Annotated in this window: 49 protein-coding genes and 1 riboswitch (1 of these 50 running past the window's edge); of the genes, 48 read left to right on the forward strand and 1 reads right to left on the reverse strand. The window is 47.5% G+C overall.

Going from position 1 to position 57,671, the window contains the following annotated elements; all coding sequences use genetic code 11:
* The first annotated feature begins 284 nt into the window (after positions 1 to 284).
* From AC0YNZ_RS26320 to AC0YNZ_RS26455, 28 genes are all read left to right on the forward strand, one after another.
* A complete protein-coding gene (locus tag AC0YNZ_RS26320) occupies positions 285 to 1,880 on the forward strand; it encodes an efflux RND transporter periplasmic adaptor subunit (RefSeq protein WP_475829430.1) in 1,596 nt (531 codons plus the stop codon).
* On the forward strand, positions 1,877 to 2,638 hold the full coding sequence (locus tag AC0YNZ_RS26325) for an ABC transporter ATP-binding protein (protein ID WP_475829431.1): 762 nt from the start codon (positions 1,877 to 1,879) through the stop codon (positions 2,636 to 2,638). The genes AC0YNZ_RS26320 and AC0YNZ_RS26325 overlap by 4 nt, the downstream gene beginning before the upstream one ends.
* Entirely contained in the window at positions 2,580 to 3,770 is a 1,191-nt protein-coding gene (locus tag AC0YNZ_RS26330; RefSeq protein ID WP_475829432.1) for an ABC transporter permease, read from the forward strand. The genes AC0YNZ_RS26325 and AC0YNZ_RS26330 overlap by 59 nt, the downstream gene beginning before the upstream one ends.
* A gap of 126 nt (positions 3,771 to 3,896) precedes the next feature.
* A complete protein-coding gene (gene spoIID / locus AC0YNZ_RS26335) occupies positions 3,897 to 5,096 on the forward strand; it encodes a stage II sporulation protein D (protein ID WP_475829433.1) in 1,200 nt (399 codons plus the stop codon).
* 82 nt (positions 5,097 to 5,178) lie between these two features.
* Positions 5,179 to 5,919 carry a peptidoglycan DD-metalloendopeptidase family protein gene (locus AC0YNZ_RS26340; protein ID WP_475829434.1) on the forward strand — a complete coding sequence of 247 codons (741 nt, stop codon included), beginning with the start codon at positions 5,179 to 5,181 and terminating at the stop codon, positions 5,917 to 5,919.
* Between the two features lie 191 nt (positions 5,920 to 6,110).
* The gene (spoIIID, locus tag AC0YNZ_RS26345; protein ID WP_110770235.1) at positions 6,111 to 6,398 is read left to right on the forward strand and encodes a sporulation transcriptional regulator SpoIIID; all 288 of its coding nucleotides are present in this window, start codon (positions 6,111 to 6,113) and stop codon (positions 6,396 to 6,398) included.
* Between the two features lie 124 nt (positions 6,399 to 6,522).
* Positions 6,523 to 7,515 carry a rod shape-determining protein MreB gene (mreB, locus tag AC0YNZ_RS26350; RefSeq protein ID WP_475829435.1) on the forward strand — a complete coding sequence of 331 codons (993 nt, stop codon included), beginning with the start codon at positions 6,523 to 6,525 and terminating at the stop codon, positions 7,513 to 7,515.
* Between the two features lie 173 nt (positions 7,516 to 7,688).
* The gene (locus tag AC0YNZ_RS26355) at positions 7,689 to 8,552 is read left to right on the forward strand and encodes a flagellar hook-basal body protein (RefSeq protein WP_475829436.1); all 864 of its coding nucleotides are present in this window, start codon (positions 7,689 to 7,691) and stop codon (positions 8,550 to 8,552) included.
* Positions 8,553 to 8,584: 32 nt separating this feature from the next.
* Positions 8,585 to 9,427, forward strand: a complete 843-nt coding sequence (locus tag AC0YNZ_RS26360; RefSeq protein ID WP_475829437.1) for a flagellar hook-basal body protein — start codon at positions 8,585 to 8,587, stop codon at positions 9,425 to 9,427.
* 16 nt (positions 9,428 to 9,443) lie between these two features.
* On the forward strand, positions 9,444 to 9,755 hold the full coding sequence (locus AC0YNZ_RS26365) for a DNA-directed RNA polymerase subunit beta (RefSeq protein WP_475829438.1): 312 nt from the start codon (positions 9,444 to 9,446) through the stop codon (positions 9,753 to 9,755).
* A 246-nt stretch (positions 9,756 to 10,001) separates the two neighbouring features.
* Positions 10,002 to 10,535, forward strand: coding sequence for a CDP-alcohol phosphatidyltransferase family protein (locus AC0YNZ_RS26370; RefSeq protein ID WP_475829439.1), 534 nt, complete (start codon positions 10,002 to 10,004; stop codon positions 10,533 to 10,535).
* A 176-nt stretch (positions 10,536 to 10,711) separates the two neighbouring features.
* Positions 10,712 to 11,143, forward strand: a complete 432-nt coding sequence (gene fabZ / locus AC0YNZ_RS26375) for a 3-hydroxyacyl-ACP dehydratase FabZ (protein WP_056631018.1) — start codon at positions 10,712 to 10,714, stop codon at positions 11,141 to 11,143.
* A gap of 31 nt (positions 11,144 to 11,174) precedes the next feature.
* The gene (locus tag AC0YNZ_RS26380; RefSeq protein WP_475829440.1) at positions 11,175 to 12,902 is read left to right on the forward strand and encodes a phospho-sugar mutase; all 1,728 of its coding nucleotides are present in this window, start codon (positions 11,175 to 11,177) and stop codon (positions 12,900 to 12,902) included.
* Between the two features lie 34 nt (positions 12,903 to 12,936).
* Positions 12,937 to 15,081 carry a DUF5693 family protein gene (locus AC0YNZ_RS26385; RefSeq protein ID WP_475829441.1) on the forward strand — a complete coding sequence of 715 codons (2,145 nt, stop codon included), beginning with the start codon at positions 12,937 to 12,939 and terminating at the stop codon, positions 15,079 to 15,081.
* Positions 15,045 to 16,223 (forward strand): polysaccharide pyruvyl transferase CsaB, encoded by a 1,179-nt coding sequence (gene csaB / locus AC0YNZ_RS26390; RefSeq protein WP_475829442.1) that lies wholly within the window; start codon positions 15,045 to 15,047, stop codon positions 16,221 to 16,223. The genes AC0YNZ_RS26385 and csaB overlap by 37 nt, the downstream gene beginning before the upstream one ends.
* A gap of 64 nt (positions 16,224 to 16,287) precedes the next feature.
* Positions 16,288 to 16,992, forward strand: a complete 705-nt coding sequence (locus AC0YNZ_RS26395; RefSeq protein WP_475829496.1) for a WecB/TagA/CpsF family glycosyltransferase — start codon at positions 16,288 to 16,290, stop codon at positions 16,990 to 16,992.
* Between the two features lie 102 nt (positions 16,993 to 17,094).
* The gene (locus tag AC0YNZ_RS26400) at positions 17,095 to 18,237 is read left to right on the forward strand and encodes an MraY family glycosyltransferase (protein ID WP_110770243.1); all 1,143 of its coding nucleotides are present in this window, start codon (positions 17,095 to 17,097) and stop codon (positions 18,235 to 18,237) included.
* A 362-nt stretch (positions 18,238 to 18,599) separates the two neighbouring features.
* Positions 18,600 to 22,739 carry an S-layer homology domain-containing protein gene (locus tag AC0YNZ_RS26405; protein ID WP_475829443.1) on the forward strand — a complete coding sequence of 1,380 codons (4,140 nt, stop codon included), beginning with the start codon at positions 18,600 to 18,602 and terminating at the stop codon, positions 22,737 to 22,739.
* A gap of 524 nt (positions 22,740 to 23,263) precedes the next feature.
* Positions 23,264 to 25,762 (forward strand): S-layer homology domain-containing protein, encoded by a 2,499-nt coding sequence (locus tag AC0YNZ_RS26410; RefSeq protein ID WP_475829444.1) that lies wholly within the window; start codon positions 23,264 to 23,266, stop codon positions 25,760 to 25,762.
* A 251-nt stretch (positions 25,763 to 26,013) separates the two neighbouring features.
* On the forward strand, positions 26,014 to 28,098 hold the full coding sequence (locus AC0YNZ_RS26415; RefSeq protein ID WP_475829445.1) for a hypothetical protein: 2,085 nt from the start codon (positions 26,014 to 26,016) through the stop codon (positions 28,096 to 28,098).
* A 62-nt stretch (positions 28,099 to 28,160) separates the two neighbouring features.
* Complete coding sequence (locus tag AC0YNZ_RS26420) at positions 28,161 to 28,664, forward strand: hypothetical protein (RefSeq protein ID WP_475829446.1); 504 nt, start codon at positions 28,161 to 28,163, stop codon at positions 28,662 to 28,664.
* Positions 28,665 to 28,777: 113 nt separating this feature from the next.
* On the forward strand, positions 28,778 to 29,056 hold the full coding sequence (locus AC0YNZ_RS26425) for a small, acid-soluble spore protein, alpha/beta type (RefSeq protein WP_475829447.1): 279 nt from the start codon (positions 28,778 to 28,780) through the stop codon (positions 29,054 to 29,056).
* A 160-nt stretch (positions 29,057 to 29,216) separates the two neighbouring features.
* The gene (metK, locus tag AC0YNZ_RS26430) at positions 29,217 to 30,431 is read left to right on the forward strand and encodes a methionine adenosyltransferase (protein ID WP_475829448.1); all 1,215 of its coding nucleotides are present in this window, start codon (positions 29,217 to 29,219) and stop codon (positions 30,429 to 30,431) included.
* 182 nt (positions 30,432 to 30,613) lie between these two features.
* Positions 30,614 to 33,694, forward strand: coding sequence for an Ig-like domain-containing protein (locus tag AC0YNZ_RS26435; protein WP_475829449.1), 3,081 nt, complete (start codon positions 30,614 to 30,616; stop codon positions 33,692 to 33,694).
* Positions 33,691 to 34,992 carry an S-layer homology domain-containing protein gene (locus tag AC0YNZ_RS26440; protein WP_475829450.1) on the forward strand — a complete coding sequence of 434 codons (1,302 nt, stop codon included), beginning with the start codon at positions 33,691 to 33,693 and terminating at the stop codon, positions 34,990 to 34,992. Before AC0YNZ_RS26435 ends, AC0YNZ_RS26440 begins: the two co-directional genes overlap by 4 nt.
* Positions 34,993 to 35,168: 176 nt before the next feature.
* Complete coding sequence (locus tag AC0YNZ_RS26445) at positions 35,169 to 37,880, forward strand: stalk domain-containing protein (RefSeq protein ID WP_475829451.1); 2,712 nt, start codon at positions 35,169 to 35,171, stop codon at positions 37,878 to 37,880.
* A 76-nt stretch (positions 37,881 to 37,956) separates the two neighbouring features.
* Positions 37,957 to 39,117, forward strand: coding sequence for a sensor histidine kinase (locus AC0YNZ_RS26450; protein ID WP_475829452.1), 1,161 nt, complete (start codon positions 37,957 to 37,959; stop codon positions 39,115 to 39,117).
* A 7-nt stretch (positions 39,118 to 39,124) separates the two neighbouring features.
* A complete protein-coding gene (locus AC0YNZ_RS26455; protein WP_056635867.1) occupies positions 39,125 to 39,853 on the forward strand; it encodes a response regulator in 729 nt (242 codons plus the stop codon).
* Between the two features lie 122 nt (positions 39,854 to 39,975).
* Here the strand turns inward: AC0YNZ_RS26455 and AC0YNZ_RS26460 are convergent, their stop codons facing one another.
* On the reverse strand, positions 39,976 to 41,040 hold the full coding sequence (locus tag AC0YNZ_RS26460; RefSeq protein WP_475829453.1) for an LPXTG cell wall anchor domain-containing protein: 1,065 nt from the start codon (positions 41,038 to 41,040) through the stop codon (positions 39,976 to 39,978).
* Positions 41,041 to 41,071: 31 nt separating this feature from the next.
* Positions 41,072 to 41,155, reverse strand: a riboswitch (cyclic di-GMP riboswitch).
* A gap of 251 nt (positions 41,156 to 41,406) precedes the next feature.
* On the opposite strand from AC0YNZ_RS26460, the gene AC0YNZ_RS26465 reads away from it, so the two are divergent.
* From AC0YNZ_RS26465 to secA, 20 genes are all read left to right on the forward strand, one after another.
* On the forward strand, positions 41,407 to 41,868 hold the full coding sequence (locus AC0YNZ_RS26465; RefSeq protein ID WP_475829454.1) for a hypothetical protein: 462 nt from the start codon (positions 41,407 to 41,409) through the stop codon (positions 41,866 to 41,868).
* 123 nt (positions 41,869 to 41,991) lie between these two features.
* Positions 41,992 to 42,969, forward strand: a complete 978-nt coding sequence (locus AC0YNZ_RS26470) for a hypothetical protein (protein WP_475829455.1) — start codon at positions 41,992 to 41,994, stop codon at positions 42,967 to 42,969.
* On the forward strand, positions 42,923 to 44,098 hold the full coding sequence (locus AC0YNZ_RS26475; protein ID WP_475829456.1) for a helicase-related protein: 1,176 nt from the start codon (positions 42,923 to 42,925) through the stop codon (positions 44,096 to 44,098). The genes AC0YNZ_RS26470 and AC0YNZ_RS26475 overlap by 47 nt, the downstream gene beginning before the upstream one ends.
* Positions 44,099 to 44,156: 58 nt before the next feature.
* Positions 44,157 to 45,050: a ComF family protein gene (locus AC0YNZ_RS26480; RefSeq protein ID WP_475829457.1), complete on the forward strand. Its 894-nt coding sequence runs from the start codon at positions 44,157 to 44,159 to the stop codon at positions 45,048 to 45,050.
* A 113-nt stretch (positions 45,051 to 45,163) separates the two neighbouring features.
* Positions 45,164 to 45,580, forward strand: a complete 417-nt coding sequence (locus AC0YNZ_RS26485) for a TIGR03826 family flagellar region protein (RefSeq protein WP_475829458.1) — start codon at positions 45,164 to 45,166, stop codon at positions 45,578 to 45,580.
* Positions 45,581 to 45,692: 112 nt separating this feature from the next.
* Entirely contained in the window at positions 45,693 to 45,959 is a 267-nt protein-coding gene (flgM, locus tag AC0YNZ_RS26490) for a flagellar biosynthesis anti-sigma factor FlgM (RefSeq protein ID WP_475829459.1), read from the forward strand.
* Between the two features lie 8 nt (positions 45,960 to 45,967).
* Entirely contained in the window at positions 45,968 to 46,471 is a 504-nt protein-coding gene (locus tag AC0YNZ_RS26495; protein ID WP_475829460.1) for a flagellar protein FlgN, read from the forward strand.
* Between the two features lie 18 nt (positions 46,472 to 46,489).
* Complete coding sequence (gene flgK / locus AC0YNZ_RS26500) at positions 46,490 to 48,049, forward strand: flagellar hook-associated protein FlgK (protein ID WP_475829461.1); 1,560 nt, start codon at positions 46,490 to 46,492, stop codon at positions 48,047 to 48,049.
* A 27-nt stretch (positions 48,050 to 48,076) separates the two neighbouring features.
* Positions 48,077 to 49,036: a flagellar hook-associated protein FlgL gene (gene flgL / locus AC0YNZ_RS26505; protein ID WP_475829462.1), complete on the forward strand. Its 960-nt coding sequence runs from the start codon at positions 48,077 to 48,079 to the stop codon at positions 49,034 to 49,036.
* Between the two features lie 11 nt (positions 49,037 to 49,047).
* Positions 49,048 to 49,614: a DUF6470 family protein gene (locus AC0YNZ_RS26510; RefSeq protein WP_475829463.1), complete on the forward strand. Its 567-nt coding sequence runs from the start codon at positions 49,048 to 49,050 to the stop codon at positions 49,612 to 49,614.
* A gap of 111 nt (positions 49,615 to 49,725) precedes the next feature.
* A complete protein-coding gene (fliW, locus tag AC0YNZ_RS26515; RefSeq protein WP_475829464.1) occupies positions 49,726 to 50,118 on the forward strand; it encodes a flagellar assembly protein FliW in 393 nt (130 codons plus the stop codon).
* 12 nt (positions 50,119 to 50,130) lie between these two features.
* A complete protein-coding gene (gene csrA, locus AC0YNZ_RS26520; RefSeq protein WP_475829465.1) occupies positions 50,131 to 50,355 on the forward strand; it encodes a carbon storage regulator CsrA in 225 nt (74 codons plus the stop codon).
* Positions 50,356 to 50,493: 138 nt separating this feature from the next.
* Positions 50,494 to 51,627 (forward strand): flagellin N-terminal helical domain-containing protein, encoded by a 1,134-nt coding sequence (locus AC0YNZ_RS26525; RefSeq protein ID WP_475829466.1) that lies wholly within the window; start codon positions 50,494 to 50,496, stop codon positions 51,625 to 51,627.
* A 119-nt stretch (positions 51,628 to 51,746) separates the two neighbouring features.
* On the forward strand, positions 51,747 to 52,160 hold the full coding sequence (locus AC0YNZ_RS26530; protein ID WP_475829467.1) for a flagellar protein FlaG: 414 nt from the start codon (positions 51,747 to 51,749) through the stop codon (positions 52,158 to 52,160).
* A 28-nt stretch (positions 52,161 to 52,188) separates the two neighbouring features.
* On the forward strand, positions 52,189 to 53,985 hold the full coding sequence (gene fliD, locus AC0YNZ_RS26535; protein WP_475829468.1) for a flagellar filament capping protein FliD: 1,797 nt from the start codon (positions 52,189 to 52,191) through the stop codon (positions 53,983 to 53,985).
* 11 nt (positions 53,986 to 53,996) lie between these two features.
* Positions 53,997 to 54,422 (forward strand): flagellar export chaperone FliS, encoded by a 426-nt coding sequence (fliS, locus tag AC0YNZ_RS26540; RefSeq protein ID WP_475829469.1) that lies wholly within the window; start codon positions 53,997 to 53,999, stop codon positions 54,420 to 54,422.
* Positions 54,382 to 54,720 carry a flagellar protein FliT gene (fliT, locus tag AC0YNZ_RS26545; RefSeq protein WP_475829470.1) on the forward strand — a complete coding sequence of 113 codons (339 nt, stop codon included), beginning with the start codon at positions 54,382 to 54,384 and terminating at the stop codon, positions 54,718 to 54,720. Before fliS ends, fliT begins: the two co-directional genes overlap by 41 nt.
* A 141-nt stretch (positions 54,721 to 54,861) precedes the next feature.
* Positions 54,862 to 55,059 (forward strand): cold-shock protein, encoded by a 198-nt coding sequence (locus tag AC0YNZ_RS26550; RefSeq protein ID WP_028608231.1) that lies wholly within the window; start codon positions 54,862 to 54,864, stop codon positions 55,057 to 55,059.
* A 283-nt stretch (positions 55,060 to 55,342) separates the two neighbouring features.
* Positions 55,343 to 55,888 (forward strand): ribosome hibernation-promoting factor, HPF/YfiA family, encoded by a 546-nt coding sequence (gene hpf / locus AC0YNZ_RS26555; RefSeq protein WP_475829471.1) that lies wholly within the window; start codon positions 55,343 to 55,345, stop codon positions 55,886 to 55,888.
* 139 nt (positions 55,889 to 56,027) lie between these two features.
* Positions 56,028 to 57,671: the 5' portion of a preprotein translocase subunit SecA gene (gene secA, locus AC0YNZ_RS26560; RefSeq protein ID WP_475829472.1), read on the forward strand. It continues 864 nt past the right edge of the window; the window shows 1,644 of its 2,508 coding nt (coding positions 1-1,644); it begins with the start codon at positions 56,028 to 56,030; its stop codon lies beyond the right edge, outside the window.

Consider the following 57,671-nt stretch of genomic DNA (forward strand, 5'->3'; position numbering starts at 1 on the left):
GAATGGCGAGTTTCTCCAAAGCAGTATATTTTCCTCTAGACATGAAAAAGCTCCCCTCACAGTAGCAGGCTTTTTATTATTTCACCTGTCTACCGTATGGGGAGCATATCAACTACAATTTTCCAGTCCGAGGCTGCCGCTGTTTTTATATTCGAGTTAGTCTAAACCTTTATTTTCACCTGACAGCTTGATGGCGATATGACGCATACGCTTGTTCATCTTCCGTTCATTTTAGCGTGCTATAGTCTATCTCACCAAGACCGATGGAGGGTGGATTAAAGCAGATGAAGAAATGGACGATAGGGCTCAGCATTTTTATTATTTTGGCTGCAGCCGGAGCAGGTGCTTATTATTTTTATTTTGTTAAAGATACGGAAGCGGCAGGGGCAACGCCTTCATCGCGAACCGTGACCGCTACCAAAGGATCAATAGTCAAACAAATTAGCGGTACCGGCTCGGTGGCGGCAAATTCCAGGGAAACGATAACTGCGGGCAAGAGCGGTACGATTGCGACCGTGAATGTCAAAAAAGGGGATAAGATCAAGGCAGGCCAAGTTCTCGTTACGTTTGAGGTTGCAGATGACTATGACGACAAAATAACGACGATTGAACAAAATATAACAAAGCTGCAGCAATCCATTGAAGGATATCAAGCGGAATATAAGGAAGCAATAGGTACGGAAAATGAAGAGACTGCAAAAGAATCTCTCGAGAAAAATACGGAAGCTGCAAATGAAGAGATAGCGGATTACGAAGACGAGCTGCAAGATATTTATGATGAACAAGCTAAAGAGGAAAAAGTGGTGACAGCCTCTATTGATGGAGAAATTACCGAAATGGATATTGAGGCAGGCGACGAAGTCAACTCCAGTACGACAATAGCAACTATTGTTGATTATACCAAACTTGAGTTTGTTACCTCTGTAGACGAGCTTGATATTTCTTCTGTAAAGGTTGGTCAAGCGGTTGATCTATCTTTAAGCGCCATTACAGATAAGACGATTGATGCGGTAGTATCTGAAATTGCGATGGAGGGGACTTCAAACAACGGCTCATCCTCGTTTGAAGTAAATATTCTGCTTAAAGACATTGAGGGTGTAAAGGTTGGTATGTCCGGCGAGGCGGCGATCACGATTGCGTCCAAAGAAAATATCGTTCTTGTGCCGGTGAACGCCGTCGTGGAAATGGGCGCCCGATCATTTGTGCGTATTCCGAGTGAAAATGGCGGAGAGACTGGAGCAGCAGCATCGAGCGGGCAGCAGCCTGCCCGTTCGGGCGGTCAAAGCAGCGCAGGAGGCCAGCAGGGAGCGGCGACAGGTCAAGGCAGCGCAGCAGGAGGCCAGCAGGGGGCGGCGACAGGTCAAGGCAGCGCAGCAGGAGGCCAGCAGGGGGCGGCGACAGGTCAAGGCAGCGCAGCAGGAGGCCGGCAGGGAGCGGCGACAGGTCAAGGAAGCGCAGCAAGCGGTCAGCAAGGAGCAGCAGGGCAAGCGGCAGCTGAAGGCAGGCGTGCGGCTGCGGCGGCAGGACAAGCGGAAGCGGGCGGTGAAGCATCTGCAGCAGCTGGAGGCGGATTTGCTGCCGGAGGACGTGCTGGCGACCGGATGGCTGATGCGCTTGGGGGGCAATTGGTAGCGGTCACTACCGGCCTTAGCGATGAGAGCTTTGTAGAGATTGTCTCGGGAGTGAAAGAAGGAGACAGCGTGCTTGTTCCAATCGCGCAGGGAGCTCAGGGAATGGGTACCGGTTCCGAAGAGGCGGCCATGCAGCAAGACGGTTTCCCTGGCGGCGGTATGAACTTCCCTGGCGGAATGGGCGGCGGAGGAATGGTCAACGGTGGAACAGGCGGAGGCGGAATGCGCAGCACCGGTGGTACGCGATGAGCATACATCCAAATATTCCGTTGATTGAAATGGCCAATATCTCGAAGTTCTATCTGATGGCGCGCGAAAAAACGACGGTTTTGCATGAGGTGTCGCTAAAGGTCGCTCATGGTGATTTTTTGGCGATTGTTGGCCCGTCCGGGTCCGGCAAATCGACGCTAATGAACATTATAGGATGCCTCGACCTGCCGAGCGAAGGCAGCTACAAGCTGGAAGGGCTTGAAGTGACAGGACAAAATGATAATAAGCTGACTGAATTGCGAAATAAAAAAATAGGTTTTATTTTTCAGGGGTACCACTTGCTTCCGAAGCTTACCGCGCTTGAAAACTGCGAGCTTCCGCTTATTTATCGGGGCTTGCCGGGCAAGGAGCGGAGGCAGCGCGCGATGGAAGCGCTCGAGCGGGTAGGGCTTGGGCAGCGGATGAGCCACCGTCAGAATGAGCTGTCGGGCGGGCAGCAGCAGCGGGTAGCTATTGCCCGCGCGCTTGCGACTAATCCGCCGATGCTGCTCGCCGATGAGCCGACAGGAGCGCTGGATTCCAAGACAGGCATGGAAGTGCTTGACATGATGGAGGAGCTAAACCGGGCGGGTCAGACCATTGTACTGATTACGCATGATATGGAGGTTGCAAAACGTGCCAGCCGAACAGTTGTTATTCGGGATGGGGTGTTGACGGAGCAGGAAAGGAGGGGCAGCGATGAAACTTACGCAAGGCCTCAAGATGGCAGTCAAGAGCGTCTTATCCAACAAGCTTAGAACCATCCTATCGATGCTCGGCATTCTGATTGGGGTCGCTACGGTAATCGCGTTGGTAGCTATGGGGAAGGCATCCTCCAACGAGGTGGCCAAACAGGTTTCATCTCTGGGGAGTCCGAACTCGCTGTCTGTCACCATTCTTGGCAGGGGCACGGTTACAACACTGTCTGTGGATGAGGCAAATGAGCTTGGTAACGTTGTGAACGTGGCGGGAGTTGCTCCGGTCACCAGCACAACCGGCTATGCGAAATACGGAAAAACGCAAGTATCCGTCACCGTAGAGGGGATAACTGCCGCATACGAAGAAGTGAAGGATTTTCCGGTTCAGGATGGGAGATATATCGCTTCTCCAGATATTAAGAACAATACAAAGGTGGCGCTTATCGGTGTAGATACCGCAACCGATTTGTTTGAGGACGAGGGCGAGGACCCGGCTGCGGCCGTCGGCAAAAAAATAACGATTAACGGTTACATTTTTACGATTGTCGGACTGCTGGAAGCACAAGGCAGCTCGCTTACAGGCTCGAACGACGAAAAAATATTAATACCTGTTACAACAGCGCAAAAAATATTTCAAACGAGCGGCGTTTCTACTATTAACTTAACGGTTACGGATACAGACCTGATGGATGTGACCGTTACTGCGGTAGAGGCGGTACTCTATGAGAAATTCCGGGGGAATGAGAATGCTTACCGGGTGCTTAATCAAGAAGAAGCGATGGAGACGTTAAACTCAGTTAATGAAACGATGAACAGGCAGCTTATATATGTAGCTATTATTTCGCTTATCGTAGGCGGGATCGGCATCATGAATATAATGCTCGTATCTGTGACAGAACGGACGAGGGAGATTGGCATTCGTAAATCGCTAGGGGCTAAGAAGCGGGACATTTTATTTCAATTTTTGGTAGAGGCTGTATGCATAAGCGGCCTGGGAGGCGCGCTGGGGATTGGACTCGGATATATAGCCTCCTTCGTTATCGGGATGGTCATGCAGACAGATACCGAGGTTCCGGGCGATACGGTATTGTTAGCTTTTGCTTTCTCCGCTTTCGTCGGCGTAGTGTTCGGTTATTTGCCCGCGAATAAGGCGGCGAGCCTGCGGCCGGTGGACGCACTCCGTCATGATTAGCGATAAGCCGGTTCTACCCTATCATTTTTACTCATAGAATGAACCATCAGGACCGGATTAAGAGAGAGGGACTCGGCGAAAGCAAGGTTCCTGTTTTTCTTTCCGGCCAAGATGGAAGGAGAGCTCATGAGACGAAGGATAGGGAAGTTTTCAATAGTTTCGTTGCTCGGCCGTTTGCGGACAAGCAGATGGATGGGGTTGTTCGCAATCGGAGCCATGCTTGGAGCATCCGTGATGCTAGTAAGGCTTTCGCTGAATGAGATCCGATATGTGCATGCTGACAGGTACAGAACGGATAATAGCGCTGCAGAGGAAGGCATTCAAGCAGAGTCGAGGGCCGGTATCGCGGAAGAAGCCGAAGGGTTACAGCCTTCCGCAGATGGAGACCGTTCTCAGCAGGCGGCGAAGCCGTTCTCCGGTAATGACCCGCAAACGGATACGTCGTACGCATTCGATCATCTCATTGTCCGCATCTATATAACAAAGGAAAAACGGATTGAGAGGGTGCCTCTGGAAACCTATGTCCGCGGTGTAGTGGCTGCGGAAATGCCGATTGGCTTCGAGCTTGAGGCGCTAAAGGCGCAGGCTATAGCCGCACGCACGTATATGGTTCGGAGAATTGTTCAAGGCAATGTCAGCGGAGTGCCGGTAAAGGGAGCGGATGTAACCGACACAACCGAGCATCAAGTTTATATTCCGCTTGCAGAGCTCGCCACCAAGTGGCCAAAGGATGAGCAAAAGAAAAATATGAGCAAGCTGGGAGAAGCGGTCGCTCAGACGAGAGGGAAAATTATTACGTATAACGGCGAACCAATTGAGGCCGCTTTTTTCTCGACTAGTAACGGATATACAGAAAATTCAGAGGATTATTGGAACCAAGAGATTCCTTACTTGCGCAGTGTGCAAAGTCCATGGGATAAGGCGATTTCACCCCGGTATAAAGAAACGGTGGAGCTTTCGCTTAACGAGTTTTACAACAAGCTCGGTGTGACGAAGAAGGGCTCAGCCAAATCATCGATCCGTGTAGTAGAGAGGACGGAAGGCAACCGCATCAGTAAGATTATTATAGGAGGCGTAACCTTTACGGGGCGGGAAGTGAGAGAAAAGCTGGGGCTCGCTTCCTCTCAATTCACATGGAGCGTGAAAGGCAAGTCTATTGCGATTACGACATATGGCTACGGGCATGGCGTCGGAATGAGCCAATGGGGCGCGAATGGTATGGCCCAGTCGGGGGCAACAGCCGAAGAAATTTTAGCTCATTATTATTCTAGCGTTCAAGTGGTGCAAGATTCAGAGCTATCGGATCAGCTCGCCAGCCGCTCGTAATGTGAACTCTTTCAATATTTCGTATTAACCTCACGTATAAACCTAGCAGATCTGGCAACAATGGCTAGTGAGGTGATAGAAAATGAATGATCAAAATCAAAGTAAACCGAAGCAAAGACCAGAAGAAACTCCCAAAACCGTTCTGGGAGGAACGTCTGCCGCCAAATCTAGCAGTGGATGGAAGAACCTTTTTGCAAAGCGATGGGTATCTCCAGCAATCTTCATGGCCGCGGCAGCAATTATCGTAACCTTAATGTGGATCTATCAGGGAGCGGATCAAACGAGTCCTACAACAAGTAAACCCGCCTCTACTGAAGTTTCACAAGAGGATGCAGCAGCGCAAGGGAAAGATAACGAGACTCCCGAAATTGTGGCTGGCGACGAATTAATGCAGTGGCCGCTCGCTAACAAAGAAGCGCTTCAAGTAGAGCTTCCGTTCTATGATGAGAAATCGACTGATGCAGAGCGTGAAGCTGCATTGGTGCAAGTGGGAGACACTTTCTCTCCGCACATGGGGATCGACTTCGTTGACCCTAGCGGCAAAACCTTCGATGTGCTTGCCGCACTGTCGGGTAAAGTTACTTATGTAAAGACGGAACCAACGAACGGCAACGTCATTGAAATCACGCACGCTGGCGGACTTGTGACCGTATACCAAAGCGTTACGGATGTTGCGGTTGCCGTGGGCGATGAGGTTCATCAAGGTACCGTGATCGCCAAAGCCGGCCGCAATGATCTTGAACGCGATCTGGGCATTCACCTTCATTATGAAACACGGAGCAACGGCAAGCCGGTTAACCCAAGCTCGTTGATCGTGGAGTAATGACGGCTGGAGAGTAACCTCTCTTCAAAAAATAGGACTTTAGTCGTACAGGCGGGGAGCAATTCCCTGCCTGTTTTACGTTTTTATGAAAATTTATTCACATTCAGGCATGTTAGGCTTGACCATAACGAATATATACCCGACCTACTCATATAATGTACCAAACTATCTCGAGTAAGGGAGGCGGGAACGTGCACGATTACATCAAGGAGCGAACCATTAAAATAGGCCGCTGCATCGTTGAAACGAAGCACACGGTGCGAACGATCGCCAAAGAGTTCGGTGTATCCAAAAGCACGGTGCATAAGGACTTAACTGAGCGGCTTCCTGAAATAAACCCCGATTTGGCCGATCAGGTTAAGCACATTCTCGAATACCACAAATCGATTAGGCATCTGAGGGGAGGAGAAGCGACCAAGATTAAATACAAGAAAACGAGCTCGAAGAAACGTGAAGTGCTGGCGGCTGGGAAGCTATGAAGTTTTTTCTCGAAATATAGAGGAAATATGTCTTTTTTGGCGAATAATAAGCGTTAACGGTTTCTGTGTCAAGGGAACCAAATGTGCGTTTTGTAATTATTATTCGTTGGGGGACTTAAGCCTTATGTTGAGCAAGGATATCGGGATTGATCTTGGCACAGCCAATGTATCTATTCATGTGAAAGGAAGAGGCGTTGTACTTGATGAGCCTTCAGTCGTTGCGATTGAAAGCGATACGAAACGCGTACTGGCAGTTGGCGAGGAAGCACATAGAATGGTCGGTCGTACGCCAGGGAACATTGTGGCGATTCGTCCGCTGCGTGACGGTGTTATTGCGGATTTTGAAATTACGGAAATTATGCTGAAAGCATTTATTGATCGTGTCGAGGGACGGAAATGGTTTAGCCGTCCGCGTATTCTCATCTGCGCTCCAACGAACATAACATCAGTTGAACAGAAGGCCATTCGCGAAGCTGCTGAACGCAGCGGTGCAAAAGCAGTATTTCTTGAGGATGAACCGAAAGCTGCCGCTATAGGGGCTGGAATGGATATCTTCCAGCCCTGCGGCAATATGGTCGTAGACATTGGCGGGGGTACAACGGATGTGGCCGTTCTTTCTATGGGCGACGTTGTAACCTCCTCCTCTATTAAAGTTGCAGGGGACAAGTTCGACGATGCGATCATGAAATTTATCAAAAATAAATATAAGCTTTTGATCGGTGAAAGAACGAGTGAGGATATTAAGATTAAGATCGGTACTGTGCTTGAAGGCGGTCGCCAGGATGAGATCGATATCCGCGGCCGAGATATGGTTTCGGGGCTACCGCTTACGTTAACAATCCGTTCCGGAGAGGTGCGCGAAGCGCTTTGGGACCCGGTAATGTCCATCGTATCGGCAGCTAAGGCTGTACTTGAGCGCACGCCGCCGGAGCTGTCGGCGGACATTATTGACAGGGGCGTTATTTTGACGGGCGGGGGCGCTTTGCTTTGCGGAATTGATGCGCTGCTGGCAGAGGAGCTCAAAGTACCGGTATTAATTGCGGAAGACCCTATGCACTGCGTTGTTAAAGGGACAGGAATCCTTCTAGATAACTTGGACAAGCTCGGGAAGAAGTAAAGACAAGAGCGGCCTTGATCACAATCATCTGCGCGGGTAGGGAGCCTTAGGGGGGCGTCGCCGAGGCGTAAATGAGTCAATGGTCGCATGGACAAGCTATTCAGGCAGCCTTGCTTTCAACCGATAACATATATAGGTAAGATGGAATGGAAGCGGCCAAGGGGGCAACAACGATGTTAAGAGGACTATATACCGCGGCGGCGGGCATGATTTCTCAGCAGCGCAGACATGACACGATAACAAATAATATATCCAATATAAACACGCCCGGTTATAAGCAGACCAATGCGGTAACCCGTTCTTTTCCGGAAATGATGCTGTCCTTGACAGGAGCGGGTCCCGAAAATTACACCAAGGTCGGGAAACTGACAAATGGCGTATTTGCGGAGGAGAGCTTATCTGTCCACTTGCAGGGCGATTTAACGCAAACGAATAACTCATCCGATTTTGCTTTGATTTCAAACATTGCAGTGGACGGGCTATCCTTTGACGCATCGGGCAAATCGGTAGGACAGGGCAGCGAGGTTATTTTCCAGCCGCAAGCTTTTTTCACCGTACAGGATCAGAATGGAGAGATTCGGTATACACGGGGCGGGAAGTTTACGCTAACCGAGGAAGGCTTCCTGATGTCGAGCGATGGCTCAAACGTGCTTGGTACAGATGGGAAGCCTATTCAGATGCCTGCGGGTGTAGGCCTTAGCAGCCTCATATTAACGAAGGATCAGCGCTTTATCGATGCGAATGGACAGGATATAGGCGTTCAGCTGCTGATTAGCCGAATCGATAATCCGAATCTGCTCGAGCGCGAAGGGAACGGAAGCTTCCGGTTTGCAACCGAAGATGGAGAAGCAGTCGCTATTGCTCCGGATGACCGCGTTGAAGTGAGACAAGGCTATATAGAGCGTTCTAATGTCGATGCTGCGCAAGCGGCTGTTGATCTTATGTCAGCTCTCCGTGCTTATGAAGCGAACCAGAAGGTTATCCAATTTTATGATCAGAGCTTAAGCAAAGCAGTTAACGACGTAGGCCGCGTGTAACAACGGGTTGAAGCATCGGAGGAGCACGAAGCATGAACAGTTCAATGATCAACGCTATGGTATCGATGAGTGGGCTTCAGCAGAAGCTGGATCTTCTTGCGGACAATATTGCAAACGTGAATACAGTCGGCTACAAACGCAAGGAAGCAACCTTTGAAGATCTTCTTACGAACTTAAGAAGCCAGCCTGAATCGTTTAATCAGCCCGGCCGTCTGACGCCAATGGATTTCACGCAGGGCTGGGGCTCGAGAATGACGATGGTTCAGCCCAATCTGTCTCAAGGCCCTCATCAGGAAACGGATAAAGAAACGGATCTCGCGATTGAGGGAAATGCTTTATTCGAGGTCGAAGTGGACGATGCCGGCAACCGTGCCTACACACGCAACGGGGCATTTCAGTTGACGGTCGGTGCAAACGGTGATACGCTTTTGGCAACGGAAGACGGATATCCTGTCGTTGCGAGCGTAAGAGATGCTGCGACCGGAAATAGGGTTGAAGGCAATATTGTAGTGCCTCAAGGATACAATCTTCGGGTTAATCCAGACGGAACGGTGCTGGGGGTATCTTCCCGGCGCACCATTGAGCTTGGCAGCATTATGCTGCTTCAGGCTTCGCGTCCGGCTGCATTGTCTGCGGTTTCTGATAACCTGTTTGTTATTGCGGACGGCATCAACTCTGGCGATGTGCTGCAGCAGATCGTACCGGATTCGGAGAACCGCATTTCGTTGCGCCAAGGGTACTTGGAGCAGTCGAATGTCGAGCTATCGGACGAAATGACCGAGCTTATTAATGTGCAGCGCGCTTATCAACTGGCAGCTAGAGCGTTGTCGTCAAGCGATACGATGATGAGCCTTACAAACGGGCTGCGCGCATAAAGATAGGATGATGTTGATGAGTATGGCCGATGAACGAATCGACCGCGAAGCAAGCGGGTTCAGGAGTCAAGCGGAAGAAGGCGGCTCCAGAAGGAAGCGCAGCAGCCGCGCAAAGGCTGAAGTGAGCTCCAATAAGAAGCGACGGCCCAAGGGGGGACAGATGCTGCTGTGGATTTTACGCAAAGGCATCGTTCCGATCATAATGGTTATTATGCTTGTGGCGGGTTTATACATTGGATATGCCGTTGTAGGAAAGCAGCCGGTTGGCGAAGTGTTTAGCTGGGCCACGTGGCGGCATCTCTATGACTTAGTATTTGCCGAATCTTAATAATCAAACGATGAAAGGGTTGTCTGCTAAACGGCTTAAGCTGTTTATGGGACAGCCTTTTTGTGTTGTGAAAATGAAAATCAAACGACTTCTGGCGCAGCTGCTCCGTTCTGCAATAGGGCTGTTGAATCATAAACATAATCAGTAGCCAATTTGATGGAGAAGGTTTTATTTTTATGGAAGGTAGTTGTATAATAGTTGGGAACCATGGTGGACAGTCAGCAATAGGTAGAGGAGCGTGAGAGTTTGAATCTGCCGAATCTCTTAACGTCATTGCGGTTTGTTTTGATCCCTGTCTACATAGTGGTTTTCGCAAAGGGGCATATGATCCCCGCCTTTTTGATTATGGTCGCTGCCGGCATTACCGATGTGCTTGATGGTTATATCGCGCGCAGAAGCGGTCAGGTTACGATGGTCGGCATCATGCTAGATCCGCTAGCTGACAAGCTGATGCTTATTACGGTTATTGTATCGCTGCTCATTTCCGGTCATATTTCTTGGGCTGCGGCTGCGGCGATGTTTATTCGCGATTTGGGTATGATAGCGGGGGGATTGTATTTTCATTTTCGCGGCAAGAAGACGGTGCCCGCCAATTGGATGGGGAAGCTGACAACCGTACTTTTCTATGCGGCGATTATGCTTATTTTCTTTGAAGCGCCAAATGCTCATTCTTATTTATGGGCAGTCATCGGATTTTCGTTCATTACTTCTATAATGTATATCGTAATGTTTAGGGCGCTCAATAAACCCGTATCGGGAACGCCGACTGGTCATTCGTGATCCATAGCAACAGCTACATAGGGAACAAAGAGGCTTGACGAAGGACACTTCAGGTCCATCAGCCAAGCCCCTTATCTTAACCTTCATAAACTGCAGTTTTATGAGGGATAAGTATAGTTTCGTACATTTTGGAACTTTTTATACTACTAAACTTTAGAAAGGAGCTATTTGTTGACATGCTGGACATCAATCAAATTCAAGAAATCATTCCTCACCGCCCTCCATTCCTCCTGATCGATCGTATTTTGGAGGTTGAGCCGGGTGTCCGCGCAGTCGGTCTCAAAAATGTTACGATGAATGAGCCTTATTTTGTCGGCCACTTTCCCGGTTATCCGGTCATGCCTGGCGTTCTTATTGTAGAAGCGCTGGCACAGGTCGGCACTGTAGCTATGCTGATGATTGAAGCAAATCGCGGCAAGCTGGGCTTTTTTGCGGGCATTGACGGTTTCCGCTTCCGCGGTCAAGTAAAGCCTGGTGACACTTTGACGCTTGAAGTGCAAATTACAAGGCTAAAGGGCTCCATCGGTAAAGGGCAAGGGACAGCAAGAGTTGGCGATCAAATCGTTGCCGAAGGCGAGCTTATGTTTGCGTTATCTAATCCTTCATAAATTAAATTCATGAAAGAAAGAGGCTGCTAATATGACGAATCCAACTAATGAAACAGTAATTGCTAAATACGAGGCTTGGATTAATGATCCGCTTATCGATAATGCGACGAAGGAAGAGCTTCGCGGCATCGCAGGACAAGAAAAGGAAATTACGGATCGTTTCTATCGTGATCTTGAATTCGGTACGGGCGGCTTGCGCGGCGTGATGGGCGCAGGAACGAACCGGTTGAATGCTTATACAGTCGGCAAAGCGACGCAAGGTCTAGCGAACTGGCTGCTTGCCGGCGCAGCTTCTGAAGGAACAAGCCCGTCCGTGGTCATCGCACATGATTCCCGTAACAACTCGCCAGAGTTTGCGCTTGACGCAGCTCTTGTGCTAGCCGGAAATGGCATTACTACTTATTTGTTTACCGCTCTGCGCCCTACACCACAGCTATCATTTGCGGTACGAGCATTACAGGCAGACAGCGGGATCGTCATAACAGCAAGTCATAACCCGCCTGAATATAACGGCTTTAAAGCATACGGCGCCGACGGCTGCCAGCTAATTCCGGAGGATGCTGAACGGGTAATTGCAGCAATCAGTCAAATCGCCGGCTTCGATGAAGTGAAAAGGCTGAGCCGCGAGGAAGCTGAAGCTAAGGGCTTGCTGCGCTGGCTGGGCGAAGAGGCCGATCAGCAGTTTATTGATACGGTAGTAGCTCAAAGCTTAAATGCCGATTTGATTAAAGGCGGAATTGGCGAGAAATTCAGCGTTGTTTTCACGCCGCTGCATGGGACAGGCAATATGCCAGTTCGCGAAGTATTGAAGAAGGTTGGCTTCAATAACGTACATATCGTTCCGGAGCAAGAGCAGCCGGACGGATATTTCAGCACGGTAAAGTCACCTAATCCGGAAGAGCGTGAAGCGTTCACGCTTGCGATTAAGCTCGCTCAGCAGGTCAATGCCGATATAATTATCGGAACGGATCCCGATGCCGACCGCATGGGTGCGGTTGTGAAAAATAATGAAGGCGAGTATGTGGTGCTGACTGGCAACCAATCGGGTGCTTTGATGGTTCATTATGTGCTTAGCCAGTTAAAGGAACGCGGTCAACTTCCGGAGAATGGTATCGTAGTTAAAACGATCGTGACAAGCGAGTTAGGAGCGGATATTGCCCGTTCGTACGGCGCAGCGGTTGAAAATACGTTAACCGGCTTCAAATATATCGGGGAGAAAATGACTCGCTATGAGCAAACGGGCGAACATTCCTTCCTGTTTGGCTACGAAGAAAGCTACGGTTATTTGACAGGTACCTATGCGCGCGATAAAGATGCCATCGTTGCGGCGTTATTGATTTCGGAAGCTGCGGCATACTATAGCAGCCAAGGAAAAACGTTGTATGATGTGCTGCTCGAGCTTTACGCCAAGTTCGGCTTCTATTTGGAAGGTCTTGAGTCACGCACGCTTAAGGGCTTTGACGGGGTGCAAAAAATCGGCGCTATTATGGACGACTGGCGTCAGAACCCGCCAATTGAAATCGGCGGCGTTAAAGTGGAGCAAGTGCTCGATTACGGCAAGGGTCATGACGGCCTGCGTCCGGAAAATGTGTTGAAATATATGCTCGCGGACGGCTCATGGTTCTGCCTTCGCCCTTCTGGCACAGAGCCGAAAATCAAGGTTTATTTTGCGGTCAAGGGCGAGTCGAAGGAGTCTGCTTCTGCAGCGCTGCAAACGTTGAAGACTATCGTTATGGAACGGGTAGACCGTAACGAGTAGAAGATAATCAGGCTGTTTAGAACGGAGGAATTACGTGTTTTTACGTTGGCAGCAATGGAATCGGCGGGCCAGGTTTGTTCTATGGGTCATTGCATTAATCGGCGTAGCGGCAGCAATGCCGCTCGGCGCCGTCCGAATGGACATGGAAAAATCATCGAAACAAGTAGAATATGTGTTTGACTACCGGGATATTATTGAGGTCGCGGAGAAGCAGGCCAGACCGCAGGCTTTCCTGACAGAGAAATTGGCAATGCTGAAGGAATCGGGCATTACGACCATGGCTGTTTATGAGAGCTCGCTGAAGGAGATGTCTCTCTCGGGCAGATTGACTTATTACAGCTCTAGAGACGCAGCGCTGCTGCAAGGTAAGTTCGAACCGGTAGGCCAAAACTTTACTTATATTTTATTTAATGGACCCAAAGAGGCAGAGATGATCGGTCCAATCGTGCGTGAGGCTTTTGACCGTACGGAGGCTGCATATAGAGAGTGGTCATACGGCGGCCGCAGCGGTCTTGTCGTCGAGATGCCGATTGCGGAAGCGATTATGAAAACGATGGATTTTGATCCGATGTCCTTGCAGACGATTCATGATGCAGGGTTCGGCGTATTGCCGCGTTTGTCTGACCGCGTCCAGCCTTATGATCAGCCGACAACGGATGCGCTTCTTGCAAAATTGAAGGAGTACGGCGTAAGCCGCGTGTTATTTGACGGCGATAAAGTGAAGGGCGCCTCTGATCAAGCGATGGATAACAGCCTGTATCAGTTCGGTGAACTGCTTAATAAATACGATATGGGCATCGCAGCGATCGAAAATTTGAAAAAACCTCAAGAAGGTATAAATAAATTAGCATATATTACAAACTATAATGTGGTCCGGTTATATTCCTTGTCGGACAACGACGGGATGACAATGAAGCCAGGCGCTATCGCCGATCGTTTTCTTTTGGCGGCGAAAGATCGCAATATCCGCATGTTTTTCATGAATGGGAACGTTGAGGCGAGTGCCGAAAAAGGTGCAATCGTTCATTCCTTGGACAAGCTTAGCGAAGCGATGAGCGGGAAAGACGGCATTGTCGCAAAGCTTACAAAAGCAGGCTTTACACCGGGTACGCCGAAGCCGTTCGATTATGATCCGCCTTCATGGAATAAACCGGTTCGGGCAATCGTTGCATTAGGGGCGATCGCTCTAATTTCGCTGCTGGCAGGTGCATTTATCCCTGGCGTTTATATTCCGGTTTTTGTAATCGGCCTATTCGGAAGCGCCGGCTTGTACAAGCTTAACAGCTCAATCATGGAGCAGGGCCTTGCGTTAGGCGCAGCTATTGCAGCTCCTACGCTAGCTCTCGTATGGGTCATGAATCGAATTTACTCGCGTACTGTTGGCGACCGCCGCGTAATTGGCGGAGCAAGTTGGTCGGTCGGCCGCAGTCAGCAAGGACAAACGCCGCATCATCCGGGTGCCGTATCCGATAACGGCAGCCGGATGAAATGGCTGTTTCCTGCTTTGTCTACAGGAAAGCGCTTTGGGTTAGCTCTAAATTGGTTTATCGTGGCAACGCTAATCTCGCTTACGGCTGTTCCGATTGTTTTCGGGTTGTTGAACAACATTACGTACAATCTAGTTTTAGAGCAGTTTCGCGGTGTAAGCTTGCTGCATCTCGCTCCAATTGCTCTTGTGGCTGTTTATGTATTTTTCTATAATAGTCAGCTGACGGTTGGCAAGCTTCGCGAGCTGCTTACGAAGCCAATCACAGTGACTTGGATCATCCTGGCGGCAGTCGTCGGGATAATTGGCTACTACTACCTGTCGCGTACAGGCAATAGCGGACAAGTATCCTCAGTTGAACTCGTTATCCGCCACTTTTTGGAGTCAACGTTCGGCGTGCGTCCGCGTTTCAAGGAGTTTTTGCTGGCGCATCCGTTATTATTGCTCGGGCTTTTCTTGTCATTGCGCTACCGCGCGGCATGGCTTCTTATTATTATCGGCTCGATTGGACAGCTGTCGATGGTGGATACTTTCGCACATCTTCATACGCCGCTGTACATTTCGATGATACGGGTACTGCTCGGATTGGGTACAGGTATGATTATAGGCTGTATTTTGATCGTGGCATGGCAGTTAGTGGAAGGGGCATTACGTAAATGGGCACCGGCAATCATTCGCAAGTACGTCGAATAGTTATCTCGGGCTACTACGGATTCCGCAACAGCGGTGACGAAGCGGTGCTCAGATCGATACTGCTTGCATTAGAAGAAGAAGGCAAGGCGCAAGGCATTCAGATTCAGCCGATCGTCTTGTCGGCTGATCCGGCTTGGACAAGCAAGATGTACGGCGTTGAATCGGTCCGGCGAATGCATCCGGCTGATTTGCTCAGAGCACTGCGGAGCAGTGACGGTTTGATCAGCGGAGGTGGCAGCCTCCTGCAGGACGCTACAAGCGCTAAGACAATCCCTTATTATACAGGCGTTATGAAGCTGGCGCAGCTGCTCGGTAAGCCGACGTTTGCTTATTCGCAGGGCATCGGCCCTGTGAATCGCCGCTGGATGGACCCTTTAATTCGCGGAGTGATGAAGCGAAGCAGGTATGTGTCAGTGCGCGATGCCGAATCCGCCGCATTGCTCGGAAGGATCGGCGTACCGGAGGAGCGGATCGACGTGGTGCCCGATCCGGTCATGGGCTTGCCTCTCCCGGCAGGCTCGCATGAAGACGCTAGCCGCATTACACCGGCGGGACAAGCCGCCGGAGCGCTGCGCGCGGAAGAGCCGCCGCTCATCGGCGTATCGCTGCGCCGCTGGCGCAGCGACGGCGCCGACCTCGCCCGCGCCGCCGAAGCGCTAGTCGCGCTGTCGAAGCGCATGCCTGTACGGCTGCGCTTCCTGCCGTTCCACACCCCCTCCGACACGGAAGCGTCGGAGCAGGTGATGGAACGGCTGCGCGGCCGGCTCGGCTCAGGCTCAACCGCCGAGCTGGCCGCGCCCGGCGACGACCCCCAGCAAATGCTGCTTGCGGTCAGCCGGTGCGACGCTTTGTTCGGCATGCGCCTCCATGCGCTTATTTACGCCGCGGGCCAAATGGTTCCTATGCTTGGCCTCTCTTACGACCCGAAGATCGATCAGTTTCTTAATCGGCTTGGGCTCAAAGCTGTCGGCACGACGGATCGGCTTGATGCGGAACTGTTCGCAGAGGCGGCATGCTCGCTGCTGGCTGATAAGGCCGGCTGGCAAGCGGAGCACAAGGCGGCAATCGACCTTTTAAAACAACAATCGCAAAAACCGGCGCAACAAATCGTTCATTTATTGCGTCATCATATATCGAGGTGATTTCCTCTTGTTGAAACGACTACCGACTGTGCCGATATACGGCATCCCGTTCTCTAAAGCGGGCATGGATGAGACAGTCAATTATTTAACAGCAGCTATAGAACAAAAACGGGTGACGCATGTTATCACGGCTAATCCGATCATGATCATGTCGGCAGTCGGGGATTCGAAGTACAGTGCGATGATACGGCGTGCGGATCTTATCGTCCCCGACGGTGCCGGTGTCGTATGGGCTGCCAAGTACGTGGGCAATCCGGTTGCGGAACGGGTGACAGGGTTTGATCTGATGCATCGTCTCTTCCAGCAGGGTGAATCGCGCAAATGGAAGGCCTACTTGCTTGGCACCTCACAAGAGGTGATTGAAGCGGCGGCCGAAAAGCTGCAGCTGCAGTATCCTCAGGTGCGAATCGTCGGCTACCGGAACGGATTTTTTGGCCCGGAGCAGGATGAGGAAGTTGTGGAAGCGATTCGTGCGGCCGCGCCGGACTTATTGTTCGTGGCGCGCGGAGCGGATACGCAGGAGCCATGGATTGTTAAATTTAAGCAAAAGCTGGGCGTACCTCTCATTATGGGCGTGGGCGGCAGCTTTGACGTCGTTTCGGGAAAGTTGAAGCGAGCGCCTATTATTTTCCAAAAACTGCGCCTTGAATGGTTTTATCGCTTGCTTCAAGAGCCAAAAAGGTACAAAAGAATGCTTGTTTTGCCGAAATTCGTAGTGAAAGTGGTTCGCGACAAAGAAAACGTAACAAAACCTCGGTCTACACCGTGAAATTCTCGTTAAAACCGTGAAATTGGTTGAAAACGGGGTTGGAATTTCTTTTTCAATCGGAGTATAATTCTCTTCGGTAGAAAGAAAAGGGGAGTTGCACACATGCCGGTTGGCTTGCTGTATTCAATTGGATTTATTATCGCTCTTGTTCTCGCCATCGCGATGACGCCGCTTGTTAAGAAGTTCGCATTCAAAGTAGGCGCAATAGACAAACCAAACCACCGCAAGGTACATACGCGCATTATGCCGCGTCTTGGCGGTCTAGCTATTTATATTGCATTCGTTGGCGCGTTTTTTATCTTATCGCCATTCATACCGGACGGCTTGCTCCGTCCACAGGATTCAAATATGATCAACGCCCTGCTTGTGGGCGGCACAATGATTATTATTTTAGGCGCTTTCGATGACCGCTTTGAGCTGTCAGCGAAAGTAAAGCTTCTAGGCCAAATCGCGGCGGCATGCGTTGTCGTATTCGGCTTTGACGTGAAGATCGACCTGCTCAACATTCCGTTCGGCGAAACGATGCAGCCGATTGCCGGTTGGATCAGTATTCCGCTCACAATTGTGTGGATAGTCGGCGTAACGAACGCGATAAACCTGATCGACGGTTTGGACGGGCTGGCTGCCGGCGTATCCGGTATCGCGATCGCAACGATTGTGGTGATGGCGTCACTGATGGGTTTTCAACCGGTCATCCTGCTAAGCACACTGCTGCTCGGAGGAATCGCCGGATTTCTAGTATTTAATTTTCATCCCGCAAAAATATTTATGGGTGACTCCGGCTCGCTGTTTCTCGGCTTTAGCTTAGCAACGCTTTCGATGCTTGGGTTCAAGCAGGTTACGATCGTATCTTTCGTAACGCCGCTGCTCATCATCGGCGTACCGCTTTCGGATACATTCTTTGCAATCGTTCGCCGCTGGGTGAACAAACGTCCGATTTTCGCTCCGGACAAAGGTCATTTGCATCACAGGCTGCGCGATCTTGGCTTCAGTCACCGCCGCACCGTCCTAATCATTTGGGGCGTGGCTGCGATATTCGGCGGACTGGCTATCGTACAATCGGCTGTCGTGCAATCAAGCGCAGCGAACTGGATCACCTTTGCCGTTATTTGTATGCTGATGTTCTTCTTGCAGATCGGTGCAGAGGTAACCGGAATTGTCGACAAAACGCGCAGACCGCTTATTAACTTCCTAGGCCGAATGAGGCTTCGTCTTAAACTGGATGCCGAATCCCGTTCGAAATAAACAAGAGCTCTGGATCCCGCAAGGGAAACAGGGCTCTTTTTTTTGTTCAAAATTGGACAATGAACTAAAAAAATAGGAGCCAAATACCGATAACAACTGTACAGAACTTTTCTGCGGTCAGCAACTCTTACTGTAAATCGTACGAAAGCCGACTAAAGAGGAAAAGGGAGGAAGGTTTATTTATAAGTAAGCCGTACGGACTTCATTTCAGAATATAAGACATTTATTAGTTTCACACTTATAAATATACTTATATTTCACCGCGAAACGAGCTTTTGCCGCCTAGGAAGGCGACAGCCGTTTACGCTTGACTGTTATTCTAATACCCATGCTCGTTATATACATAAAGGAGGAACATTGTTTTGAGAAGAATTCTATCATTAGCGCTGACGCTGACATTGTTGATCACATTGTTGCCGCCGTTCGGGCCTTTGCAAGTGGCTACAGCCGCAGCAGGCAGTTTCAGCTTTCCGACAGAGAAGGATCTATCAACGCAAGCGAGAGTAACGACAGATCCGAGTCTCACCTTGACGGGTTCAATTACGGGGGTAGACCCATCATCGGTATCATACAGCGTTACACAAATCATTAATAATAAAGGCAATGATGATCCGGCCGATGATCAGATTGGCTCAAAACGTGAAAACATTACAAGCAACATTTATATCAACGGCTTTAACATTCAAGTATACAACGTGGAATTGTTTCCTGGCCTAAACCAAATTACGTTCAAAGGCGTACAGGGCGGCGGTGAAGTGACAAATTCGATTTATATCGAATATCACAACGGGCCTGTGTTTTATGATTTGGTTGCTCAATTAGACGGAAATAAATTCAATATCGAAGAAACGGGCACTACGGTTGTTCACTCAACCGCGTCTGCAGGCCGTCAATCAGCAGATATCAGCATTACGGGCTTTGCCCCTAACGCGCAGCAAGTTACGGTCGATGTTAACGGCAGCAGTAAATCCTATTCCGTGAACAGCTCAAATAAGTTTCAGTTCGCGGCATCGCCGATCACGCTCCAAAAGGGTAAAAACTTAGTTACGATTAAAGTGAATAATGCCAACCAAACCGTCGAAACGACGCGCGAGGTTGCCTTTTATAATGGTGAGGTTACATTCTATGATGTGAACTTGAATGGATTAACAGGTGTAACACCGGGATCTGAGCCGCTCGAGTATAGTCCGAATTTGCTAGTGACCAATACGAACTCGGCAACCGTAACCGGTAAAATCATCGTTCCTAACTATTTGAAGGATGATTCAGTGCCGGCTGACGGGACGCTTGAACCTCATCCAAACCCGGCGCAAAGCATACCGATTAAATACTCCATTACCGGCAGTGGAGGCATCAGCTTCACGCAGCCGGCGGCTCCTCCGACGGTAGCCACTCCAGTTGGAACTTATACCGGAAATGAAGCGTTTTTCATCTATGAATTTACCGCACCTATCGGGACAAACCATGCGCTAATCTTCGAAAAGGATTACAACATCCAATTAACGGCTCAAAATGCCAAAAAAGCAGCGCTTGGACAGACTCCTGTTGATGAGGGAACGGGTCTTATGGGCTTCTCCCTGCAGGATGCCAGCAAACAGTTTATCGAAGATATCAACTATTTAGGCGGATATCGAACAGGTAACGGGGAAGCATTGACAGGAACAAAGCTTGAAGGCGCTAATCTCTATAGCGTACCTTTTGCTATGGAGGTTCTTGTCGGAAACGCAGCCTTGGGCAGCGCGGATGGCATTGTCACCGTTACGAATATCAAAAATGTGTCAAATGCACCGGCAACAGGGTATGACTACGCGAATGTAAACAACATCGAAAACGTATCATCGACACTTGCCAACAAATTCGTGAACGTAAATGGAAAGATATACAAACGGGAAATCCTTATTTTCAAAAAGCTGCCTTTTGAGGGTACCCAGACGGTTACACTTAATGTTGGCGGAGTAACGAAGCAGGTAAAATTCACGATGCTGTTTGGTCCATACGTCAGCTACACGAGCGTATTCGATAATATGACCGTTTACGACGATACGAATAAACTGAAAAGCGATCGTATCGCGGAGGCCATCACGTCTACGTTGAGCGATTTCAAAGGTGTTCTCAATAATATCAACAATACTTCCGAAGTTCGTTATGATTTCACTAATAATAAGGCTCAAACCGTATTTTTCTATGTCAATAATACGCCGATTAAGCTTGAAACTAATGGATCGGCAACAAGCTTTATGATTCTTAATACTGTTGCAGAACGTACGAAAGCATTTGATGCCTTATTCAGCGGAGAGAATGAGATCAAATTCGTATTTCAGGGCAGCAAAAACTCATACGAGAAAACGATCAAGCTTTTTCTTATTCCAACAAACCTGCCGGTCATACCGGTTGAAGGAACAAAGATTTATCCATACGGAGCCCAGTATACCGAACCGGTTCCAAATGATCCGAACTTTGTGAACCGCGGCGGAATTTATACGACTAAAGAAGCGAACATGAACGTTTTCGGCACATTTGATTTTATTGATTTTGTAGCTGCTGGGGCAACGGATGCTGCTATCGTCAACAATATCCAAAACAAACTGGATCAAATGGAAGTTCCGGCCAACGGCCTAACTGATCCGAGCAAGTATATTTTGAAAATTGAAAGCAGTTCGTTTACGAATCCTATCGTTTGGGACTTGAGCAAGCAGCTGATTATTATGCGCGGACCAACCGTTATCGGCACGGTTAACAATACAGCGAATAACGATGTGGCGAAGCTCTCTGTCCGATACGATATTTTAACCAAAACGTTTTCTTTCATTTTAACAGGGCAAGCATTAAATTCAGACGGCAGCTCAAGCGTTTATACGTTTACTATCTTCAACAACGGAGAGACGGGACCAAAAGGCGCGTTTCGTCTAGAGGTTGATCCGACATCGCTGCCATATACGATTCTTCGTCCGATCTTGCCGAATAAGAGCATCGTTAACCAGAACTATGTGGAAGTCATCATCGATGCTCCCGGAGCTGAGACCATTACAATTAACAAACAGCTGGCGGAAAAAATCGATTTTGATTCCGACAATAACCCTGCAACGGTAGAACAATTGTATAAGAATACGTATCGCGTATTCGTCAATAAACTCAAGGTTGGCAAAAACAAAATCGACTTTGTCATCGCGAGCGCAAATGATAAGGTTCAAGGCAGCATTGATATCACGTATGCGCCGACTAACATTCCGGGAGCTCAGTATTTGGAAACGATGGCGAACAGCCATAAAATTTTCGATGGAGCGCTCAATTTGAAGTTTGCGAAAGGCACAACGCTTATCAGAACCGACTATAACGTACCTGGCGAGCTGAAAAACCAGATATTCACAGGCCACAATTTATTGTTTGCGATCGCGAATTCCGAGGACGGTGTCGTTGACCGTCGTGAGCTTGAGCCGCTGCCGCCGAACTTTGATATTATTTTAGAAAGCTTTGGGACAAGATTCAGGCTTTCTTATCCAACTCGCTTCACCAAAGCAAGCCCGGTATACTGGATTGACGCAGGCTTAGCGGATGATCCGGCAACCTTGAATGCGTACGATCCTCTGACCAGAGGCGTGGACCCGTATCAATTCCCGAATGCGACAGGTACGGGCGGAACGAAGATTCCGACCTACGACGAGCGTCCAGACAATCGCGAATTGATTACTTCAAAGACGGGGACATTGACGCTTTCCTTCGATCCGAACATGAAGGACAGCATAGGGACGATCATCACCGTATATCGTTACGACGTAAAAGCTAAGTATTGGGAAAATATTGGCGGTACGGTAGACGTGAAGAAAAATACGGTTACCGTTCCATTCAATAAATTCGGTTATTATGTAGTCGGCAAAATGGTGTACACGTTCACGGATGTGACAACACATCCTTATGCTAGAAACTTCCTTGAAGCGATTTACTCCAAAGGGATCATGAACGCCGCGGGCTTTGACGATTTCGGCGCCAATATTTTCGTTACGCGCGGCGAGTTCGCACGAATGATGGTTAAGGCGCTTGATATCCCGCTTAACTACGAGCTTAGCAAGCCGCATTTCGATGATGTACCTGCTATCATTAACCCGGATGCATTATGGGATTATAGGTATGTGGAAACCGCAGCAAGAGAAGGCATCATTCGCGGAACCGGTCCGCGGACGTTCCAGCCGAGCTCTAGTCTAACGAGAGAAGAGGCTTCCGTTATTATCGCGAGAGCGCTAGACTTGAAGTTGGCTACCGATTCGAAGAAGATCGATAAAGATCTTGAGAAGACGTTTAGGGATGCAGGAAGCGTCAATTTCTACGCGAAGAGCTCTGTTCTTGCCATTGCAAAGAAAAAGTACATCCTCGGCACTCTAGTCGACCCAAGCAATCCGAAAGCCGGCTCGGTATTCGAGCCAAGATCGAACCTTCTGCGTTCTGACGCAGCCATTATCGTAGCTCGTATTTTGGCGGATTTGAAGAAGCTTCCGAGCATCGGCTGACAAATATTCGACATTAGAAAAATCTGGCTGCGGCAGTTTTCCGCAGCCAGATTTTTTGTTGAAATCAAGGGATTTTTACGTAATATGAAACATTATCCATGGAAAATCTTACGTGTCGACGGGTCTATGAAAACAAGCTATACTATCAAAGTACTTAAGAAGTAAGATAATTAAGGAATACATAACCAATACAAATTACGGAAGAAAAAAACTTTTAAAGTTTTTTTCAGAACATCGCAACTTTTCAGCGTAACCTGCGTTTAAATACATGACGCTGAAACAAACATGCAATATGATGCATTAGACCTAACCTGATTTGGAAATGAATTGGAATGATTTCTCAACTTTCTATTTACGGTAAGGGGCACCCATTGTATAATGTTGTAGTGCGTAGCAGCTCTAGCAATTTTCTCTCTTTATTTACAAGTTTCTGCGACATGTTCTTACATAAAGGGCTAAACATGCCCCGCAGACATCATTTATATTAAATCTGTGCTCAACTCTGGAAAGGGGGTGAATCGGCTATGAGGAAAAAGAGCAATTCACTATTTAAACAAAAAAACTCTCAAAAACCGCACGTATTTAGAGGAGGAGAAATAAAGGTTATGAAGAAAAAAATAGCAGCATTCGTACTGGCTTCAGCGCTGGTAATTCCAACATCTCTTACAGCTTTCGCAGCAACACCGTCTGACGTAGTGGGCAAACCGGTACAATCAGCGGTTGAAGAACTAACTGCACTTGGTGTTATCAATGGTTACGAAGATGGTACTTTCAAACCAGGTAACGACATTACTCGCGCAGAACTTGCTAAAATTATCGTTATTGCAACTGGTAACGCAAGCAACGCTGAGCTTTTGAAATCCCAAAAGCCTAACTTCAGCGATGTTAAAGCTAACCAATGGTACACTGGCTACATAAACGTGGCAGAAGCTAAAAAATTGGTTCAAGGCTACAACGGCAAATTCCGTCCTAGCGACAAAGTTAAGTTTGAAGAAGTAGTAGCGGTATTGGTTCGTGCTCTTGGTTACCAAGACGCTAAACTATCTGGTACATGGCCTAATAACGTATTGCTGCAAGCTAACTCGCCAGAACTCAACTTGTTCAAAGGTGTTGACATCACTAAAGGCCAAACAGCTAACCGTGGTGTTGTAGCCCAATTGACATCCAACACACTTGACGATGCATTGGTTAAATATGATAAAGACGGCAACCTGGTTGCTGTAGCTCCGGCTAAAACACTGGTTGAACAAATCGGTGCAGTAACTACAGGCGTTTTGGAAAACACAGCTCTTGAGAACAACAGCACACAAATCCGTGTTGGCGGTACTCTTCACACAGTTGCTAAAGACTTTGTGGTAACAGGCGGCAAAAAGCTTTCTGAGCTTGCTGGTCGTACAGTTTCCGTAATCAAAGTTGGCGGTAACGTAGTAGCAGTTTCCGACAAACAAGATGCAGCTAAAGTTGCAACTGGCAAAAACAAAGTGGCAGTAGCAGATCTTACTGATGCTGGCGCAATCACTTTGGATGGCGTAACTACTCCATTCCAAGTCGCTCCTGGTTTCTTGTTCGTTAAAAACGGCGCGCTTGTTACTGTTGCTGGTGACAAAGACATCGCTGTAGGTGCTAACGTAACTTTGGTACTTAACGCTGCTGGCAACGAAGTAAGTGCAGTAGTTGTTAATGAGTACTCTGCAACTAACAAATTGTTCGTAAGCTATGATGCAAAAACTGCATACCGTGCAGCTCAAATCACTCACGATGGCGGCGTTGTATCTGTAGATGAGAACACTGTAATTAAACTTGACGGCAAAGTTGCTGCTGCAACTGACCTGAAAAAAGACGATGTAATCGATGTAGTAGCTAGCGGTTCGAAAGCTGTTACAATCGAAGCTGCTCGTAAAACGGCTACTGGTAAAGTGACTTCGACTTCCACTACTGGCGCTGACAAATCTTATGTTGTTAACGGCACTAGCTACGTTGAAGCTTCCGCTCTTAACCTTGTAATCGGTACTGAGTACAACTTCATTCTTAACAAAGACAACAAAATCGTTAAAGCAACTGTTGTAACTGCTGGTGCAGGCGCTTCTGCTTACGGCGTAATCACTAAAGTAGTTAACAACGTGGCTGTTCTTGACGGCGTACAAGTGTCGACTAAGGATAAAGTTGAATTCTTCTCCTTGAAAACGAACACTAAAGAAGTAGCTTACCTGGCTGACACTTATGCAGCTGCTGATAGCGATGCTGACTTCATCGCCAAATTCGCTTACGACGCTGCTGGTAAAGTAACAGGTATCACTGTACCACAAGCATTGACTGTTGCGGGTTCTGCAGACGTTGCTGAAGTTTCGGCTTCTGCAATCAAAACAGGTTCCGTATACAACGTTACTTCGAACACTGTTGTAGTAAACGGTCTTGACCTTGCTAACAACAACGTTTCGGTTGGCGCTATCTCCAACATCACTAAAAACGATAAAGTCGTTATCGTTAACGACAGCATCAACGCTTCGTTCATCGTATTGACTAAAGACAACGAAGCTAGCTCCGAGCTTGCTAAAGTTTCCGGTCTGTTCGTATCGAAAACTGAGGCTGTTACAGCTTCCGGTTCGACTTACAGTGTGAAATTGAACGTTGCTGGCGAAGAGAAAACATACGTAGTTGGTGCCGCTGCTTACGCTACTGCAGTAGCTGCTAAACAACTCGTATCGTTGACTGATTCCGCTCCTGCAACTGTTGGTTATGAAACGCTTGCAGTTACTGCAACTGCTGCTGACCAAGTCAGCGCTGTTGACACTACTACAAAAACTTTCAAAATCGATGGCGATGATTACGTTGCAACTGCTAACACGAAATACTATGTAATCGATAAAGACGGTAACGTATCCGTAGCTGGTTTCGACGCAGTAACTTTCGCTGCAACTGGAACTGCTGGTACACACTACACAGTAGCTTTCACAACAACTGGAACTGTTGTTGGCGGCGGATTTGCTGAAGTAGGCACTATCGTTATCACACAACTTCCATAATAGAAGTTGAATAAGTAAGAAAGAGCCGCCGGGAAACCGGCGGCTCTTTTTTTTGTTCATACGCAGTTCACATAAAACAGATATAGTAAAACTAACAATTCTATCGAGTGTATAAATTAGAATAGGAGGTTGGCAAAGCTACGTATGAATTTTTCTGATATATTTATTAATCAATCATTTTTCAAGCGAAACAAATACCTATCTTATACCGTCTAAATATGAAAAGCTAAATATTAGGAGTGATCAGTTACATGCGACACAGCATTAGAAAAACATCCATATTCATATCCTTACTTATGGTTTTAGTCGTAATGCTGAGTGCGGTTCCTTCCAGCTATGCAGCTTCAACAGCAGAAGCTGCGGTAAACAAGAAAGTGTACATAACGAATGCATCTTATGTACAGCTTATCGATGCCAATTTGATACCAAGCTCGAGTGGAGCTACGGCTAGCTTTACATTTACTTTTTACAATGGGGATAGCAAAGACCTTATACTTAACGATTATTGGGCACGCTTGAAATCAGTTGGCGGAACGAAATTCTCATTAACGCTGCTCGATCAAACAAAGAAGAAGATAGCACCAAAATCAACTGCAACATTAACATTTTACAGTCAAGTCGGATCAAAAGTAAGCTTGGATCAGTTAGTAATCAACATTATTAAATTTGATTTCTCGGTTTCCGGCTATGAACGCACGGTAGCAAAGTATACCTTTCCTAAAGGATATTCGAATTTTGTGAAGGCTGGCGGCTTTAAAACCATTCTGATCAATAATTCGAATGTCAATGTGAGAATTGATCAAATAAACGTAACGAAAAAGGATAAGTATTATGAATTCAATCTAAGTTATGTGGCACGTAATACAAGTAAGTTTGGAGTTACACTCCCTCAATACAATTATTATGTGCAAACATCGGCAGGCTTGTATAAGCTGTCATTGAAAAATAAGACGGATGAATCTCTCCTTCTAGAGCCAACGGTGCTAAATGCGGTTCGGTTAACAGGCAATATTCCATCAACGTTAGCAATTACAGGCTGGAAGCTCATTATTACTAATAATGTTGGCTCTGAAACAAACAAAGTAGAGTTACCAGTCGTTACTTTAGATATTCCATTCAAATTGACAACCACTCCGGTTGGTTCTTCGGTTACCACGTTCACAAACGACAGCGGTACTTATGAGGTGACGCTCAAATCTGTTCAGAGACTACCATGGACGACGAAGGATCGTGTTATCGCAGAAATGGTTATCCGTAACAAAGAATCGGTATTTGTTCCACTACCGGATTTGACTGGGCAATTTGTAATTGATGAGAACATTAAGCTTGAATCCAAAATAGTTGCAGGCACAGAGGTTATTGGGTTAGCACCTGGCGGTTCGGCGACAGTTCATTTTATTGGAGAAATTCCTTTCTCATATTCTTGGAAGAAATTCAGTCTTCAATTAAGCGAGAAGACAGGCGAACAAACAACTTTGCTTGCTGATCTTACAAAATCTTCGATTGCAGCTGTTCCAATCGTAAAAGCAGGTTCTGTATATACTCAATCCGTTGTAGGATCGCAGCTTACTGCTCAAGTAACCGATGTAAGAACCTACAAAGGCGAAGATAGTGATATATATACCGTCTACGTCGATGTGACGAATAAACAAAATCGAAGCAATTTACTTCCGGCATGGGCTGGCTATTTTAAAACAGCAGACGGTAATTATTATGAAGTTAAGATGGTTAAGGCTAACAATGTGATCAAGCCTTCCAATAAAGAGCAAATCATTTTGTATGCAGATTTACCGGTTAATGCGAATAAAGAAGGCATACAGCTTCTGATTGGTGAGGCTTACGATGATAGTGGCGTGATTATGGGAACTGGCGCAGCTAAAGGATATATTCGTCCTATTCAGCTGGAGCTACCTGCTGAGAAAACAGATATTTCAAGCTTTAAACAAATGAAGGTAGGACCATATACAGTAGATATGACATATTTCAATGCATTTATGGATGGTTACTTGCTCGATATTGATATGGGTGCAACCGTGGTGAAAGACCGTATGTATGATGGCTTTACTCAAAACAAGTTGACAATGGTGCTGGAAAAAGAACGCACAAATGAAGTCATTTTAACACATACCATAGATTTGGAAGGTAATGCGGAAGGAGGAACGACCTGGAAGGTTGGTGAAAACTTCTCCGAATTGAAGAAAGATATGACAACAACGCCGGTATGGGATGACTATACTCTTAATATTTATGAAACGTTCGAAGGGCATAAGAAAAAGCTAGCCTCGGTAGATATCAGCTGGTCCGCCTATATCAACTGGCTCGACGGAACGCACTAAATTATAAAGAAAAAACTGGTTTCTCCTACTCAAATCTAGTATCTTTATAGGAGATGCTAGAGTTGAAGGGAGAGTACCAAGTGAAGAAATATGCAATTCGCGGTATTGTTTCCGCTTTTTTGATCGGAGTAGGAGTGTGGGTCGGCGTAAACTTTGCTTCACCTCTTGAAGCAGAAACAAATGCGCTGACTCCGGGCTCTGTTGATGACCCAGTGGTCACAAAAAGTTATGTCGATGAGCAGCTGGCTAAACTTGGCGGCGGCACAGGCGGTGATACTGGCGCTGGCACTGATACTTCTTTAGAAGTTGTAACGGTACCGGCAGGCAAGACGCTTATGGCTGGCCAAGGCACTGAGGTTATTGTGCGCGTTGGCAAAGCGATTGCGTACAGCTCAGATGCGAGCGGTATTGCCGATCTTACGGGCGGTACGGATTTGACGAAGGGCAAGGCTGTGCCTACGAATCATCTGCTGCTGTTTCCACGTGAAGGCCGCGGTATTTTACCCGATCCGAACCAGAAGAATGGGCTGACTGTATTGGTGAAAGGCAGCTACACTTTGCAATAATATGGGTTAATGCTCTACATTTTACCCGAACTGACAATAGGTTATACGCTTCAAATACGATGGTGTGATGCACAATATAATTGTGTTCCCACATACTTTGGAGGTGTCATTTTATGAGTCGTTCGAATAAAGTGGTAGTACCAACATGTAAAGCAGCATTAAACCAATTGAAGTATGAAATTGCGGCAGAATTCGGGTTAACGTCAGGAGCCTACGCGGGCGCGGGCGCAGATACGGAATTTGCTGGAGAGCTAGGGGCGTCATCCGGAGCCGGAAACGGACACAGCGTACAGTGGTCGGCAATATCTACACGTCAAGCTGGTTCAGTAGGCGGAGAGATCACCAGAAGGCTGATCGCTCAGGCACAATCAGTGCTGGGCAGTTATCAATAATTTCTATACAAACCGGCATCCATTGACACAATGCGACATTTTCGGTATCATACTGTGATAGAAGAGTTGTCCAACAACCTTTTCCTCCGGGGAAAGGTTCGTTTTTTATGTAGATAGTTTGCACTTATTTCATAATTAAGGTTTTAGGAGGTTGATACGGATGTCGGTTAAAGGACGCCACTTGTTCACATCGGAATCTGTTACAGAAGGCCATCCGGATAAGATTTGTGATCAAATATCCGATGCTGTCTTGGATGCATTTCTGGAAGCAGATCCAAACGCTCGTGTTGCATGTGAGGTTTCTGTTGCAACAGGTCTTGTATTAGTAATTGGTGAAATTAGCAGCCGTGCGGATTATATTGATATTTCATCAATCGCACGCCGCACAATTAAGGAAATTGGCTACACACGTGCCAAATACGGCTTTGACTCCAGCACATGTGCAGTATTGACATCGCTTAATGAGCAGTCGGCTGATATTGCGCAGGGCGTTAACGCTGCGCTTGAGACTCGTGATGGCAAAGACATGAAGCAAGAGAATGAAGATATCGGCGCAGGCGACCAAGGACTTATGTTTGGTTTTGCAACTAACGAAACTCCTGAGCTTATGCCGCTTCCAATCGCTTTGTCGCACCGCATCGCTCGCCGCTTGTCTGAAGTTCGGAAGAACGAGACGCTTGCTTACCTTCGTCCAGATGGTAAAACACAAGTTACCATTGAATACGTGGACGGCAAACCGAAACGTGTCGACACAATTGTCGTTTCCACGCAGCATGCTGAAGAAATCACACTTGAGCAAATCCAACAGGATATTCTTGAGCATGTAATTAAGCCGGTCGTTCCAGTGGAATGGCTGGATGCGGACACTAAATACTTCATTAACCCTACAGGCCGTTTCGTTATCGGCGGACCTCAAGGTGATGCAGGCTTGACTGGCCGTAAAATTATCGTTGATACGTATGGCGGCTATGCTCGTCATGGCGGCGGCGCATTCTCCGGTAAGGATCCTACAAAAGTTGACCGTTCGGCAGCTTATGCTGCTCGTTATGTAGCGAAGAACATCGTTGCTGCAGGACTTGCAGACAAATGCGAAATCCAATTGGCTTACGCAATCGGCGTTGCCCAACCGGTATCGATCAATGTAGACACTTACGGTACAGGCAAAATTGGCGAAGATAAGCTCGTTGAGCTGATCACAAGCAACTTTGACCTTCGTCCGGCAGGCATTATTAAAATGCTTGACCTACGTCGTCCAATATACAAACAAACGGCTGCATACGGTCACTTCGGCCGTACGGATGTCGATCTTCCTTGGGAACGCGTCGACAAAGCCGAGAAGCTTAAAACAGACGCTGGCGTTCAAAGCGGAGTATAAGCTCGTTTCATTCAATAAGATGCCTTTAAAGGCTGGAAAAGCTGTTTACAAAGTAGTTTAACTACTTCGTAGACAGCTTTTTTATTTGCGATTCGGCACAAAAAAGCGGAATAACCTAAATTTTTCATGTCAACTAACCGACAAATAAGGTACGAGTGTAATTTTTTGAGGAGTGAATTGAAATGAACCGTACCAGCAAGCTGTCTTTGTTTATCGCCATTATGCTGCTGCTGCAACTAAGCTTGACAGGCTGGTCGTCGGATCCGCAGCCTGCGGCAGCCGCATCGGCAGGCCCGGTCGTATTAGGCTTCAGTCCAGCTGACGATCTTAATAATGTATCGATATCGGCTGATTTGAAAATGACTTTTGATGAAAATGTAAGTAAAGGTTCTGCTTCAACGTCTATTTCCATTTATGATTATGCAACGAGCAATTTGGTGGAAAGCATTAACTTATCATCAAATCGCATAACCATCGATTCCACGCAGCGTATTGTGACCATAGATCCAATGAATAATTTTGCACCGAATACGAATTATTACATATTGGTTGATGCCGGAGCATTTGTTAACACTTCGAATGGTGTCGGTTATGCCGGAATCAACAGCGCAAGCAGCTGGAATTTCCGGACTGTGGCAGAGATAGACGTGACAAGGCCGACTCCTACCGGGTTTGTACCTGCTGTTTCGCCTGTTTTGGTGACAACTCCGATTATCATTACATTTGACGAGCCGGTATATGCCGCAAGCGGAAACATTCAGATGAATTCCACCGAGGATAACAGAACGATTGCTGTTACATCCAATGCTGTTAGAGGCAGCGGGACGAACCAAATCGTAATTCAGCCTCCGGCAGCCCTGCAGCCAAACACAACGTATTTAGTGACGATTCCGGGTACAGCCTTCCAGGATGCGTCAGGGAATTTTTATTATGGTACGACATGGAGCTTTACAACCGCAGCCGCGCCAGTGAACGTAGCGGCTCCTTTCATACCGGCAGACAATGCGACTTCCGTTCCGGTCAGTTCAGCACTTGTGATCGAATTTGATAAAAGCGTTCAAGCGCGTGCAGGTAAATATATCGAGATACGTAGAATTAGCAACAATACAACCTTCGAGCGATTTAATGCGAATTCATCAAAGGTTGTCGTGAGCAATAATAAGGTACAGATTACGCCGAGCTCGAATCTGGAAGCGAATACGGCTTATTATGTTTTAATTGATGCGGGCGCTTTTACCCAGCCTGATCCAAACGGGGATCAATGGTATCACGGGATCGCAGGCGCATCGGTATGGAATTTTAGTACAGATCCAGGCAATGAAACGACACCGCCTGCTGCAGCAGCCTTAACCCCTGCTGCGAGCGGAACGATTAACAGCTTGAGCTCACTATTGCAAATCACCTTTAATGAACCTGTCTTCCCGAGCAGCGGAGCGATTGAAATTAGAGAGTCGGCAACAGGGGCATTATTCCGGACGATTCCAATTACTTCAGAGCGAGTGACGGGCGGCGGTACTTATCAAATTACGATAGATCCGAATAAAGCGGTTAATAACGAGGCGGTGAAAGCTTTCGTTAATAATACCAAATATTATGTGACAATCGGCAATCATGCCATTCGCGATGCGGCAGGCAATTATTATGCCGGAATTTCATCTCAGGCATCTTGGTCCTTCACAGTCGCACAGGATACAGTAAGACCAACGCTTTCCTTATTGAATCCGCTTGATAACGCAAATTCGGTAGGGCTAAGCCAAGCCTTTTCCGCAACATTCAGCGAAGCGGTCAAGAAAGGCGAAACCGGTTCGATAACTTTCAATCCTGCCGGTAATAACGCGCTTCAGCCCATTCCGGCTAATTTTAATGTAGACGGAAACAATAATAATGTATTGGTTATTACGCCAACACAAGCACTGAGTGCCAACACCGCTTATTATGTGACGATTGATGCCAGCGCGGTAACCGATCTGGCCGGAAACAATTTTGCCGGGATACTGAATGAATACCAATGGACTTTCCGTACGTTTGGTTCTGATATAACGGCACCTGTCGTAAGCAAGCTGGAGTGGAGCGCCTCAACGATTACGCTGTTTTACAATGAAGAGTTAAACGTAAATACAGTACCGTCTATTGGCAGCTTTTACGTGACGGTTAACGGGGCGCCGCGTTCGGTGACGGGCGTACAAATTAGAGGAGAATCGGTCATTCTCACTCTATCAAGCCCAATCGTTGCGGGTCAGCAGGTGAAGCTGTCATATTCGAAGGCGGCAGTTGGGCTTATTCAAGATGCTGCAGGCAATGAAGCAGTGAGTATTGCCAAACAGGATGTATCAGGCGCAAAGGATGTAACGCCACCGTCAATAGTGGGCGGCAACGCTTCAGGCAGCGCGATTACCTTGGCTTTCAACAAGGATTTAATGACAGTAAGCAACTATGCCTATTTACAATTTTCGGTTAAGGCTGGCGGAGTCACTTACAGCGCCACCTCGATTTCAAGCGCTGGCGGCAACATTTTGCTGACGATCAATGGCCAAATTCAAAATTACCAGAAGGTCTATGTGACTTATTCACCCGGTACGTATCCCGTCCGGGATACGGCAGGCAATTACTTGAATGCATTCAGCAGCTACAGCCTGAGCAGCGCGCCTGATACAGGTACGCCAACTCTTCAGTCCGCAAGCGTCAATAGTTCAACCGTTACGTTGAAATATAACAAAAGCTTAAATTCCCAAAGTGTGCCGTCCGTTGGGCAATTCAGCGTGATGGTAGATAACATCGCCTGTTCCGTTCTTCAAGCCCGCATATCTGGTGATTCGGTCTTATTGACGCTGTCATCAGCCGTAACAACCGGACAAGTCGTATCCGTGTCCTATTTGGCTTCCGTGTCTTTAATAACGGATCTTGCAGGGAATGCTGCGCCGTCTTTTAATAATGCATTGTCAGGCTTGGGAAGCAGCGCAGCGCAAAACGGCTCCATCTACGGGGTTATTGCGAAGGGCTCTACGTTAACACTGACTTTCGCTGAGACGCTAAATAGCGGCTATATACCTTCTTCCGTTCAGTTCCTTGTTAATGCGAACAATTCTGTAAAATCGGTATCAAAGGTAGAAATAAGCGGTTCATCCGTTATTTTAACGTTGTCCTCTCCCTTTTCGGTAGGGGAGGCAGTTACAGTAACGTATTATTCAACTTCGACGGGTCTTCGTACAAACGGCGGATTAACGATAAACAGCTTTACGAATATAAGCGCAGCAAATCAATGATACTTGATGGGTTATCCGGCGATTATGAAGCAGCAGGTGGCGGCGGTATTGGCCTGAAAACGACGGCAGCGACCGCCGCGATTGACATATCGCCTGCCGGCATTCAAGCTAACCGGTATACGGTATCAAGTGAGAAGGTACTGACGGCATACCAAACTGCTCGTGCTGCCGGCTTAGCTATTCCGCGCGTTGCATTTAAGGTGCCGGCAGCCGAGCGTGCTGCTATTGTAGCCATTCCAATAAGCGCGTTGGATGCAGCGTATCGCTTAAATACAAATTCGGTGTTTGCTGTGCAATTTGGCGAAGCAACCTACGAGCTTCAGTTAAATTCGGCAGATTATGCGAAAATAAATATGCTGCTGGGCGGCAATAGCGCAGCGGGCCAGCTGCTCATTCGAATTGACCAAGGTTTATCAAATTTAACCGGAAATATCAATACGATAATAAACAGCGCCAATATCCAGCAGCTTGCAGGTCCTTATCATTTCGACGTTACCGCAGTGAGCGGGAATTTGCAGCAGTCTTTAAATGAATTTAATGGTTATGTGACGCGTACCATCCAAACCAATCAGATTGTGGACACTGGCAAAACAGCAGTCGTATGGTTTGATCCCGCAACAGGCGGCCTTTCCTATGTTCCAACAGAGCTGTCGGTAAGCGGCGGAAAGACGACGGCCGCGTTCAAAAGGAAAGGCAACAGTTCCTACGCGCTTGTATCCAATTCGTTTAGCTTCTCGGACCTATCTAAGCACTGGGCAGCCACCTCTATCCATACGATGTCGCGGAAATTCATCGTAGAAGGAAGGACGGCAACGAAATTTGAACCGGATATGTCCATTACGCGCGGTGAATTTGCGACCTATATCGCGAAGGGGCTTGGCTTAAGCGGGGACAAGGCGGCAGCTGCTAAGTTTAAGGATGTAAATACGAATACGGCAATGGGTGCATATATTGGAGCCGCATCGAAAGCAGGAATCGCAGCAGGCAATTCCGATGGAAACTTTAAGCCTAACAGCCCGATTACGCGACAGGAAATGGCTGTAATGATGATGAGAGCCGCTGGCGTGGCTGGCCTAACCGTTCAGCTTCCTCAATCGGCTGCAGCTTATCTTCAGAAGTATAAGGATCGCGGGAAAATTGGCACATGGGCGCAGGCAGATGTAGCGAAATCGGTATACATTGGCGTCATTAGCGGCAAAACCGCGACGACATTGAGTCCGCAAACGAATGCAACTCGCGCGGAAGGAACGGTCATGCTTATGCGGTTGCTGCAAAAGGTGAAGTTTTTGACCTCATAATAAGTGAAGAAAGGCTTAACCCGCCTAAAAGATCGTGCGGGTTAAGCCTTTTCACTTATATAGACGATATCTATCGACTATAAGAGAACGATAGTATTCATCTATCAGACGGAACTTTTTTACTACTCCCGTAGTCTATAACTATTAGATAAAATGATGGGAGAGTTGTTAATCTAATGGGTAAGGTTCAAAATATTATCGAACGGCAGACAGAAAGCTTGGGGAAGCGGGTCATTATCGTTGCGTTAGGCGGAGCATTGCTCGTGCAGCCGCTGGCATTGATTCTGCCTGGAAGCTGGCTGAAGGCAGTCACAGAGTCAACAGAGGCAGCTGCCAGCGATTCTGTATTAAAGCTGTCGCAGCAATCGTTCATTACAGCAGGGGCTAAACGGCTGGACTATGTCTTTCATACGACGCGCGGCAGCTCGAAGGCTCAAACCGCTGTCCATGTTATTGAAGTCGATCTAACGAATCCCTATGTATCCTTAAATGCGATGAGCGGGAAGAATAATAGCATTGGTCAAGTAAACACCATTCTTAATATGTCAAAAGAAAACGGGGCAGTAGCCGCCATTAATGCGGACGTATTCGTAATGGGCAATGAAGGTGCGCCCCTTGGCGGGCAGGTTACAAGCGGCATGTTCATGTCAAGCCCTGCCAAGCTAAAGGGAATGTATGCTTTCTCGGTTTCGAAGGATCGCAAGCCAATGATCGATAACTACTCTTTTGAAGGCTTGGTGACGGCGGCAGATGGTTCGACCTTCCCGCTTGAGGGCCTCAATCAATCGGCCTATAGTCCGGAAACAACAGGCTCTACCTATAGTCATGTGAATATGATGTATATCTATACTAGTGCCTGGGGCGGGGCAGAGCGCCCGAAAAATTCCGGTACCACGCCTACGGAAGTGTTGGTTCGGGATGGGGTTATCGAAGAGATTTCGATCGACAAGGCGATCGCGGGACAGGCGCCAGAGGGTGGTTACATTCTCCGTACGCATGGCCTTGCGGCTAATTATGTGAAGGAGCATCTGCGGATTGGAGAGCCTATCACTGCGGACTACTCGCTAGTGTCTCAAACGACAGGGGCAAAGGTAGATCCTGCATCCTTCGAAATGATGGCCGGCGGACATACACTGCTGGTCAATGCCGGAGCAGCTGCGTCCTTTTCCCGTGATATTACGGGAGTCAGCGGTTCCTCTTATACTTCTCGTTCCTCAGTCGGTTACTCAAAGGACGGAACGAAAATCTATCTCGTTACGAGTGAGCGTAACGGAAGCAATACGGGTGTCAGCTTGAAGGAGCTTCAGCAGATTATGCTGCAGCTGGGCGTATATAAAGGCGTCAACCTTGATGGCGGCGGATCGACGACGATGATCGAGCGTCCGCTGGGGAGCAGTGCTTTGCAGCTTGCCCATGCGACGCAATATGGCTCCACGCAGCGGAGCGTTGCAAACGGAATAGGCCTATTCACAACGGCTCCAAAAGGAGCGCTTAAAGGCATTGTCGTGAGCGGTGCCAAGGTCATGTTTATAGGACAGAAGTCTTCCTATTCGATAAAGGGTTATGATACATACTACAATCCGTTTGAAGTGGACAATGCATCGGCAGTATGGAGCACGGAGAAGGCGATTGGAAACTTCAATGGCAGCGAGTTTACGGCGGCTAAGGCTGGAAAAACGGCGCTCAGCGTTAAGTCAGGCGCAATATCGACCAAACATGAGGTCGAGGTTATCGGACAGGATCAGATTGCTTCGCTCTCCATAGATACGGCAGCCGGCGTATTAGCAAAGGGAGCCGTCATTTCCGTTCCGCTTACCGTGAAGCTGAAGAACGGCAATACCTATAAACTTAGCGGCGATTCCGTAAAATGGGAGTTTATCGGGTTCACCGCAGTACAGCAGGGCGATAGCTTAACCGTTCAATCGGTTAATGCGGGAACAAGCACCGGCTACGCGATTGCCCGCTATGACGGTTATCCGGCCATGATTCCATTCACGCAAGGGGAAGCGGTCAGCACCTTCGAAGATTTCGAGAAATCGACTTATCCGATTACTTCCCAGGTTACACCTGCCGATACGACTACAGGCAGTGTGAAGTTGGTATCCGATTTTCCAGGCCAAACCTCAGCGAAGGCTTTGAAACTGGATTATGATTTCACGAATGGCACCGGGACGAAAGCATCGTATGCAGTGTTTAATTCAACCGGACGCGCGATAGCAGGCTCGCCTACCTCGATGACGGTAGACCTATACGGAGATAACAGCCTGAATTGGGTGCGCGCAGAGTTTATTGATGCAGACGGAAAGTCGCATTATCTAGATTTAGCGAAGCAGCTTGATTTTACCGGCTGGAAAAATGTGAAAGTAAATCTATCGTCCGAAGGAATGAAATTCCCGGTTAAGCTGAAGCGGATTTACGTTGTGACGCTTGCCGAGGGACAGGATGAGCGCTCGGCATCTGGTTCGATTGGACTGGATAATATGAAGCTGCAATATCCGCCTTACGTAGGGGCAGATTCGAAGACAAAGGTTGAAATGATTGTAGGCAAGACAGCCGCTACCGTGAACGGAAAAGCAATTACGCTGGATTCGGCGCCAATTGTGTTGAATGGAACGACGTATGTGCCGGTTCGGTTCGTGTCGGATGCAATGGGAGACAAGCTGTTATTTAACGGCAATACGGGGCAGGTTACGGTGCTGCGAGGCAATAAGCTGATGGAAATGACGCTTGGCCAAAAGGATCTTATTTTAAACGGCGTGCTTCAATCCTCAGAGGTGGCTCCGATCATTCGAAACAACCGCACCTTAATTCCTGTACGCTTATTCTCGGAGAAGCTAGGATTAAAGGTTGGGTATGACAGTATAGTGAAAAAGATTACCATCGATTAACGATGGACGAAAGATGTCCAATCTGTGGTATGATAGAATAGATTAACCTTTAAGAGAGAAAGGTTGCCGATCTGTCGTGGACCACCTAACAGGTGATTTAAATCGAGTTATTAAAAATACAATTACAGTGATGGAAGACAGCAAATACCAGATTTATGAAATATGTGAGTCGGCGCGTACGGAGCTGGAGTCGCTCGAGCAGGAGCTTGAGATCGTGCTTCAGGAAACGGTAAAGACGATCGATAAGGTCGACCAGCTTGAGCAGGACTACCGCCGTGCGCGTATTCGGCTCACGGAAGTAAGCCGGGATTTCGTGCGCTACAAGGAAGAGGATATTAAATCAGCTTATGAGAAAGCGACGCAAATCCAGCTGGATTTAATGGTTTACCGCGAGAAGGAGTCTTACTTAAAGGCGCGTCGTGATGATTTGCAAAAACGTGTCCGTAATGTGGAAAACTCGATCGAGCGGGCTGAAACGATTGCATCGCAAATCAATGTCGTGCTGGAGTATTTAGCCGGGGACCTGAACCAGGTTACCCGGATCATCGAATCTGCCAAAACAAGGCAGATGCTGGGCTTGAAAATTATATTGGCGCAAGAGGAAGAACGGAAGCGGATCGCCAGAGAAATTCATGATGGCCCGGCTCAATCGCTCGCCAATATCGTCCTTCGAACAGAAATTGCAGAACGGATGCTTATCAAGCAGGAATTTGTAATGGTACAGGAAGAATTAGTAGATTTAAAAGGACAGGTCCGTTCCGGTCTGGAGGAGATACGCAAAATTATATTCAATTTGCGTCCGATGGCATTGGATGATTTGGGAATTGTGCCGACTCTTCGTAAATTCACGCAGGATTTTGAAGAGAAAACGAAAATAAATACCGTATTCGAGCTTAACGGTAAAGAGGCGCGAATGCCCTCTGCGATGGAAGCGGCTATTTTTCGCCTGGTTCAGGAAGCTTTTACCAATGCCTTGAAGCATGCGAGCGCTACTCATGTATTGCTCGAAATTAACTATCAGCCACAACATATTTCACTCATTATTCAGGACAATGGCGTTGGTTTTCAGAGCGAATTAATTGAGCAGGATGCCAGCCGAAACGCACACTTTGGATTGGTGGGGATGAGAGAGCGTGTTGAGCTGATTGAGGGAAGGATGGAAATAGACTCAATTCCCGGTAGAGGGACGAAAATTATGATAGATATACCTACAACTGCCGAATCTAGAAAGGAGTAAGATGATGATGATTCAGAAACCTGCAAATAGTGCAAATACAATCAAAATTTTACTTGCGGATGATCACCAGCTGTTTCGTGAAGGACTTAAGCGGATTCTGAATATGGAAGACGATCTTGAAGTCATCGGCGAGTGCGGAGACGGCATTCAAGTTATGGAATTTTGCAATCATACGATTCCTGAAATTGTTTTGATGGATATTAATATGCCGATCGAGAACGGTGTTGTCGCGACTGAGCGTTTGAAAAGCTTGTTTCCTGACGTGAAGGTTATCATTTTGTCAATCCATGACGATGAGAGCTATGTGTTTGAAACGCTTCGCAAAGGGGCTACCGGCTATCTATTGAAGGATATGGAGGCAGAATCGCTTATTAACGCTATTCGCTCTGTCGTTCAAGGTCATGCCTATATCCATCCAAAAGTAACGGGCAAGCTGATTAATCAGCTTCGCCGCATGACTTATTTGGACGAGATGGGGATCGTATCAGGAGCTGCTGCGGCGGCGGAGCCGGGCGTCAAGTTCATTGCGGGCGATGAAAGTCCGTTAACGCGGCGCGAAGCAGAAGTGCTAAGGCTTATGGCAGAAGGCAAGAGCAATAAGCTCATCGGGGAATTTTTATTTATAAGTGAAAAAACGGTTAAAAACCATGTGAGCAGCATTTTGCAGAAGATGGAAGTCGATGACCGTACGCAAGCTGTTATTCAATCGATCAAATACGGTTGGGTTACGCTGTAACTCATATATTACGCAAAAATCCCGTATCAGCTGATACGGGATTTTTGCGTGCGCGCTTGTTGGAGACAAAGTATGTGAATATGAGAAAGACAGTGATCAAGATATCGGCCTCATATCATCTTTTATCGTCTTTTCCTTTGCTTACGGAGCGAGAGGAACCCGGCCGTAAGGGTGAAGGCGCCAATGAGGTAGTAAGGAAGCGGGCTGGAATCGCCTGTTTTTGGCAGGGTATCTAGCGGAACTTGCTCCTCTGCCACATCGATTACGGTATCCTGGCCATCATCGATCCCGCCTACCGGCGGCTCATCATCATCAATCTCGACAATAGTTGTGGTTTCAGGTGTTGGCGTAGGTGTAGGTGTAGTCTCAGGTGTCGGGGTTACGGTCGGCGTAGGCGTAGGTGTAGTCTCAGGTGTCGGGGTTACGGTCGGCGTAGGCGTAGGTGTAGTCTCAGGTGTCGGGGTTACGGTCGGCGTGGGCGTAGGTGTAGTCTCAGGTGTCGGGGTTACGGTCGGCGTGGGCGTAGGTGTAGTCTCAGGCGTCGGGGTTACGGTCGGCGTGGGCGTAGGTGTAGTCTCAGGTGTTGGGGTTACGGTCGGCGTAGGCGTAGGTGTAGTCTCAGGTGTTGGGGTTACGGTCGGCGTAGGCGTAGGTGTTGTCGTAGGAGTAGGAGTAGGGCAATTGTTCTCTCTCATTAATTTCCAAGCTACAATCGTCGACCCGTGACCGCCGGAGCCTAGCTGAATTTGCTCAGGACCGCTGTATATATCCGCCTGATAAGGAGCGCAAGCCGGGATGTCAAGGGTGACTGAATAGGTGCCGGGCAACGGATAGATGTTGGTCTCGCCGTCATAATGGATCTGGTCCTGATAAGGAGTTCCGTTGCTGTTCGGTATAGTGCCGGGAGGGAAGATGTATGTAGAGACACTAACCTGCACACAATTCTCGGTCGTTCTGAAGGTTGCGGTAACGGTACTGTTTCCATTATCAACGATACTGTTCAAATTGTTCGCGACAATGTGTGCGCGGTCAGCAGAAATGGGCGTACAGCTATTAGCCGCCGGGGCGACTGATGGATTTGCAGCTGAATTGTTTTCGCCTTCCGCCATAACAAACGATCCCAGGGTTAACGAGAGAATTAACATTATGGCCATGCTGAAAGAAAACTGCTTTTTTAAGTATCTCATCGTTCACTCTCCTCTTAGATAGTTGGTCGTGTTCTAAGAGGGCCGGTTACACTACTAGCTCCGTATAATCCAAGTGTCCAGATGCAGATTATACTTCATCGCTTCCCCTAGTTATTATGAATGCGTGAAGTCACCTTCTCCCCATTCTCTATGCTTACATACGTTTATATGCATGGATACGTAGTAAAATGATAACATATACTGTAAATTGCTCAAGGGTGTTTCTTTGTCGCATTTTGACTGCTGTTTGTGGATGAGAAAGAGATGTTTTGTGGGAATGGCGCACATTTTGTCACCCTTGTCCCCTTATTGCGGAACCAGTGGGCGCTTCGTGGCATATAGTGTCACAAAGAGGAGGTGGCCGCCATGTTTGAACTTCTGCTTTTTGTTGTTGGCTGTTATGTTCTGGCTGCATTGTCGGTGCATCTGGCGTATCGAATTTGGCGCGGACGACAGCAATCGAGCAAGCATTACGTGCTCGTAGCGGACGTCCGGCAAAAAAATATGGAATGGTACGTGCGTTCGTTTTTTTCTTTTTCCCGGAGAATGGGCAAGGATGTTCGTCTTACGATTGTTAACCGTGGCGTGACGGATGAGACGCTCGCTATTGTTGAACGTTTGGCTAGAGGTGGCAAGGAGGTCAGTGTGCACCTGGCAGAAGATACTCCAACAACAGAAAATAAGGACAATAAGCATTCACAAATGACGGGTGTGGATGGTACCCAGCTGCTTTGGATGCTGCAGGCAGAAGGAATCGTATCGCATTCCGATCATGCGGTGCTGGTTGATTTGCAAAATCCGTCGGATTTGTCGAAAATGCCATTTTAGTATATACTTTGAAGAAGATCAATATTTGGAGTGAAGCACACTCAATGACGCAGACTGCGTTGTTGGGTGTGCTTTTTTTCGTTTGAAATATAAGTGGAAAAAGGCGAGGGGGAGCGATAGTCGATGAGGGCTCAGGTGTATGTTGTGGAAGTACGCGGGTGCTGGAAAGCCCGGGTAACGATTGACCCGGATATGGACAAGCATTTTTGGATGAATGGCGGGTTTGGCAAAGCAGGGAGCTTAAATGAGGCGATTGCCGATTCGGGCTGGCTATTAAAGGAGCCGCTGCCGCTTGGCGATGCTTGCCGTGCTGTGGAGCTGTGGGAAGCGGAGCTAATACGGAGAAGAGGAGAACAGACTGCTATAGATACGGGCCAGATCGATCAAGGAAGTATAGCTGACCGCTGTGAGGCGATAGAGCTTCTGCTCGCTTGTGCTGAGGAGGCAAAGGGCGAGGGGCGAAATGACGGGAAAGCTGCCGGCAGGAGATTGTGGTGGCGGCGGGGGAGTGGACGCCAGCGGCAGACTGCGATGGGGAGAGCCGGCTTGTCTGGTTTGGTGGAGCACTGGGTGCGAGGGGGAGCGGGCCGTGCGGGTGATGAGCGGGAGCGGGGCGGAGATAGGGGGCGAGCGGAAGAGACGCGGGAGCGAGGGGGAGCGGGCCGCGCGGGTGATGGGCGGGAGCGGGGCGGAGATAGGGGGCGAGCAATTAGCGATGCGGAGCTGGGAGAGATCGCGGCAGGGGCGAAGCTTGCCGCGGAGGTCATGCAGGGACGTGCGCTATTGCGCAGCGAAGCGCACGCCCTGTTAGTTGACGCGGGCGGGCCCGGCGCCGCAGCAAGGTGGAGCGGAGTGCTCCAGCTTGCCGCGCTGCTCGGGGCGGGTGCGCCTGAGCGGATCAATCGCAGCCGGAAATGGCGGGCGATTGGACGCTTTGGGGCGCCGCAGGCGCGAGCGCAGCTGTCTTCGCTGCGGGAGTGGCGAGGCGTATATGCACCGCACGGCATGTGCAGCGTGCGGGCGGTTGTGCGCCTATTGCTCGGCGTGCATTGGGATGGGGCGGAGCCGGGAATGCGAGCTGCTCGTCGTAGGGCAGCATGATGCGCAGTTTGGAGGGAGGACGGAGCCAAGCTGCCTTAAGCAGCAAGTTATGCAGCTTTCATTGGAGCAGCGGCTTAATAAATGGCGACTTAGCCCGGCACAGTCAGACGCAGCTGCGAAGGCGCTGCAGTTCGCGGAGGAGCAATCCGCTGAACCGGCTCTCTCTTCAACGGGAAAATCCGCCAAGGTAAGAGATTTTTTACTCTGGGCGGTTACGGGAGCGGGCAAGACGGAAATGATTTTTCCGCTCGTAGAATCAGTGCTGCTGCGGGGCGGCAAGGCGCTTATTGCAACGCCGCGCCGCGATGTCGTGATTGAGCTTGACCCGCGCATTCGACAAGCTTTTCCCGCGGCTTCCGTAGTGGCCTTATACGGGGGAAGCGCACAGCGATGGGAGAGCGGAGACATCACGCTTGCAACTACTCATCAGCTGCTGCGCTTCTATCAAGGCTTCGATCTGGTTGTGGTTGATGAGCTCGACGCCTTTCCATACCACGGCGACAAAATTCTCCATTATGCGGCGGATAAAAGCTGCGCGCCGGGTGCCGCCCGATTGCTGCTGTCTGCTACGCCGCCAAGCGAGCTGCAGCGGGCAGCGAAACGCGGCAAGCTTCCGCATGCCAGAGTGCCCGTACGTTATCATCGGCATCCGCTGCCTGTGCCGAAGCTTCTCCAAACTTCAGCTGTGAGACAAATGCTTCAGCAGCGCAGGCTGCCGCCAAAGCTGTTAGCTGCCATGCAAGCATCACTTCATCGCGAGGCGCAGCTGTTTGTGTTCGTGCAGCAAATTGCACAAACCGAACCGGTGGCTGCTTTGCTGCGAGCAGCGCTTCAGCATTCGGCTGTAGCGGCAACCTCCTCTCAGGATGGTGAGCGGGCGGATAAGGTGCAGCGTTTTCGCGCGAGGGAGATTCGGGTGCTGGTTACGACAACGATATTAGAGAGAGGAGTCACCATTCCGAAAAGTGACGTCTACATTCTGGATGCGGATGGACGGCTATTCGACGAGGCATCCTTGGTCCAAATGGCAGGAAGAGCCGGACGGTCCGCAGAGGATCCGTTCGGCCGCGTCTATTTTTGCAGCCGTGAGCGCAGCCGTTCACAGCTATCAGCCGTACACAAACGATGAATCGAATAGCCCGAAAGCAAGGCTATCTGCTTCCCGCCGGCAAAGGAGGCTCGCTAAAGTGAAGGTCTCGCCGCAAAACTGGTTACAGCGTATCCAATCCGCTTTCACCGCTTCAGCGCAGCTGCTAGCTCCCCGTTCGGCCGCATGTCTCCTATGCGGCAAACCGCAAAACGAGGCTCGCAGCGCGGCCAACTATAACCATGCGAAGCTGACCGCCCAGCTTCGACATTCCCTTTGCGGGGCATGTCTCTCCGCAATACCGTGGCTTACCCGCATTGCCTGTCTCAAATGCGGGCGCGGCATCCCATGCGAAGACTGCATACGCAGTCCGCATCGGTCATTCGTATACAACCGCAGCGCTGTTTACTATAACCAAGCGATGAGGGCGATGCTAGCCTTGTATAAATACCGGGGAAACGAGCAGCTAGCCCCGCTGCTTGGGGATATGCTGCTGCCAACGTTCGAGGCCATGACTGCTGAAATTTCCCGGCGGTTCAGCACGCAAAGCGGACACCAATCCAAAGCAAAATGGAGGAGCGCGGATTACTGGGACGCTGTCACTTATGTTCCCGTCAGCGAGGAGCGGGCGATCGACCGGGGCTTTAATCAGGCAGAGCAGCTTGCGGGCCATATTGCAAGGCGCTATCGCTTGCCGCTCATGCATCTGCTCATCCGTTCCCGACATTCGGAGAAGCAAAGCTTCAAGACGCGCTCGGAGAGAATGCGGGATACAAAATCTCTTTTTAGCGTAAATTCTGAAGCATTTCGCATGCTGCATACAAATGCGCTTAGCTCCTTCGGCACAGCCCAGCCAAGCCGTGAAGTCATTCGCATCCTTCTTATAGACGATATTTTTACGACAGGAAGCACGGCAAATGCCTGTTCCGGGCAATTGAACCGACATGTGGAGCTTCCGCTGGAAATATATATTTTGACCTGGGCTCGTTCCTGATTAATCAACGAACCGTCCAGCTGCGTAATAGATTCATAGTGAAAAAGTTAGCGCTTTCGATTAAAATGGAAATAAAAGTTGACTAGATTCGACGAAAAAGGGGGCACAGAGCGATGAATTTAGATAATTGTCCACGCTGCGGTAAGCTTTTTGCCAAAAACTTTAGAGACGTATGTCCGGTTTGCATTCGTGAAATCGATAAAGAGTACGAGCTTTGTGCAAACTATTTGCGTGAGTTCAAAAATTCGATTATTACCGAGGTATCAGAAGCTACCGGAGTTACGATCAAGCAAATTACGAAGTTCATCCGCGAGGGCCGTATTTCTATCGTTAATGCGCCGAATATGGGGTACCCTTGTGAATCCTGCGGAACGATTATCCGCGAAAATCATATTTGTGACATCTGCCGAGAACGCCTTGAGAAGGACAAGAAGCAAATGCTTCAAGACATAGCGAGAAATGAAGAATTAAGAGGCTTCAAACAAGCGCTTGGAGCATACAAAGGTCTTGACAGATACAAAGATAAATAAGCGAATTCATGCTAATATGAACATGACTATAAAATTTCACTTGACTGAAGCCGATAATACTTGTAAAGGTAGTCGGCTTTTTTAGTTTTTTGTAAATAATGAGGTGGAAAAAATGAAAATAAACAAGACGAATCGTATAGGCGCGCTTAATCCGTACCAGAAGCAGGTGGAATCCAGAGCAGGCGGAACAGGAAAAGCAAAGCAGAAGGACGAGGTTCAAATTTCTGCTGCTGCCAAGGAGATGCTGAACACGAGTAAAGCAAGCGGAGCGGACAGAATAGAGCATATTGAGAAGCTGAAAAAATCGGTAGCATCGGGCACCTATCATGTGGAAGCCGGCAAGATCGCCGAGAAGCTGCTTCCCTATCTGAAGGAGTAGTCATCTAAATGAATGAAAACATCCGGCAAATTCTAATGATTTTGCAAGAGCTATTAGACGAGCACCGGCAGCTAATTGAATACGGCAATGCGAAGACAACGGCCATTACCGCAAACAATGTGGAGACTCTTTCGTATATATCGGGCAAAGAGAAGAAGAGTCTTCAGCGTATACTGGAGCTTGAGCAACGGCGAATCTTTCTGATCGGAAAATATATGCTGGATCAAAAGCTGACTAGTCACCGTTCCTTCAAAATGGAGAAACTCATACAGGTTGTTTACCATGCCAATGAGAAGCAGCAGCTTCAGGTTGTATGGCATGAGTTATCGGCTGCTCTTAAGAAGCTTCAAGATATTAATGAATTCAATCAGCAGCTCGTTAGGATGACTTTGGAGCATTTGCATTTCACGCAGGATTTGCTGCTCGGCGAGGCTGAGGAAGAGGCGACTTATCATCGGGCTGTGCAGGGTTTGGCCTATAATCGCAACAGTCGGTTTAATACGAGAACTTAAGAAGAGAGGTCAACTGCTATGGCATCAACATTTCATGGGTTGGAAACGGCGCGGCGCGGTTTATTTACGACGCAATCGGCTCTGAATACAACCGGACATAATATCGCGAATGCTAACACAGCCGGTTATTCGCGCCAAGTTGTAAATATGACTGCTTCAAGGCCGATAGATGCCGTTGGATTCACGAAATCGGCCGCGGCTGGTCAACTTGGTACGGGTGTCGAGGCTAGCGCTATTACGCGTATCAGAGAGAAATTTCTCGATAATCAATACCGCAATGAATATAAATCGCATGGAAATTTTACTGTACAGCTGGATACGTTGGAGAAGCTGGAAGGCATCGTAAATGAGCCAAGCGATACGGGCTTAAGAACAGTGATCTCGAATTTCTGGAATTCATGGTCCGATTTGAGCAAAAACCCGGAAAATGCCGACGGCCGGAAAGTTGTTATGGAGCAGACGATGGCTATGGTGGATGCTTTTAATTATGCTTCCAAGCAGCTTACCGATTTGAAGGATGACTTGACGGAAAATGTTGAGATCAATCTGAGCACCGTCAATTCGCTTACTTCAAGCATCGCTCAGCTAAATAGCGAGATTCGCAGGATTGAAGGTTTAGGCGACAGTGCCAACGATATGAAGGATCAGCGGGATTTGCTTACCGATCAGCTCTCAGGGCTAGTTAACATCCGGGTAGTAGATCAGGCAGACGGTTATAGAATTACGATGGGCGGTACGGAGCTTGTTCAAGGAACGACTTCGAGTACGCTGGATATGGGAGCTATAACGACTGCATTTGATTCGGGCGACCTGAATAGCGGAACGATTTACGGTACTATTCTTTCGAGAGATCATTTCGTTGATGGCTACATAAGCGAACTAAATAAAATGGTTCAAACGATGGCGAGTGGTGAATTTGAAGTCACGCTGCCCAAAGGATCGGTTTTGCCTGACGGCACTATTATCAATGGGGTGACATACACAGGGGCGGACCGTACGCTGACCGATGATTTGACCGTTAAGGTCAATGGCTTGAACGGCTTGCATCAGCTGGGATATTCATTAGCCGGACAGGAGCCGGGCTTGCCTTTTTTTACAGACAGCACAGGTGATACAAGCGGTTTAACCGCGGGCAATATCACTCTAAATCCGGCGATTGCAGCTAATTCAAATTTAATTGCATCTTCGATGCGCGTTACTATAAATGCAGACGGCTCAGAAACGGTAATAAGCGGTAACAATTCGTTAGCTGTCTTGTTCTCGCAAATGAGAGACACCCGTTTAGACTTTGATTCAGGTGCAGGCGAGGATATGAACACAATTGACGCGTATTTCCGTTCCGTCGTCGGTCAGCTTGGCGTACAAGCGGCAGAAGCGACACGCATGCAAGCAAATCAACAAATCATAGTTGAGCAAGTGGAATCCCGTAGGCAATCGGTCAGCGGCGTATCGCTCGATGAAGAGATGTCCAATATGATTAAGTACCAGCATGCATACAATGCGGCCGCAAGAAATATGACAATGATTGATGAAATGCTGGATAAAGTAATAAACGGAATGGGTCGGGTAGGTCTATAAACTTTAAGAAAATGGAGGTGACAGGTTATGTCATTTCGCGTTACACAATCGATGATGAATACGCAGATGCTGCGTAACATAACGAACAACCTGGGGCGCATGAACAATATGCAAAACCAGCTCTCGACGGGCATGAGGATTAATAAACCCTCAGATGATCCAGTCGGAATTACATTCGCACTTCGTTATCGCAGTGAGCTTGATTCGAATGATCAGTATTCAGACAACGTAAGTTCGGCAATATCGATGCTGGAGTATACGGATACGATAATCGGTCAATCTGGTGATGTTATGCAGCGTTTCAAAGAGTTGTTGGTGCAGGGTTCTAATGGAACCTTGGAGCAAACGAACTTGGATGCCATTAAAACTGAAATTTCACAGCTGTACAATCAAATGGTCGGAATTGGGAATAGTCAATTTAGCGGCAAATATATATTCAATGGTGAAAATACGGTTGAGCAGCCTTATCCTACGATGACCCTTGAAGAAATGGCTGATCCTCTGGCTACTCCACCGGTGCTTAAGGCATATCATGTAGCTTCGGATACCGGTTCAGTTAAGTATGAATTGTCTTCCGGGATGAGCATGGCGATAAACATTACGGGGAACGAAGTGTTCGGTGATCCTATAAGCAATGAAGGTGATACAGGAAGCGACAACATATTTCAGCTTTTGCGCCGTGCTTACGATACGTTATCGACAGGCGATAAGGAAGGGGTATCTGATTTAATAGGGCAAGTGGATACCCGCATGAACACGATGTTAACGAAGCGCGCGGAAGTTGGTGCGAAGATGAATCGAGTTGAACTCATTCAAAATCGATTAAACGATATCAATATTAATCTCCAAACCGTTAAATCGAAGACGGAAGATGCAGATATGGCACAGGTCATTACGAACATGAAGACGGAAGAGAATGTTTATCAAGCATCCTTGTCAGTAGGGTCACAGATTATTCGTCCGAGTCTGGTTGACTTCTTAAGATAGGAGCGGACATTATGCAAATTCCCCAAATTCAAATTCGACAGCAGTACGCAAAAATTCAAATAGACGCAGATATCGGGAAACAAGAGCAGCAGCAGCCCCAAGCCACAGTTGAGATGGAACAGATTAAGCCAGAGCAGCATTTTTCCACCTCGAAAGGACAGCTTGATATTAATCAGGATCTCGCATGGGATGCGCTAGGGATAGGCGATAATTTGAAGACGATGAGTAAAATTTATTCTATGTCTTCTGAAATGGCGCTGCGCGGACTCGCCCGAATCGTCGATAATGGCAATCGAATGGCGGATATTCATTTGGGAGGCAATCCGATTGCAGATATGGCCGGTGATTGGCAGCGTACTTACCCTGAATTTGATTTCAGGGGGGAAGCTTCTTACGATAACGTCGATATAACCTATACCCCGGGTGAATTGTCCATTGATACAACACCGGGTCATATCAATCTGAATGTGGAAGTCAATCGGCCTACCCATCATTATGAACGCGGAAAGCTTGATATCTATATGAGCCAATACCCAAAGGTGGAAATCATACCACCGCAGATTAATGAGCTTATGTAATAGAGGAATTCCGGTGAAATCAAACTATAGACCATCTGTGTAACCTATCCGTTATACGTGGTCTATAGTTTTATTTGTAAGAACGGGGTTATATTATGAGGAGGTTTTATTTTGAGCATCGAATCTATTGTGTATCATTTCGAATATGGCATTCCTGGCTTCGAGCATTTGCACCAGTTTACGTTCTCTGAGGTCGATGGTGAACTGCCGATGAAGTTTATGAAATCCATTGAGGATGAAGAGATCTCTCTTCTAATCGTTAGTCCCTTTTTCATATATCCGGAATATGAGTGGGAATTATCGGAATCTTCAAAGCAAGAACTATTCATTCATACTGAAGCGGATATAGAGATATGGTCAATTATTACGATTCCTTCAGAACCTATGCAAGCAACAATCAATTTGATGGCTCCGCTTATTCTCAATAAAAATAAAAAAATAGGGAAGCAGCTGATCCTTCACGAGAACCATTTTAGCTCGCGCGCCCCGCTCATTAGAGCTTAAGGAGGCAATCCAATGTTAGTTCTATCCCGAAAAAGTAATGAATCCATCATGATCGGCAGCAATATTGAGATTGTCGTGCTTGGAGTTGAAGGCGATACGGTCAAAATAGGCATTAGGGCGCCAAGGGAAGTGGATATTTACCGGAAAGAAATTTACATGGCGATTCAAGAGGAAAACCGTGCAGCAGCAACTAATCCAATCGCAATTGATGAAGTATCAAAATTATTTAAAAAATAACCATTTTTTTAAAAAGAACTATAAACAAATGGAATGAATTGCCGATATAAATAGTAGCACGGAGGGTAGGGCGGCCGACCTACATCCGTAAGCTTCCGCAAGGATGCGGAAATTCGAAAATTCAGGGAGGAAATATCCATGCGTATTAATCATAACATTGCAGCACTTAACACTCACCGTCAGTTGTCTACTAACACAGCTAACCAAAGCAAGTCTATCGAGAAGCTTTCTTCGGGTCTTCGTATTAACCGTGCTGGTGATGACGCTGCTGGTCTTGCGATCTCCGAAAAAATGCGTGGACAAATTCGTGGTTTGGAGCAAGCGACTCGTAACGCTCAAGATGGCATCTCGTTGATCCAAACAGCTGAGGGCGCATTGAACGAAACGCATTCGATCTTGCAGCGTATGAACGAACTTGCAACTCAAGGTGCTAACGGCACTTTGTCCGCTACAGATAGAACAGCAATTGGCGATGAAATTACCCAATTGAACAGTGAGATCGATCGTATTTCCACTTCAACTAAATTTAACGGTCAAACACTATTGGCGGGTACTTTTGGGGTTCAGCTTGCTACATCGGGTCTTGCGGTAGGTAGCGCTGGTGTAACTTCGATTGATATTAGCGGCGCGGTGGGAAGTAACACATACACAATCACATCTTCTGGTGCAGGCAGCTACACGTTGACTGATACTACTGGTTCGACAGGCACTCAAACTGTAACTAACGTTGCAGACGGAGCAGCTGGCGTACTGAACTTTGATAAGTTTGGCATCAAAATCGGACTTAACGGCTCGCAAACGGCTGCTGGCGTTGCAGCGTCCGTAGCGGGTGGTGGTGCTGCTGGTACAGTAATTACTGGTGCAGCTGCTGCTGTTAAGATCCAAATTGGATCTGAAGATCAAGCGGCTCAACAACTAGGCATTTCCATCTCCAAAATTGATAGCTCTGCTACATCTTTGAATACAACTGGTGTTAGTGTATCTACTTCAGTTAACGCAGCAGCAGCAATGACTACGATCCAAAATGCAATTGATACGGTATCTGCACAGCGTTCCAAATTGGGCGCATACCAAAACCGTCTAGATCACACAATCAACAACATCAGCACAGCATCCGAGAACTTGACTGCAGCTGAATCCCGTGTACGCGATGTAGACATGGCGAAAGAAATGATGGAGCAAACGAAAAACTCCATCCTTGCACAAGCTTCTCAAGCGATGTTGGCACAAGCGAACCAACAGCCGCAAGGCGTTCTGCAATTGCTTCGTTAATCTTAAACAAACAAGGAGAGGCCCTAGTATTCCTAGGGTCTCTTTTCTATTTTTTCTAATCATTTGATCGTACATAGCCGATAAATAAAGTAAAACATACGTTGGAGGATTGATTTGTGATGAATATCCATACATCGGCTGCAGGATCGAGCGGATCTGTTGATCGTGTTGTTTCAGGAAGCAAATCGTTTGAACCGGTTACGGATCCTGTTCTTGTAACAGCACCTCATTCTCTACAAGCAATTTCTACTTTCACGAATGTAGATGCACTTAAAAAGGCGGAGCTGCGCGGAGATAACTACACTGTCAGTGACGAACAGATTGTAAAAGCGATTGAGAGGGCGATCAAAGCCATGCAAGGCAAGGCGACAAGTCTAGAGTTTTCGATACACGAGAAAACGAAATTGATTGCCGTTAAAGTGCTCGATAGTGAATCGGGAGAGGTAATCCGAGAAATCCCGCCTGAAAAATCATTGGATTTTGTTGCTAAATTATGGGAGATGGCTGGGATATTAATTGATGAAAAAGGTTAGCTTCTATTAAATGGAGGGAGTGTAAATCATGCGTGTAAGTGGTCTTTCTTCAGGTATGGATACCGATGAGATTATTAAGTCGCTTATGAAAGCACAGCGAATTCCAATGGATAAGCTGGCGCAGAAGAAACAATTACTCGAATGGAAACGTGATGATTACCGCACATTGAATAATAAAATATTGGAGTTTCGCAACGCTGCATTTGATATGAAGCTGGAGTCAAGTTATTTAGCAAAGAAGGTATCATCATCAGAAGAAAGTATCGTATCGGTAACAGGCTCCGCCGCAGCGAATGAAGGACAATATGCGCTCAAAATCGAGAAGCTGGCTAAATCGGCTTCTTTAACCTCAGGGGATTTGGCGGGCGCCGCTAGCAGCGACAAGACGATTGGTAGTCTAGGCTTGGTCAGTAATACCCAATTAACCATCACAGGGGAGAAAGGCGCAAAATCAATAGCTATAAAAACAAGTGATACGATAGGGCAGCTCGTTACGGCAATTAACACCGAATCGGCATCTACAGGCATCAAAGCTTCCTATGATTCGACAATGGATAGACTGTTTTTTACCTCCTCGAAAACGGGAGAGACATCAAAAATTAATTTAGAACTAGTGAATGGTGAAAGTATAAACAATATTATTGGTATAGAAGCTAAGGATGGAGCACAAAGCTTTGCATCGGAAAGCTCGCTGGTCAATGGGGCATTGGTAGGCACGTCCGTATTCACAGTTAATTATGACAATGTTGATTATAACTTCAATGTCACCAATACCACGACCGTTGGAGATTTAGTAGACCAAATGAATAGTGATTTGAATGGGGCTGGAATTAATGTCTATTTAAACAGCAGCGGGGAACTATCGATATATAACAGAGATACGACCAAAACAGTGCTTTACTCGGATGATCAAGGTAATGCTGTAGTAAACGCGTTGGGCCTCGACGCTATGACTGTAGAAAATTCGATTAAGAGTGTTACAGGCTCAAATGCTAAAGTCCTCTTTAACGGCATTGAAGCGGAATATGAGTCTAACACATTTACAATTGTAGGCATGACTTTTAATGCCAAGCAGGTAAGTGCCACCACTGTTGATATAGGTGTATCTCAGGATGTTGATACCGTTGTTGACACCATTAAGAAATTTGTTGAGAAGTACAACTCAGTTATTGATGAAGTAAATAAAGAAGTGATAGAGAAACGGGATCGTGACTATCAGCCGTTAACTGACACACAGCGCGAGGATATGGACGATGATGAGATTAAGAAGTGGGAAGAGCGTGCTAGAAACGGTATGCTCGCAAACGATGGAATATTAACCGGCGGATTAGTTTCTTTCCGCCGTGCATTATCCGAATCAGTGAGCGGACTCCCAGTAGGACAATTGAAAAGTCTATCTGAAATTGGTATTTCAAATAGTAATATAAAAAGTTCTACGATCACTGGCTCCTATGCAGACCGTGGAAAGCTATATATCGACGAGACAAAATTGAAACAGGCACTGACTGATAATCCGGATGAAGTTATAGCTTTGTTTACTACAAATGGAGCAACCGTTGAGACTGACGGTATTGCAACACGATTGTACGACAAAGCGTCGTCACTCTTTAGTCAAATTACGGAGAGAGCAGGCTCTACAACTTCAGTCGAAACCAATTATTTAATGGGTAAAGAAAATATTCACTTAACGAAGCAATTGTCGAATCTAGCTGAACGATTAGATGATCTGGAGACACGCTACTACAAGCAGTTCACAGCTATGGAAACCTATCTCAGCCAAATGAACTCTCAAAGCGCATGGCTAACCCAGCAATTTAGCTCATAGGAGGCTACAGCATGCAATTACAGCAACGCAATAAATATTTAGTAACAACGATTCAGACGGCTTCACCGGCGCAGCTGCTTATTATGCTCTACGATGGAGCTATTCGGTTTTGTCGCCAGGGCATTGCAGCGATAAAAGAAAAGAATTATCCAGACGCAAACACGAACTTGTTAAAGGTTCAAGATATCATTAATGAATTTATCATTACAATAGATCGCAATTCCCCGATGGCCGACAACTTGCTTCGTTTATATGAGTATTTTAATACCCGTCTTTTCGAAGCAAACGTGAAGAAAATAATAGAACCAGCCGAAGAAGTGTTAGCCCATCTTTTGGACCTGAAGGAAACCTGGATTCAAGCTGCCAAACAATACAATCAGTTAGCGGGACAAGCGAGTGGAAGCACTCCTAAAACAACTCATTCATCTGTCGTCTAATCTAAAGGATCGATTGAGCAGCTGCGGGCTTGAGGATATTGAAATCTATATGCAGGAGCGGGATTTAATATTTGCTGAACTTCAGCAGTTTAATCCTTCTCCTGATCAAGCTGCAGCTTTGCGCCCTCAAGTATTGCGTATTGCGGAGATGGACACCGTCATCACCGGCAGAATGACGGAGCTGCGCAATGAAGCAACTCAAGAGATGGACAAAATCAATCGGGGGAAACGTTCCAAGTCGATGTATGAGTCAGGCTCATATGGAGACGAAAGTTTATTTTTCGACACAAAACGATAAGCCGAAATCCCCCTTTATACCTCAAATGAATTCGCTTACAATAAATTGTTTGACAATTCCGTGAAGTGGGTGTTATAGTCAAATTGTGGGTTATACAATGAGATGCCTCACAGTATTTGAAGATGAAGGGAATGTTTGCACATGCAAGGTAAAGTTAAATGGTTTAACGCAGAAAAAGGTTATGGATTTATCGAGACTGAGCAAGGCGGCGACGTATTTGTTCATTTCTCCGCTATCCAAACCGAAGGTTTCAAAACACTTGAAGAAGGCCAATCCGTGGAATTCGATATCGTTGAAGGCGCTCGTGGACCACAAGCTGCTAACGTAGTTAAATTGTAATTATTCGGCTGATCCAGCCAACCTATATTTTGGATCACTAAACAATCAATGACACAAAGCTCCGGGTATCCGGGGCTTTTTTTTGTTAACCGGATACGGAAGCTGTAGTGCCGGTAGATGAAAACCCGGATTTTTGCTTCAGGAAAAAAACTTTTATTTGCTGCTGTGGCATGTCTACTTCATCTATGCATTATAAATCTGAATATTCCAAATAAAATAAAAACTATTTTACTATGAGCGCTTACATATGTTATAATAAGTCCATGTAAAGGAGGAATTCCCCATGAACTACAACATTCGAGGTCAACACTTTCAAGTGACAGATGCATTGAGAGACTACGTCGAAAAGAAACTCAACAGATTGGACAAATATTTCGAAGCACCAATCACCTCCGACATTAACGTAACACTATCGGTCACCAAAGGGAAACATGCAGTTGAGGTGACTATTCCACTCACCGGCGTCATGCTCAGAGCTGAGGAGAAAAGCGAGGATATGTACGCATCGATCGATCTGGTTGCGGACAAACTCGAACGACAAATTCGTAAGCATAAAACCAAAGTAAATCGTAAATTCCGTCAAGGAAGCGGCGTACGCACCTTGTTCAAAGAGGACGGATCAGCAGTGAGCGTTCTTGAGGAAGAGGATGATCTGGAGCTTGTACGTACTAAGCGCTTTGCTCTTAAGCCTATGGACGTAGAAGAAGCGATTTTGCAAATGAATATGGTTGGACATAGTTTTTTCGTATTTTCGAATGTAGACAATAAAGAAATTAGTGTTGTATACAAACGCAGTGACGGCAAATATGGTTTAATTGAGCAAGGCTAGCAGCAATTATACTTAACATGACGAGCCTTTTCTCCTTTACGGAGAGAGGCTTTTTCTTTTATAAGCGCCCTCGTTGCGGCAGTGTCGACAAACTGATACAATTTAATGCAAAGAGGCGTCATTACGAAAGGGGAATTCCATGCTCGGATTAGTGAAGAAGATATTTGGTGACCATAACGAGCGCGAGGTAAAACGGCTCCAACGGACGGTAGATGAAATAAATGCGATAGAATCGAAATTTACGTCTTTATCCGATGAAGCGCTGCGCGCTAAAACAGAGGAATTTAGAGCAAGAATTGAAAAGGGCGAGACATTAGACAAAATTCTTCCCGAAGCTTTTGCAACGGTCAGGGAAGCATCCAAGCGTACGCTTGGCATGCGTCATTTTGACGTGCAGCTGCTCGGGGGTATGGTTCTGCATGAAGGCAAGATTGCGGAGATGAGAACGGGTGAAGGTAAGACGCTCGTGGCGACGCTTCCTGTATATTTGAATGCGCTGCTCGGCAAAGGCGTTCACGTTATTACGGTCAATAACTACCTGGCACAGCGTGATAGCGAGCTGATGGGAGAGCTGTACGGCTTCCTCGGCATGACAGTCGGCTGCAACCTGCACGGTTTGTCGCATGATGAGAAGCAAGAAGCCTATGCATGCGATATTACGTATGGTACGAATAATGAATTCGGATTCGATTATTTGCGTGACAATATGGTGCTTTACAAGGAACAAATGGTTCAGCGCCCGCTTTATTTTGCCATTATCGATGAGGTGGATTCCATTCTAGTCGATGAAGCGCGGACGCCGCTTATTATTTCCGGACAAGCTGCTAAATCGACAGAGCTTTATTTTGCCGCTGACCGCTTTATAAGCCGTTTGAAGCCCGAAGAGGATTTCACGATTGATATTAAGCTGCGCAGCGTTATGCTGACGGAATCAGGCGTCGAGAAGACCGAGAAAGCTTTCCAAATCGAGAATTTGTTCGACCATGCGAATGTGACGCTAAACCATCATATTCAGCAGGCGCTGAAAGCTAACTTTATTATGAAGCGCGATGTAGACTATGTTGTCGAGGAAGAAGAAGTAGTCATTGTCGACGAATTTACCGGCCGTCTCATGTCGGGACGCCGCTATAGCGATGGCTTGCACCAAGCGATTGAAGCGAAGGAGCAGCTGAAGGTTCAGAATGAGAGCATGACGCTTGCGACTATCACCTTCCAAAACTACTTCCGTATGTATCGCAAGCTGGCAGGTATGACCGGTACAGCGAAAACGGAGGAAGAAGAGTTCAAGCGTATTTATGGGCTTGATGTTATTCAAGTGCCTACAAACCGTTCTATGATTCGTAAGGATATTGCGGATGTTGTGTACAAATCCGAAAACGGTAAATTTAAAGCGGTTGTTGAAGAGATCGTTCAGCGTCACAGCAAAAATCAACCGGTGCTCGTAGGTACGATATCCATTGAGAACTCGGAAAAGCTATCGGAGATGCTGAAGCGCAGAGGTGTGACGCACAAGGTGCTCAACGCGAAGTTCCATGCCGAGGAAGCGGAAATTATATCGCGCGCAGGTCAAGCTGGCGCTGTGACAATTGCAACGAACATGGCTGGCCGCGGTACGGATATTTTGCTGGGCGAATCGGTTCATGATCTTGGAGGCTTGCACATTATCGGTACGGAACGCCATGAAAGCCGCCGGATCGATAACCAGCTGCGCGGTCGTGCGGGACGTCAAGGAGATCCGGGTTCTTCGCAGTTTTACTTGTCGCTTGAGGATGAGCTGATGCGC

This window comes from Paenibacillus sp. J2L1-98 (assembly GCF_056269405.1).

What these genes read in the sequence shown, in the direction of transcription:
- mreB (WP_475829435.1), top strand. Translation starts at nt 6,523, where the DNA reads ATGTTGAGCAAGGATATCGGGATTGATCTTGGCACAGCCAATGTATCT.
- csaB (WP_475829442.1), top strand. Translation starts at nt 15,045, where the DNA reads ATGGGCACCGGCAATCATTCGCAAGTACGTCGAATAGTTATCTCGGGC.
- metK (WP_475829448.1), top strand. Translation starts at nt 29,217, where the DNA reads ATGTCGGTTAAAGGACGCCACTTGTTCACATCGGAATCTGTTACAGAA.
- AC0YNZ_RS26415 (WP_475829445.1), top strand. Translation starts at nt 26,014, where the DNA reads ATGCGACACAGCATTAGAAAAACATCCATATTCATATCCTTACTTATG.
- AC0YNZ_RS26410 (WP_475829444.1), top strand. Translation starts at nt 23,264, where the DNA reads ATGAGGAAAAAGAGCAATTCACTATTTAAACAAAAAAACTCTCAAAAA.
- AC0YNZ_RS26325 (WP_475829431.1), top strand. Translation starts at nt 1,877, where the DNA reads ATGAGCATACATCCAAATATTCCGTTGATTGAAATGGCCAATATCTCG.
- AC0YNZ_RS26330 (WP_475829432.1), top strand. Translation starts at nt 2,580, where the DNA reads ATGAAACTTACGCAAGGCCTCAAGATGGCAGTCAAGAGCGTCTTATCC.
- fliS (WP_475829469.1), top strand. Translation starts at nt 53,997, where the DNA reads ATGCAATTACAGCAACGCAATAAATATTTAGTAACAACGATTCAGACG.
- flgK (WP_475829461.1), top strand. Translation starts at nt 46,490, where the DNA reads ATGGCATCAACATTTCATGGGTTGGAAACGGCGCGGCGCGGTTTATTT.
- spoIID (WP_475829433.1), top strand. Translation starts at nt 3,897, where the DNA reads ATGAGACGAAGGATAGGGAAGTTTTCAATAGTTTCGTTGCTCGGCCGT.
- AC0YNZ_RS26320 (WP_475829430.1), top strand. Translation starts at nt 285, where the DNA reads ATGAAGAAATGGACGATAGGGCTCAGCATTTTTATTATTTTGGCTGCA.
- AC0YNZ_RS26435 (WP_475829449.1), top strand. Translation starts at nt 30,614, where the DNA reads ATGAACCGTACCAGCAAGCTGTCTTTGTTTATCGCCATTATGCTGCTG.
- fliD (WP_475829468.1), top strand. Translation starts at nt 52,189, where the DNA reads ATGCGTGTAAGTGGTCTTTCTTCAGGTATGGATACCGATGAGATTATT.
- AC0YNZ_RS26380 (WP_475829440.1), top strand. Translation starts at nt 11,175, where the DNA reads ATGACGAATCCAACTAATGAAACAGTAATTGCTAAATACGAGGCTTGG.
- csrA (WP_475829465.1), top strand. Translation starts at nt 50,131, where the DNA reads ATGTTAGTTCTATCCCGAAAAAGTAATGAATCCATCATGATCGGCAGC.
- AC0YNZ_RS26365 (WP_475829438.1), top strand. Translation starts at nt 9,444, where the DNA reads ATGAGTATGGCCGATGAACGAATCGACCGCGAAGCAAGCGGGTTCAGG.
- AC0YNZ_RS26510 (WP_475829463.1), top strand. Translation starts at nt 49,048, where the DNA reads ATGCAAATTCCCCAAATTCAAATTCGACAGCAGTACGCAAAAATTCAA.
- AC0YNZ_RS26475 (WP_475829456.1), top strand. Translation starts at nt 42,923, where the DNA reads ATGGGGCGGAGCCGGGAATGCGAGCTGCTCGTCGTAGGGCAGCATGAT.
- flgM (WP_475829459.1), top strand. Translation starts at nt 45,693, where the DNA reads ATGAAAATAAACAAGACGAATCGTATAGGCGCGCTTAATCCGTACCAG.
- AC0YNZ_RS26530 (WP_475829467.1), top strand. Translation starts at nt 51,747, where the DNA reads ATGAATATCCATACATCGGCTGCAGGATCGAGCGGATCTGTTGATCGT.
- AC0YNZ_RS26395 (WP_475829496.1), top strand. Translation starts at nt 16,288, where the DNA reads ATGGATGAGACAGTCAATTATTTAACAGCAGCTATAGAACAAAAACGG.
- AC0YNZ_RS26360 (WP_475829437.1), top strand. Translation starts at nt 8,585, where the DNA reads ATGAACAGTTCAATGATCAACGCTATGGTATCGATGAGTGGGCTTCAG.
- AC0YNZ_RS26400 (WP_110770243.1), top strand. Translation starts at nt 17,095, where the DNA reads ATGCCGGTTGGCTTGCTGTATTCAATTGGATTTATTATCGCTCTTGTT.
- AC0YNZ_RS26455 (WP_056635867.1), top strand. Translation starts at nt 39,125, where the DNA reads ATGATTCAGAAACCTGCAAATAGTGCAAATACAATCAAAATTTTACTT.
- AC0YNZ_RS26485 (WP_475829458.1), top strand. Translation starts at nt 45,164, where the DNA reads ATGAATTTAGATAATTGTCCACGCTGCGGTAAGCTTTTTGCCAAAAAC.
- fabZ (WP_056631018.1), top strand. Translation starts at nt 10,712, where the DNA reads ATGCTGGACATCAATCAAATTCAAGAAATCATTCCTCACCGCCCTCCA.
- hpf (WP_475829471.1), top strand. Translation starts at nt 55,343, where the DNA reads ATGAACTACAACATTCGAGGTCAACACTTTCAAGTGACAGATGCATTG.
- AC0YNZ_RS26460 (WP_475829453.1), bottom strand. Translation starts at nt 41,040, where the DNA reads ATGAGATACTTAAAAAAGCAGTTTTCTTTCAGCATGGCCATAATGTTA.
- flgL (WP_475829462.1), top strand. Translation starts at nt 48,077, where the DNA reads ATGTCATTTCGCGTTACACAATCGATGATGAATACGCAGATGCTGCGT.
- AC0YNZ_RS26465 (WP_475829454.1), top strand. Translation starts at nt 41,407, where the DNA reads ATGTTTGAACTTCTGCTTTTTGTTGTTGGCTGTTATGTTCTGGCTGCA.
- AC0YNZ_RS26425 (WP_475829447.1), top strand. Translation starts at nt 28,778, where the DNA reads ATGAGTCGTTCGAATAAAGTGGTAGTACCAACATGTAAAGCAGCATTA.
- AC0YNZ_RS26470 (WP_475829455.1), top strand. Translation starts at nt 41,992, where the DNA reads ATGAGGGCTCAGGTGTATGTTGTGGAAGTACGCGGGTGCTGGAAAGCC.
- AC0YNZ_RS26440 (WP_475829450.1), top strand. Translation starts at nt 33,691, where the DNA reads ATGATACTTGATGGGTTATCCGGCGATTATGAAGCAGCAGGTGGCGGC.
- AC0YNZ_RS26495 (WP_475829460.1), top strand. Translation starts at nt 45,968, where the DNA reads ATGAATGAAAACATCCGGCAAATTCTAATGATTTTGCAAGAGCTATTA.
- AC0YNZ_RS26355 (WP_475829436.1), top strand. Translation starts at nt 7,689, where the DNA reads ATGTTAAGAGGACTATATACCGCGGCGGCGGGCATGATTTCTCAGCAG.
- AC0YNZ_RS26340 (WP_475829434.1), top strand. Translation starts at nt 5,179, where the DNA reads ATGAATGATCAAAATCAAAGTAAACCGAAGCAAAGACCAGAAGAAACT.
- AC0YNZ_RS26550 (WP_028608231.1), top strand. Translation starts at nt 54,862, where the DNA reads ATGCAAGGTAAAGTTAAATGGTTTAACGCAGAAAAAGGTTATGGATTT.
- AC0YNZ_RS26445 (WP_475829451.1), top strand. Translation starts at nt 35,169, where the DNA reads ATGGGTAAGGTTCAAAATATTATCGAACGGCAGACAGAAAGCTTGGGG.
- AC0YNZ_RS26525 (WP_475829466.1), top strand. Translation starts at nt 50,494, where the DNA reads ATGCGTATTAATCATAACATTGCAGCACTTAACACTCACCGTCAGTTG.